Raw genomic sequence first — 57,671 nt, forward strand, 5'->3', positions numbered from 1 at the left:
GGGCAGCGGTGGACGCGGATCGCCGCCGGCATCAGGGGCGTGACGGAGGAGACCACGACCGGCGTGCACCGGCTCTACGAGATGCACCGCAGCGGTGCTCTGCTCTTCCCGGCGATCAACGTGAACGACTCGGTGACGAAGAGCAAGTTCGACAACAAGTACGGCTGCCGTCATTCGTTGATCGACGGTATCAACCGGGCCACCGATGTGTTGATCGGCGGGAAGATGGCCGTCGTGCTCGGTTACGGCGATGTGGGCAAGGGTTGCGCCGAGTCGCTGCGTGGTCAGGGTGCCCGGGTCGTGGTGACCGAGGTCGACCCGATCTGTGCGCTTCAGGCGGCGATGGACGGTTACCAGGTGGCGACTCTGGATGACGTGGTCGGGCAGGCGGACATTTTCGTCACCGCCACGGGCTGCTTCGATGTGATCACCAATGAGCACATGGCGCGGATGAAGCACCAGGCCATCGTGGGTAACATCGGTCACTTCGACAACGAGATCGACATGGCGGGTCTGGCCAAGCGTTCGGATGTCGAGCGGGTGAACATCAAGCCGCAGGTCGATCTGTGGAAGTTCGCCGACGGGCACTCGATCATCGTGTTGTCCGAGGGTCGGTTGTTGAACCTGGGCAACGCGACGGGGCACCCGAGCTTCGTGATGTCGAACTCGTTCGCGAATCAGACGATCGCGCAGATCGAGTTGTTCACCAAGCCTGAGGACTACCCGATCGGTGTGTATGTGCTGCCGAAGCACCTGGACGAGAAGGTGGCCCGGCTGCACCTGGGCGCGCTCGGCGCGAAGCTGAGCACGTTGACCAAGGAGCAGGCCGCTTACCTGGGCGTCTCGCAGGAGGGCCCGTTCAAGCCGGAGCACTACCGCTACTGAGCCGCACGGAGGGACCGGGTCGGCCGCGCTGCGGCGGCCCGGTCCCTTCGCATGCCGGCCGAGGCGGTCCCGCCGCGTGGCCGGGTGACATCGCCGTGGACAACTTGACGAGTTCATGGAACGGGAGGAAGGTATGGCTGCCCTAAGTTAGTCGAGGCAGCCTTACCGGATCACGGAGTCCCGATGTTTGCCACCTACCTGATCGGCCTGCGGGAGGGCCTGGAAGCGACCCTGGTGGTCAGCATCCTGGTCGCCTTCCTCGTGAAGTCGCAGCGCCGGGACCGGCTTCCCCAGGTGTGGGCTGGCGTCGGCCTCGCGGTGGCCCTCTCGGTGCTGTTCGGCTGGCTGATCGAGTACACCTCGACCTCGCTGCTGGCCCGCTCCGAGGACCGCGAGCTGTTCGAGGCGGTCACCTCGGTCGCGGCTGTCGTCTTCGTCACCTGGATGATCTTCTGGATGCGCCGGGCCGCCCGGACGATGGCCGGTGAGCTGCGCGGCAGACTGAGCGAGGCGCTCGCGGTCGGCTCCGTCGCGGTGGCCGGGATGGCCTTCCTCGCGGTGATCCGGGAGGGCCTGGAGACCGCCCTCATCTTCTACTCCGCCGCCCAGGGCGCGGCCGGGGACAGCGGGCCGCTGCTGGCTTTGATCGGCGGCATCGTCAGCGCCGTGGCCATCGGCGTGGGCCTCTACTTCAGCGCCCTGAAGATCAACCTGTCCACGTTCTTCACCTGGACCGGTGCCCTGCTGATCCTGGTCGCCGCCGGCATCCTCAAGTACGGCGTGCACGACTTCCAGGAGGCCGGCGTGCTGCCCGGCCTGAACGACCTGGCCTTCGACATCACCGGAGTGCTCGACCCGGGCACCTGGTACGCCGCCCTGCTCGCCGGGATGTTCAACGTCACCCCCGCGCCGAGCGTGCTGGAGACGGTCGCCTGGGTCGCGTACGCCCTGCCGGTGCTGCTGATCTTCCTGCGCCGGCCGGCCGCCCCGGCCCGGCCCGCCACGAACACCGCCGCCGAACCCTCCGGCCCGGCGGCCCCCGGCACCGACTCTTCCACCACCAGCGGAACCGGGCCGGCGACCGCGTCGCCGCGCGCCTGACCTCACGAGGAGAAACTCCTGATGCGTACCACCCGCTTCCTGGCGCTGGCCGCCACCGGCGTGCTGGCCACCACCGGCGTCGCCGCCTGCGGCGGAGCGGAGAAGGACGGCGCAGCCGGCGACGGGGGCCCGATCACCGTCAAGGCGACCGACACCGCGTGCGAGGTCGGCCGGACCGACCTGCCCGCCGGCCAGACCTCCTTCAAGGTCACCAACTCGGGCGCCAAGGTCACCGAGTTCTACGTCTACGCGGCCGGGGACCGGGTGATGGGCGAGGTGGAGAACATCGCCCCCGGGCTCAGCCGTGAGCTGCGCGTCGAGCTGCCCGCCGGGACGTACGAGACGGCCTGCAAGCCCGGGATGATCGGCAAGGGCATCCGGGGGGCGCTGAAGGTCAGCGGCACCGCCGCGACCGTCGCTCCCGACGCCGCGCTGGCCGAGGCCACCGCGAGCTACCAGCGCTACGTCAACAGCCAGACCGCCGCCCTGCTGACCAAGACCGAGGAGTTCGTGGCCGCGGTCAAGGCCGGCGACGTGGCGAAGGCCAAGGCGCTGTACCCGGTGGCCCGGACCTACTGGGAGCGGATCGAGCCGGTGGCGGAGAGCTTCGGCGACCTCGACCCGAAGATCGACGGCCGCGAGGAGGTCATCGAGGAGGGCATGGAGTTCACCGGCTTCCACCGGATCGAGAAGGACCTCTGGACGACCGGCGACATCAGCAAGGACGGCCCGGTCGCCGACCAGCTCCTGGTCGACGTCAAGGCGATTGTGGCCAAGGCCAACGCCGAGAAGCTCACCCCGCTCCAGCTCGCCAACGGCGCGAAGGCGCTGCTCGACGAGGTCGCCAGCGGCAAGATCACCGGCGAGGAGGAGCGTTACTCGCATACCGACCTCTGGGACTTCAACGCCAACCTGGAGGGCTCGAAGGCGGCGATCGCCTCGCTCCGCCCGGCCCTGGAGCAGCGCTCGCCGGAGCTGGTCGCCCAGCTCGACAAGGAGTTCGCCAACGTGGAGACCGCGCTCGGCAAGCACCGCGACGGGGACGGCTGGAAGCTGCACACCGCGCTGAGCAAGGCCGAGCTGAAGGAACTCTCGGACAGCATCAACGCGCTGGCCGAGCCGATCAGCAAGGTCGCGGCGGTCGTCGCCCGGTGACCGATCGCCCCGGCGGGCGCAGCGACGAGCAGAGGAGGGTGACGGCATGAGCGGGAACCAGGTGTCCCGGCGGAGGGCGATCACGCTCGCCGGCGCGGGCGTCGCCGGGGTGGCCGGCGTCGCCGTCGGGGCCGGCGCGCTGGCTCGCGGCGGGGGCGACCGCGCCGCCGCCGATGCGGGCGCGGCGGCCGGCGCGGTGCCGTTCCACGGTGAGCACCAGGCTGGCATCACCACCCCGGCCCAGGACCGGCTGCACTTCGTCGCGTTCGACGTCGTCACCAAGGACCGGACCCGGCTCGTCGAGCTGCTCCAGGACTGGACGGCCGCAGCCGCCCGGATGACCGCCGGGCGGGACGCCGGAGTGATCGGCGCGGTCGGCGGCGTTCCCGAGGCACCGCCGGACGACACCGGGGAGGCCCTCGGGCTCCCCCCGTCGCAGCTCACCCTCACCATCGGCTTCGGCCCGACGCTGTTCCGCGACGCCCAGGGCAAGGACCGGTTCGGCCTCGCCGACCGCCGACCCGCCGCGCTGGCCGACCTGCCGCATTTCGCCGGGGACGCGTTGCGCCCGGAGCTGTCCGGCGGGGACCTCTGCGTCCAGGCCTGCGCCAACGACCCCCAGGTGGCGGTGCACGCCATCCGGAACCTGGCCCGGATCGGCATGGGCGTGGTGACCGTCCGGTGGTCGCAGCTCGGCTTCGGGCGCACCTCGTCGACGTCCCGGGGGCAGGCCACCCCGCGCAACCTGTTCGGCTTCAAGGACGGCACCGCCAACCTCAAGGCCGAGGACGCCGGGCTGCTGCGCGAGCAGCTCTGGGCCCAGCCGGGCGACGGGCCGGATTGGATGACCGGCGGGTCGTACCTGGTCACCCGGAAGATCCGGATGCTGGTCGAGACCTGGGACCGCAGCTCCCTGGTCGAGCAGGAGCAGATCGTCGGGCGGACCAAGGGCAGCGGTGCCCCGCTGGGCCGGGGCGACGAGTTCGACGAGCCCGACCTCGCCGCGAAGGGCGACGACGGTCGGCCGCTGCTCGCCGAGACCGCGCACGTCCGGCTGGCCCACCCGAGCCAGCACGACGGCGCGCGCCTGCTGCGCCGGGGCTACAACTTCGTGGACGGCTCGGACGGGCTGGGCCGGCTCGACGCCGGGCTGTTCTTCATCGCCTACCAGCGGGACCCGCGCAAGCAGTTCGTGCCGATCCAGACCCGGCTGGCCCGCCACGACGCGATGAACGAGTACCTGCGGCACGTCTCCAGCGGCATCTTCGCCTGCCCGCCCGGGGTGCGCGACGGCGGTGACCACTGGGGTCGAACGCTCTTCGGCTGAGCCGGCCGGCCCGACCCTGCCGGCGTCGGGCCCGGCCCGCGTGGGCGTGCCGCCCGGCCCGCGTGCCGGCGGGTCAGTCGCCGGCCCCGGCGCCGTGCGGCCCACCCCCGGCCTTCGCCGGGGCCAGCTCCGGCCACAGCGTCGCGCTGCGCGCCCGGGCCCGGTGCAGCCGGTGGGTCGCCCGGCGGTGCCGCTCGGCCAGCACGGTGGCCAGGCACACCCCCTCCGGTACGCCGGCCGGCGGCGGCGGGGTCGTCACGGCTGCCACCTCCGCCCAGAGCGCCTTGGCCAGCCGGGACCGGGCCGGCTCGGCGAACCGGTGCGCCCGGGTGACGTACTGCCGGACGGCCAGCGCGAGGTCGTCGTCGAGGCGGGTCAGGTCCAGCGCGTACGCCCAACCGGCCAGCGCCGGGGCCAGCAGCGGGGCGGGCCGCCAGGCGGTGGCGACGCGGGTGTGCACCACCATCGTGCCGGCCACCAGGTCGCCGAGCCGCCGGCCCCGCCGGTCGGTGAGCATCACCGCCACGCTCGCCACCCAGCTCAGCAGGGGCAGCACCAGGCCGGGCCACTCCACGGCCACCCCGACCAGGGCCCGGGTCAGCGACTGCCGCAGCCCCACCGGCCCGCCGTCGACCCGCACCACCCGCAGCCCGACCACCAGCTTGCCGGGCGTGCGGCCCCCGGCGAACCGCTCCCACAGCGTCGGGTAGCCGACCAGGACCAGGATCACCCCGACGGTCCGCAGTGCGCTGCCGAGCGCCGCGTCCGCGAGCCCGGCGGGGAACGCGGCCACCGCCGCCGACAGGCAGACCACCAGGACCACCGCGATCCCCGCCTGCACCACCAGGTCGAGCAGCAGCGCCAGCACCCGGGAGCCGATCCGGGCGGCCCGGACGTCCAGCGCCACGGCCTCGCCGCTGACCAGGCCGGCGTCCCCACCGGACGCGGCGGCGACCGGTGCCGGTGGTTGCGCGTTCACCAGCACAGTGAACACTATGGTCGCCGGACGGGGGAGGACCAGTGGATCTCGACGCGTACGTCGCCGAGCACCGGGGCGGGTGGCGCCGGCTGGAGGAGCTGTCGGGCCGGCAGCGACTCTCCGCCGCCGAGGCCGACGAGCTGGTCGCGCTCTACCAGCGGGCCGCCACCCACCTGTCCGTGCTGCGCAGCCGCTCGCCCGAGCCCGGGCTCGTCGCCGAGCTCTCCCAGCTCGTGCTGCGGGCCCGGGGCCGGATCACCGGCCGGCCCCGCCCGTCGTGGGCCGCCGTCGGGCGGTTCCTGCTGGTCGGTTTCCCCGGGGCGGTCTACCGGGCCTGGCCGTGGTGGTGCGCGGTGGCGACCGGCTTCAGCCTGCTCAGCGGCTTCCTCATCTGGTACGTCGCCGGGCACCCGGACAGCGCCGCCGCGTTCGTCGGCGAGGAGGCCGCCGCCGAGCTGGTCCGGTCCGGGTTCGCCGGCTACTACACCGAGTTCTCCGCGCCGACCTTCGCCTTCCACCTGTGGACGCACAACGCCTGGCTGGCCGCCCAGTGCCTCGCCTCCGGGGTGCTGGTCGTGCCGGTGCTGTGGCTGCTCTGGCAGAACGCGCTCAACATCGGGGTGGTCGGCGGGGTGATGGTCTCCTACGGCCGGGCCGACGTGTTCTTCGGCATGATCACCCCGCACGGCCTGCTGGAGCTCACCGGTGTCTTCGTGGCCGCCGGGGTCGGGCTGCGCACCGCGTGGGCGTGGATCGCGCCGCCGCCCCGGCTCACCCGGGGCCGGGCGGTGGCTGAGGCCGGCCGCTCCGCCGTGCTGGCCGCGGTGGGCCTGGTCGGCGTGTTCGCGGTCTCCGCCGGCCTGGAGGCGTTCGTCACCCCGGCCCCGCTGCCGGCCGCGCTCCGCATCGGCGCCGGCGCGGCGGTCTGGCTCGCCTTCCTCGCGTACGTCGTCGTGCTCGGCCGCCGGGCGGTCGGTGGGAGCGGCGTCCGACCGGGCACCACCGCCGGGTCCACGATCGACGCCTCGGCGCTCAGAGCCGGCCGAGGGACTTGAGGCGGAGGTAGGCGTCGGCCACCTCGGGGGCCAGCCGGTCCGCCGGGGCGTCCAGCACCGTGACGCCGTACCGGGTCAGGGCGGCGCGGAGGCGGTCCCGCTCGGCCAGGGCACGCCAGGCCGCCGCGGCGGCGTACGCGTCGGCGGGCCGGCCCGGTGCGGCGGTGGTCAGCGCGGTGAGCACGGGGTCGTGGGTCGCGGCGATGATCACCCGGTGCCGGGCGGCCAGCCGGGGCAGCACCGGCAGCAGCCCCTCGCCGAGCGCCCCGGCCTCCAGCGCGGTGAACAGCACCACCAGGCTGCGTTGCCGCTCCCGGCGCAGCACCTCGCCGGCGATCAGCACGAAGTCGGTCTCCACCAGCGCCGGCTGGAGCGGGGCGACCGCGTCCACCAGCCGGGCCAGCAGCGCCGGCCGGCCCGCGCCGGTCACCGCGGTCCGGACCACGGCGTCGGCGGCGATCAGGTCGACCCGGTCGCCGGCGCGGGCGGCCAGCGCGGTGAGCAGCAGCGCGGCGTCGAGGAAGGTGTCCAGCCGGGGCTCGTCGCCGATCCGCGCCGCCGAGGTCCGCCCGGTGTCGAGGACGCAGACCAGCCGCCGGTCCCGCTCCGGGCGCCAGGTACGCACCAGCACGTCGGAGCGCCGGGCGCTGGCCCGCCAGTCGATCGAGCGGACGTCGTCGCCGACGACGTACTCGCGCAGCGTGTCGAACTCGGTGCCCTCGCCCCGGCCCCGGGTCACCTGGGTGCCGTCGATCACCCGCAGCCGGGCCAGCTTCTCCGGAAGGTGCCGGCGGGAGTCGAAGCGGGGCAGCACCCGCAGCGTCCACGCCGGGGTGGCGGGGCGGCCGGCGCGCTGCCGGAACGCCAGCCGCAGCGGCCCGTACGAGCGGACGGTCAGCGCGACCGCCGGCCGGTCGCCGCGCCGCGCCGGGGTGAGCCGGGTCGGCAGGTCGACACCCGCCCCCGGATCCACCCGGACCACCTGCTCCGGCGGCACGTCCGGCTGCGCTCCGGCCGACGGCACCCACTCGTCCCGGACCCGGGCGCGCAGCGTACGGGCCGAGGCGTTGGTCAGCCGCAGGGTGACGGTGGCGGTGCCGCCGAGCCGGACCCGCCGGTCCCCGTCCCGGTCGGCGGCGATCCCGGCCGGCGGCGCGGCCAGCGCCCAGTCGACGGCGGTCAGCGCGAGCACGGCCACGGTCATCAGGGCCACCCCGACGAACGGCGCCGGCCACAGCGGCAGGGTGGCGGCACCCGCCCCCAGCAGCGCCGCCGCCCGCCAGGTCATCGCGGCGTCGGCACGGTGGCCAGCACCGTGTCCAGCACCGCGTCGACCCCGACCCCCTCCAACTCCACCTCCGGGCGCAGCCGCAGCCGGTGCCGCAGAGTGGGGCGGGCCACGGCCTTCACGTCATCGGGGGTGACGTGGTCCCGGCCGGCCAGCCAGGCCCACGCCTTCGCGGTGGCGAGCAGGCCGGTCGCGCCCCGGGGGGAGGCGCCCAGCTCCAGCGCCGGCACGGCCCGGGTGCCCCGGCACAGGTCCACGACGTAGCCGAGCACCGGTTCGGCCACGTACACCCGGCCGACCGCAGCCCGGGCGGCGGCCAGGTCGTCGGCGGTGGCCACCGGCCGTACGCCGGCCGCGGCCAGGTCGCGCGGGTCGAACCCGGCGTGGTGCGCCCGGAGCACCCCCAGCTCCTCGTCCCGGCTGGGCAGCGGCACGGTGAGCTTGAGCAGGAACCGGTCGAGCTGCGCCTCCGGCAGCGGGTAGGTGCCCTCGTACTCGACGGGGTTCTGGGTGGCGGCCACGATGAACGGCTCCGGCAGCGGTCGGCGCTCGCCCTCCACCGACACCTGCCGCTCCTCCATCACCTCCAGCAGCGCGGACTGGGTCTTCGGCGGGGTCCGGTTGATCTCGTCGGCGAGCAGCAGGTTGGTGAAGACCGGCCCCTCGCGGAAGGTGAACGCGGCGGTGCGCGGGTCGAAGATCAGCGACCCGGTGACGTCGCCGGGCATCAGGTCCGGGGTGAACTGCACCCGCTTGCTGGTCAGGTCGAGGGCGGCGGCGACGGTCCGGACCAGCAGCGTCTTGGCCACCCCGGGCACCCCCTCCAGCAGCACGTGCCCCCGGCAGAGCAGGGCGAGCACCAGGCCGGTGACCACGCCGTCCTGCCCGACGACCGCCTTGGCCACCTCGGTGCGCAGCCGGTGCAGGGCGGCGCGGGCGTCGTCCGGGCCGGCGGTCGGCGGCTCGACGGTTCCGGCGGGTCGGGTCACCGGGGGTCCTCCTTCGGCGGGGCGGGGCGGGGTCGGGGGACGGCCGCCGGCCGGTCGGGGCCGGGCGGGTCGGCCGGCGGGTCGGCGGCGGCCGGTGGGTCGGGGCGGGGCGGGTCCGGTGGACGCGGGCCGGCGTCCGCCCGGGCCGCCTCGGGCGTCCCCGCGACGGTACGGGTCAGCAGGTCCAGCGAGCGGGCCAGGTCCAGCAGCTCGCGGTCGGTGGTCGGCTCGTCGCCGTACAGCAGGTCGTGGGCCTGCGCGGCGGTGCCGCCGGCCCGCCCGGCGACGGCGGCGGCCACCGCGTCGGGGGGCGGTTCGGCGGGCAGGCTGAGCCGGGGCAGCAGCCGGGCCAGGGCGGCGGAGCGCAGCGTGTCGGCGGCCGGGCCCCGGGCGCGGGCCCGTTGGTAGAGCCGGGCCCGGCCGAGCACCGTCTCGGCCGAGCGGACGGCCACCGGCAGCGGTTCGGCCACCGGCGGGCCGAGCCGGCGGGCCCGCCAGAGCACCAGCAGCAGCGCGGCCAGGGCGAGCTGCGTCAGCAGGGCCCAGAACCAGGCGGGGAAGGCCGCCCAGAGCGGGTTGGGCGGGGACTGGCCGTCGGCGGCGGAGCCCTCGTCGCCGGACGCACCCGGTCCGTCGTCGCCGCCGGACGGCCCGTCGCCGCCGGACGGCCCGTCGCCGCCGGACGGCCCGTCGCCGCCGGACGGCCCGTCGTCGCCGGTCCCGTCGCCGGGGCCCTCGAGATCGGCCGGCCAGCTCGGCCCGTCGGTGCCGCCGGGGTCGGGTGGGGGCGGGGCGGGGCCGTCCAGGTCGAGCCAGACGACCCGGCCGGTCGTGCCCAGCAGGCCGGCGGCCAACTCCCGGTTGCCCCGCTCGTCGATCCGGTCGTTGCGGAACGGGTCGCTGGCCCCGATCACCACGGTCTCGGTCGACCAGGGCACCCGGGCCAGCCCGGCGGCGTAGCAGCGGTCCACGGCCGCCCCGGACCGGCCGGGCGGGACGGCGTAGCGCTGCCGCTCGGCGGCGGCGACCCCGGCGCGGTCCGCCTCGGACAGCGCGCAGGGCCGCCCGTCGGAGTCCGGGCCGACCGCCCGGGCGGCCCACCGACGGCCGGCGGGGACCAGGGGCAGGCCGGTGGCCTCCAGCACCTGCCGGGGCGGGTCGACCAGCACGAGTCGGGTCCGGCCGGGCAGGTCGCGCAGCGCGCCGAGGGTGTCCGGGTGCAGCAGTCCCGGCGCGGGCACGAAGAGCGTCGCCCGGCCTGCGGTGGCCAGCATCGCCCGCAGCGGGTCGGTCTCCCGCTGCACGACGACGCCCCGGTCGCGCAGCTCGTCGGCGAGCCGGCTGCCGCCGTCCGCGTCGGTGGCGACCGGGGAGAGGAATCCCGGCTCGGTGGGGTCGGGCTGGTCCACGGCGTGGGTGACCACGGTGATCGCGATCAGCAGCCCGGCCAGTCCCAGCGGGATCGCCAGCCGATGCCAACGCCGGCGGCGCGGCGCCGGTGCTGTGGGCGTTGGGGCGGCGGGCGCCGGTGCGGTGGGCCCGATGTGGTGCGGCACGGTGGTCACGCCCGCTCACCGCCCTGCGGGGCCGGGGCCGTAAGGACCAGGTGCAGCTCCGCGGCCAGCTCCCGCATCCGGTGGTCGTGCTCGGCGGCGGCCGGGCGCTGGGCGTACCAGAGGTCGGAGAAGATCGCGGCGGCGGCGGCGAGCGGCGGGCCGACCGGGGGACGGCGTGCCGTGGCGGCCGAGGTCAGCTCCGCGACCGTCATTCCCGGGCGCTGCTCCACCACCCGCCGGGCCACCAGTTCGCCGAGCATGCCGCGTAGCCGCTCCCGGACCGCCTCGGCGTAGCGGCCCTGCGCCGCCAGCCGGTCGGCCAGGGGGCCGGCCCCGTCCGGCGGGGCGGCGTCCGGCGCGGGCGCCGCCGTCCCGGTGGTGGCCGGGCCGGTGCCCCGGTGCCCCCGGGCCCGACGGAGGCGGGGCAGCCGGAGCCGGGGCAGGCGGCGGGGCACCCAGGCCGGGTGGTGGTACCAGCCGAGCGCGACCAGCCCGGCGGCCAGCAGCAGGAGCAGCGCGGCCAGCGGCAGCGGCAGGTGGTCGCCCAGGGCGGCCGTGGTCTCGGTCCACCACCGGCTGAGGCTCACCGGTCGGCCGCCAGCAGCGCCGGCTCGCCGAGTCCCGCCGGGGCCCGGGAGAGCCGGATGTCCAGCCCCTCGGTACGCATCCGGCCCTCCAGGTGCAGGACCGCGTCGAGGCAGGCCAACGCCGGGTAGGCGACGCCGTTCACGCCGGCCCAGATCACGCCGGAGACCGGCACGGCCCAGGCCGGGTCGGTGAGGGCCGCGAGGCCCAGCGCGCGCAGCCCGTAGAAGACGCCCAGGCCCAACCCGACCCGGACGATCCACCAGGTCAGGTAGCCGAGGAGGCGGACGGCGGCGGCCCGGCAGCCGGTGCGCAGCGCGAGGGCGGCGGCGCGCAGCGGCGCCCGGGCGGCGGCGACCCGGTCCACGACCAGCGCCGACGCGACCGAGCCCAGCAGCGCCCAGGCGACCACCCAGCCCGGCCCGAGCAGGGCCGCCACGAGCATGACCGTGCCGACCCCGGCGGCCAGCAGCGCGGTCGCCCCCGGCCGGGCCCCGGCGGGCCGGACCAGCTCGCCGGGGCCGGCGGTACGGCCCAGCAACGCCGCCCCGGCGGCCCGGGCGGCCGGGTTGCCGAGCAGCAGGACGATCACCGCCTCGGTGGCCGCCCCCACCGCCAGCAGCCCCCAGTACGGGGCGAGCTGGCCCGGCTGGAAAGTGAAGCCGGGCGGCCGGGCCCCGGCGGCGACCCGCAGCGGGTGCAGCAGGAACTGCTCGGCGGTGGCGAGGACGAGCGCGGCCGGGATCAGCACCCGGGCGTGCCCGCGCAGCAGCAGGACGGCGGAGTCGAGCAGCTCCCCGACGGTCAGCGGCCGGCGCGGGAGCACGGCGGTCGGGCCGGCGTCTGGCACGCGTACTCCCCGGGGACGGCTGGCGATGGCCGGGGCTCGGCGGCACCCGCACCGGTCATGGTGACACGACCCCGCGCGCTGGACGTGCGGTGGACGGCCAACCGGCAGTACCGTGCCGGGTGACGCCGATCCTGGCGAACCGCCGACGCCGTCAGGGTGACGCCGGTCCCACCGAGACGAACGGGGATGGAAGTATAAATCCCATGAGAGCCCGGGTACTGGTGGTCGACGACGACCCCGCGCTCGCCGAGATGCTCGGCATCGTCCTGCGCAGCGAGGGCTTCCTGCCCTCCTTCGTCGCCGACGGGGAACGGGCGCTGGCCGCGTTCCGGGAGAGTCGGCCCGACATCGTCCTGCTCGACCTGATGTTGCCCGGAATGAGCGGTATCGACGTGGCCCGGGCGATCCGCGGCGAGTCCGGCGTGCCCATCGTGATGCTCACGGCGAAGAGCGACACCGTCGACGTGGTGCTCGGGCTGGAGTCCGGCGCCGACGACTACGTGGTCAAGCCGTTCAAGCCCAAGGAGCTGGTGGCCCGGATGCGGGCCCGGCTGCGCCGGGGCGAGGACGTGGCGCCGGAGATGCTGACCATCGGGCCGCCCGGAAACCAGATCAGCATCGACGTTCCGGCGCACACCGTCAGTCGCAACGGCGAGGAGGTGAAGCTGACGCCGCTGGAGTTCGACCTGCTGGTCGCGCTCGCCCGCAAGCCGCGTCAGGTGTTCACCCGGGAAGTGCTGCTGGAACAGGTCTGGGGATACCGGCACGCCGCCGACACCCGGCTGGTCAACGTGCACGTGCAGCGGCTGCGGGCCAAGATCGAGCCGGACCCGGAGCGACCGGAAATCATCCTCACCGTCCGGGGCGTGGGCTACAAGGCCGGCACCGGATAGCCTGGGTCGCACTGTGACCACCTCCCCGACGTCCGGTCCCTCACCAACGGTCACCCGCCGGCCACCCGCCGCGCGGGAGCTGTGGCGCGTGCTGGCCGGGAGGGTGGCCCGGCTGGCGGCCGGCGTGCGCCAGACCTGGCGCCGCTCGCTGCAGGTCCGGGTGGTGACCATCACGCTGGTCACCTCCAGCCTGCTCGTCGGCGGGTTCGCGTACCTGATCGCCGACAAGATCACCAACATCCTGGTGGAGAACGCCGAGACGGATGTCCGGCTCCGGCTCAGCAGCGGCAGCGACTACGCGGCCAAGCAGTTCAGCCTCTACAGCCAGGCGCAGGAGGCCCAGCTCCAGGACACCATCGACGGCACGGTCAACTACCTGGCCGGCGGGGACCCGCAGCAGACCAGCGGGGTGGTGGTCGGGATCATCGCCGACGACTACCCCGGCATCATCGAGCCGCGCTTCTCCCCGGACGTGGAGGTCGGCCCGCTGATCAGCCGCGAGCTGCGGGCCACGGTCGCCGGGGGCAAGATCGCCAGCCAGATCCGCACCGGCCGGCTGGCCGCCGACACCACGAAATACCTGGTGTACGGCTCGCCGGTGCCGACCCGCTTCGGCCAGGTGGAGTTGTATTACCTGGTGCCACTGACCCGCCAGGCCACCACGGCGGCGGACGCCCGGGCCACCGTGGTGGCCACCGGGGCGGCGCTGGTGCTCCTGCTCGGCCTGCTCGCGGCCCTGGTCACCCGGCTGGTGGTGACGCCGGTGCGGGTGGCCGCCCGGACGGCCCAGCGGCTCTCCGCCGGCCTGCTCGACCAGCGGATGGTGGTCAACGGCGAGGACGACCTGGCGTTGCTGGCCGCGTCGTTCAACCAGATGGCCACCAACCTGCAACGGCAGATCCTCCGGTTGGAGGAGATGTCCCGGTTGCAGCGCCGCTTCACCTCCGACGTCTCCCACGAGCTGCGTACCCCGCTGACCACGGTCCGGATGGCCGCCGACCTGATCTTCGCCGAGCGGGACGAGTTCGACCCGGCGGTGGCTCGCAGCGCCGAGCTGCTCCAGGCCGAGCTGGACCGGTTCGAGGAGCTCCTCACCGACCTGCTGGAGATCAGCCGCTTCGACGCCGGGTTCGCCATGCTGGACGCCGAGCCGACCGACCTGGTGCCGGTGGTGCACCGGGTGGCCGACCGGCTGGCCGGGCTGGCCGAGCGGGTCGGGGTGACCATCGAGCTGGACGTGCCCGACGCCCCGGTGATCGCCGAGGTGGACCCGCGCCGGGTCGAGCGGGTGCTGCGCAACCTGGTCGGCAACGCCGTCGAGCACGGCGAGGCCAAACCCGTCCTGATCACCCTCGGGCACGACCAGACGGCGGTCTCGATCACCGTCCGGGACCACGGGGTGGGGCTCAAGCCGGGCGAGGAGAAGCTGGTCTTCAACCGGTTCTGGCGGGCCGACCCGTCCCGGGCCCGGCAGACCGGGGGCACCGGCCTCGGCCTGTCCATCAGCCTGGAGGACGCCCGGCTGCACGGCGGCTGGCTGGAGGCGTGGGGCGCGCCGGGCCAGGGCGCCCAGTTCCGGCTCACCCTGCCGGCCCGGGCCGGCGACCGGCTGACCACGTCCCCGCTGCGGCTGGTCCCCGGCGACGCGGCCCTGCCGTTCGGTGGCCCCCGGGACGGCGGGCTGCTCGCCATCGGCTCCGGAACCGGGGGCGCGCCGGCCATCGGGCCCGCCCCGGCGACCGGCGACCGCGCGGAGGTGGGGTCGTGACGCCGCGCCGTCGGCTCGCCGCGACCCTCGCCGGGCTGCTCCTGCTCACCGGGATCACCGGCTGCGGCATCCCCAAGGAGTCCGAGGTCAGGGTCGACGGGCAGGTGACCGCCGCCAGGTCCGGCTCGTCGAGCTACCGCCGGGACGAGCCGCCGGGCCCCGCCGCCAGCGGCACCGACCGCAAGGCCTTCGTCACGAACTTCCTCTCCGCCGCCGCCGGTGAGGCGGACCGGGCCTACTACCGGGTCAAGCAGTTCGTCGCCCCGGACGGGCGCAGCCGGATCCAGGAGAAGCAGCCCAGCGAGGTGGCTCTCGCCGTGGTGCGACTGCGCGAGACGCCGGAGATCACCGAGACCACGGACGGCATCAAGGTCACCCTCCGGGTGCAGCAGATCGGCCTGTTGCGCGCCGACGGCATGCTGGTGCCGCCGGTGGCCACCGACACCGAGTACCGGTTCAAGCTGAGCGCCGCCCAGGAGGACAAGCCGGACGCCGGCTGGTACGTCAAGGACCCGCCGCCGAACGTGCTGCTGCTCAGCGACGACGCGCTGCGGCAGTACTACCAGCCCCACACCGTCTACTTCTGGAACACCGACCGCACCCGGCTGGTGCCCGACCAGCGCTACCTGCCCCTGGCCGTGCCGGACGAGCGGCGGGTCACCGAGGTGGTGAAGTGGCTGACGGCCGGGCCGTCGGAGTGGCTGGGATCGGGGACGCGCCGGCTGCCGGACGGCACCCGGCTGATCAACAACGCGACCGAGTCGGACGGGCAGTGGGAGGTCAACCTCGACATGCCCGTCGACGCGGACGAAAAGCGGGTCGAGCAGTTCGTCGACCAGCTCGCCTGGTCGCTGCCGGAACTGGACGGCCAACTGGAGCTGAAGATCCACAACCAGTCCCGGAAGAAGGTGCCCGACCTCGCCGCGCACCGCCGGGCGAATCCGGCGTACCCGGTCACCGGCGACCCGCAGCGGTTCTGCGTCTACGACGGGGCGGTCCACCCGCTCGCCTTCGCCGGCGAGGCGAGCGGCCGGGTGCCGGTCACGGCGGCGTACAACAAGGGTGTCGTGTCGGCCGGGTTCAGCCGCTCCGACGACACTGTGCTGGCCGCCCTGGTGACCGCCGGGCCGGACCAGCGGCAGCGGCTCACGGTCGGCGCCGGGGCGGAGCCGGTCAGCGTCTTCCAGCGCAACCCCCAGTCGTACACCTCGATGGGCCGGCCGGTCTGGCTGCGCTCGCCCGACCCGGAACGCCCGCAGGGGCTGGTGGTGGCCGACGGCCGGCTCTACCGGTTCGACGGGAACGCCCAGCTCCGGCTGCTGCCGCTGACCGTCGAGGGCGAGGTGACGGCGGTGGCCGCCTCGCTGGACGGGCACCGGATCGCGGCGATCGTCGGAGGCGGCCTGTACGTCGCGGCGGTCAACCTGAACGGCGGTGTGGTCTCCGTGGGCCCGGCCCGTCGGCTGGTCACCTCGCTGACCGATCTCTCCGCGGTCGACTGGGCGACGGAGAACAGCCTGGACCTGGCCGGGTCGGTGGGGCGCCCGGCGGTCTACCAGATCAGCGTGGACGGGGCCCTGGAGACGGCGCTGCGCAACGACGTCGGTGCCCGGGTGACCCACCTGTCGACGTACCCGCTCAACCCGGTGGTGCCGTTCTCCAGCGGGAACCTGATGTACGAGGCGAACGGGGTGGCGTACCGGAACAACCCGTTCGACACCATCAAGCGGGACCAGGTGCTGGAGGTGACCCCGCCGCCGGCCGGGGTGCGGGCCGGCAACCCGACCGCCCCGTTCTTCCTCTACTGAGCGGGCGCGGTGCGCGGCGTCGGCGGGCTCTGGGCGGACCTCACCGACCTGGTGCTGCCGGTGGAGTGCGCCGGCTGCCGGGACCGTACGGCTACTGTCCGGCGCGGGTTCTGCCCCCGCTGCGTGGCGGCGCTGGAGGCGCTGGGCCCCCGCCCCGTACGTCCGACCCCCGCCCCGGCCGGCCTGCCGCCGTGCGTCGCTCTCGGCCCGTACGCCGGGCCGCTGCGGGAGGCGCTGCTGGCGTACAAGGAGCGGGGCCGGCACGGGCTGGCCCGGCCGCTGGGTGGGCTGCTCGCGGAGGTGGTGGCCGACGCGGTGGGCGGGACGAGGCCGGTGCTGCTGGCCCCGGTGCCGGACACGGCGGCGGCGGCCCGCGCCCGGTACGGCGACCACCTGGACCGGCTGGCCCGGCACGCGGCGGTCCGGCTGCGCCGGGCCGGGTGGCCGGTGCGGGTGGTCCGGCCGCTGCGGGCGCTGCCCCGGCCGGACTCGACCACCCTGGACCGCGCCGGCCGCGCCCGGGCGGTGGAGTCGGCGTTCCGGCCCCGCCCCGGCGCGGGGCCGCCCCGGCCCCGCGCCGGCGTGCCGACGCCGGTGGTCGTGCTGCTCGACGACATCGTCACCACCGGGGTCACCCTGGCCGCCGCCGGTCGGGCGCTCAGCGCGACCGGCCTGTCACCGCAGGTCGCCGCAGTGCTCGCCGCGACCGAGAAACGGCGTCATTGATGACGTTTCGTGTTTTGTGTTTCACCCGACCGTGTCCATCCTGTGAAAGTTCTGAGCCTTTCCGCGGCGGGGGGTGACTCGCGGACGAACAAGGGTTAGCGTTTTCGTGTCGGGGGTAGGAAGGCATTCCCACCCGCCCCCGGCGGTGAGAGGAGGCGGAGCCGCACTGACCCGGTCGACGCCGCACGGGCTTCCCAGAGGGCGAGCCGGCCGGGATTTCCGAATCGAAGGCCGTCCGAACAAGGGAGGTCACGTGGACATCGTGGTCAAGGGCCGCAACGTCGAGGTTCCGGATCATTACCGGGTGCACGTAGCCGAGAAGCTCGCGAAGATCGAACGTTACGATCACAAACTTATTCGTGTTGACGTCGAGTTGTTCCACGAGCGCAATCCACGCCAGTCCGACCATTGCCAACGGGTCGAGATAACGTGCGTTTCCCGTGGTCCGGTGATTCGGGCCGAGGCCTGCACCGACGATTTCTACAGCGCGCTCGACGCCGCGATCACGAAGCTGGACAACCGGCTGCGCCGGGCGGCGGACCGCCGCCGGGTCCACCGGGGCCGGCACGCACCGATCTCCGTCGCGGCGGCCACCGCCGACCTGCCGGTGGCGGATCTCGGTTCCCCCGTCGCGGCCCTCGACGGCTCGCGAACGGCCACCGCCGTCGCGGAACGGGTCGAGGAGGAGCACGACGACCAGCCCTGGCACATCGCCCGGGCGAAGGTCCACCCCGCCGAGCCGATGACCGTCGACGACGCGCTGTTCCAGATGGAACTGGTCGGGCACGACTTCTACCTGTTCCACGACAAGGAGTCCGGCCGCCCCAGCGTCGTCTACCGCAGACACGCCTACGACTACGGAATCATCTCCCTCGACGCCTGACCCCGACCGGCCGTTCCCCGTTGACCCGTACGGGTCAACGGGGAACGTCGGTGGCGAGCCGGGCGTAGATGTATGAGTCGACCCGGATGCCGTCCGGGCCGGGCAGCCGGCCGCGCAGCAGGCCCTCGCGGGAGAACCCGGCCTTCTCCAGCACCCGCTGCGAGGCCACGTTCTCGGGGCGGGTGCCCGCCCAGATCCGCGCGATCCCGATCTCGTCGAACGCCCAACCGACGACGAGGCGGGCCGCCCGGGTGGCCAGGCCCCGGCCCCGTCCGGCGGGCAGCATGCTGTAGCCGATCATCGCCTGCCCGGTCGACGGCTCGTCGTGGTGCAGCGAGCACCCGCCGACCAGCTCGCCGGTCGCCGCATCCACAATGGCGAGGTCGGCGGCGAGCCCGGCCAGCCAGCGGCTCCCCGCCAGGCGGCAGCGCCGCTCGATGTCGGCGAGCGACGGCGGCTCCGGCGGGACCCGGTTGGCGACCACCTCGGGCCGGCGGTGCAGCCGGTACATCCCCTCCACGTCGTCCGCGCCGACCGGGCGCAGGGTCACCACGCCGTCGGTGAGCCGGCCGCCGGGCAGGTCGGGCAGGGTCCGGGTCACGGGGCCGGGCGGGTCGTCGGCCAGCCGAGCCCAGCAGACCCGGTCGTGCCGGCTGCCGTCGCGGGCCGGGGCCGCCTCGCGGCGTACCCCCTCGTGCCGGAAGCCGGCAGCGAGCGCGACGCGCTGGCTGGCCGTGTTCTCCGGGTGGGTGAGCAGCTCCAGCCGGGCCGTGCCGTGTGCGAACGCCGCCGCGGCCAGCGCCCGGGTCGCGGCGCTGGCCACCCCGCGCCCGCGTGCCCACGGCGCGACCCAGTAGCCGATCTCCGCCTGCCCCCGCGCCGGAACCGGGTTGCTCAGGCCGATGCTGCCGAGCAGCCGGTCGGTCGCCGGGTCCGCGATCGTGTACGCGGCCCCGCCGGTGGCCCAGGCCGCCGGGGCGCCCTCGGCGACCCACCACCGGGCGTCCGCCTCGGTGTACGGGCTGGGCAGGCCGGGCAGGAACCGCTGGGTGATCGGGTCGGAGCAGGCCGACGCGGTGTCCGCGACGTCGTCGACGTGGGACGGCCGCAGCCGGACCCCCTCGGCCTCGACGGTGTCGGGCAGCGCCCTCATGCCAGGTCCCCGGGGAGCAGGGCGGCTACCCAGAGGTCGCCGCGGGTGCCGTCGCGGGTGGGCAGCGCGGTCCGGGCCACGCCCTCCATGACGAAGCCGGCCTTCTCCGCCACCCGACGGGAGGCGGTGTTGCCGACCAGCGCCCGCCACTCGATCCGGGCCAGGCCGAGGGTGGTGAAGCCCCAGGCGGCCAGGGCGGCGGTCGCGGCGGGCATGTAGCCCCGGCCCCGGGCGTGCGACGCGGTCATGAAGCCGACCATGCCCTGCACCGGGTCGGCGGCGGAGATCCGCAGGTCGATCGAGGCGAGGTACCGGTCGTCGCTGTCGGCGACGGTGAAGTACGCCCCCGTACCGCGCGCCCACGTCGCCTCGGCGACGTCCCGCTTGAACCCCTCGGCGTGCGTCCGCTCGTACGGGGCCGGCACCGTGGTCCACTCGATCGTGTGCGGGTCGCGGCAGGTTTCGGCGATCGCGTCCAGGTCGCGCTCCTCGATCGGCCGCAGCCGCAGCTCCCCGGCCCCGACGGTGGCGAACAGGGTGGGCTGCGCCCGGCCGAAGACGGCGGCCCGCCGGGCGTCCAGGGTTCCCGGTCCGGCCGGCCCGGGGGCCCCCGGCGCGGGCAGCTCGCCGGGGAACAGGGAGCCGATCCAGCCCTCCCGCCGGCCGTCGGGCGTCGGGTGGGCCAGCCGCAGCTCGCCCTCGACCAGGAAGCCGGCGCGCAGCGCGGCCAGCCGGGAGGCGTGGTTGCCGATCTCGGCCTGCCAGAGCAACCGGCGCAGCCCGAGCGCGTCGAACGCCCACCGGGAGACGGCCCGGGTGGCCCGGGCGGCGACGCCCCGGCCCCGGGCCCAGGGGGCCACCCAGTAGCCGATCTCACCGGTGCCGGCCGCCTTGTCCAGCGCCACCAGGCCGCAGGAGGCCAACAGTTCCCCGGTGGTGCCGTCGCAGACGGCGAACGGGGCACCGGTGCCGTCGCGCCAGGCCGCGGTGCTGAGTTCGGTGACGAACCCGTGGGCGTGTTCGGGCAGGTACGGGCGAGGTACGGTGGTCCAGCGCTGGATGTCCGGATCCTGGCAGGCCCGGTGCACAGCGTCAGCGTCGGTCGCCTGCCAGGGCCGCAGCAGCAGGCCGTCCTCGGTGAGTTCCATGGGTTCCACCCGAGCCATCGTGCCGGACCGTTCGCGCTGGGCGTAACCGGATATCCCGCCGCCGGCCCGCGGTCCGAGCGTTATGTCGGTTTCGGCCGATCGGACCGCCGCCACCAGTGACCATCGGGCCGACGGAGCGCCTACGATGGGTCGAGACTGTCTAGGGGAGCGTTGATCCGTGTCGATTCTGGAAAAGGTCCTCCGCGCGGGCGAGGGCCGTATGGTGCGCCGGCTGAAGGCCATCGCCGCCGCCGTCAACTCGATCGAGGACGACTACGTCAACCTCACCGATGACGAGTTGCGGAGCCTCACTGATCAGTACCGGGAGCGGCTGGCCGACGGTGAGACCCTCGACGACCTGCTGCCGGAGGCCTTCGCCACCGTGCGCGAGGCGTCCGCCCGGGTGCTCGGCCAGCGGCCGTACGACGTCCAGGTGATGGGTGGGGCGGCGCTGCACTTCGGCAACATCGCCGAGATGAAGACCGGTGAGGGCAAGACCCTGACCTCGGTCATGGCGGTGTATCTCAACGCGCTGTCCGGCAAGGGCGTGCACGTGATCACGGTCAACGACTACCTGGCCCCGCGTGACGCCGCCTGGATGGGGCAGGTGCACAGGTTCCTCGGCCTCACCGTCGGCGTGGTGCTGCCCAACCGGCCGGCCAGCGAGCACCGCGCCGCGTACGAGTGCGACATCACCTACGGCACCAACAACGAGTTCGGCTTCGACTACCTGCGCGACAACATGGCCTGGTCGAAGGACGAGTTGGTCCAGCGGGGCCACAACTTCGCGGTGGTCGACGAGGTCGACTCGATCCTGATCGACGAGGCCCGGACGCCGCTGATCATCTCCGGCCCGGCCGAGCACTCGGCCCGCTGGTACGGCGAGTTCTCCGGTGTGGTGGCCCGGCTCCAGCCCGGCAAGGACGGCGAGGGCGACTACGAGGTCGACTACGCCAAGCGCACCATCGCGGTGACCGAGCGCGGCGTGGCGAAGGTGGAGGACCGGCTCGGCATCGACAACCTCTACGAGTCGGTGAACACCCCCCTCGTCGGTTACCTGAACAACGCCATCAAGGCCAAAGAGCTGTACAAGCGCGACAAGGACTACATCGTCAGCGACGGCGAGGTCCTGATCGTCGACGAGTTCACCGGCCGCATCCTGCACGGGCGCCGCTACAACGAGGGCATGCACCAGGCGATCGAGGCCAAGGAGGGGGTGGAGATCAAGCAGGAGAACCAGACCCTGGCCACCATCACCCTCCAGAACTACTTCCGCCTCTACGAGAAGCTCTCCGGCATGACCGGCACGGCCCAGACCGAGGCGGGCGAGTTCAACAAGGTCTACAACGTCGGCGTGGTGACCATCCCGACCCACCGGCCGATGGTCCGGCAGGACCGGGCCGACGTCATCTACAAGACCGAGAAGGCCAAGTTCAACGCGGTCGTCGAGGACATCGCCGAGCGGCACCAGGCCGGTCAGCCGGTGCTGGTCGGCACCGTCTCGGTGGAGAACTCCGAGATCATCTCCCAGCTGCTGCGCCGCCGGGGCATCCCGCACTCCGTGCTGAACGCCAAGTTCCACGCCAAGGAGGCGGAGATCGTCGCCCAGGCCGGGCGTAAGGGCGGGGTCACCGTGGCGACCAACATGGCCGGCCGGGGCACCGACATCCTGCTCGGCGGCAACCCCGAGTTCCTCGCCGCCAACGAGCTGCGCCAGCGCGGCCTCGACCCGGCGGAGAACGAGGAGGAGTACGCGAAGGCCATGGAGGAGGTCCTGCCCAAGTGGAAGCAGGCCTGCGAGGCCGAGGCCGAGGAGGTCGCGGGCGTCGGCGGGCTCTACGTGCTGGGGACCGAGCGGCACGAGTCCCGGCGGATCGACAACCAGCTGCGCGGTCGGGCCGGCCGGCAGGGTGACCCGGGCGAGTCCCGCTTCTACCTGTCCCTGCAGGACGAGCTGATGAAGCGGTTCCGGGCCGGCGCGGTCGAGGCGGTGATGGACCGCTTCAACATCCCCGAGGACGTGCCCATCGAGTCGAAGATGGTGACCCGTCAGATCAAGAGCGCCCAGGCCCAGATCGAGGGCCAGAACGCCGAGATCCGCAAGAACGTCCTGAAGTACGACGAGGTGCTCAACAAGCAGCGCCAGGTCATCTACGCCGAGCGCCTGCGGGTGCTCAACGGCGAGGACCTCTCCGACCAGGTCCGCAACATGATCGACGACGTGATCGGCGCGTACGTGATCGGTGCCACCAGCGACGGCTACGCCGAGGACTGGGACCTTGAGCAGCTCTGGTCCAGCCTCAAGCAGCTCTACCCGGTGGGCGTCACCCTGGCCGAGTTGGAGGAGGAGATCGGCTCCCGGGCCGGCTTCGACCAGGACTTCCTGGTCGCCCGCCTCAAGGAGGACGCGAACGCCGCCTACGACCGGCGCGAGGAGCAGCTCGGTGAGGAGGGCACCCGCGAGTTGGAGCGGATGGTGCTGCTTCAGGTCATCGACCGCAAGTGGCGCGAGCACCTCTACGAGATGGACTACCTCCAGGAGGGCATCAGCCTGCGGGCGTACGCCCAGCGTGACCCGGTGGTGGAGTACCAGCGCGAGGGCTTCGACATGTTCGCCACCATGATGGACGGCATCAAGGAGGAGACGGTCGGCTTCCTCTACAACCTGGAGGTCCAGGTCCAGGAGGCCGAGCCCGAGGCCGAGGAGGTGCAGCTGCTGGACAAGCCGGTGGAGATCCGGGCCAAGGGCCTGGGTCGCGCCCCCCAGCAGCAGGGCCTGCAGTACTCCGCGCCGACCATCGACGGTGAGGCCGGAGCCGGGGGGGTAGCCGTGGAGCGGCCCGAGGAGCAGGCCCCGCCGGTGCGCGCGGCCCGCTCCGAGCGACCGGCCCGGCCGGCGGCCCCGCCAACCCCCGAGGCTCAGCGCCGCCCGGCCGCCTTCGGCGGGAGCGGGCAGGCCGTGGCGGCCAACTCCGCCCGGGAGACGGTCCCGGCGCGCGGAGAGGCCGGCGGCCCGTCGCGTAACGCGCCCTGCCCGTGCGGCTCCGGCCGCAAGTACAAGCGGTGCCACGGCGCCGCCAACGGCGGCAACTGACCCGTCCGGCGCCGCCGCCAACGGCGCCCGTCCCACCAGCGAGCACGCGCAAGGGGCCCCGGCGACCGCCGGGGCCCCTTGCTGTCCGCCAGGTCGACCCCGTGCCCGGCCTGGCTGCCGGCCCCCGCTGCGGGGACCGCCCTCCGGCCCCGGCCTTCGGGGCGCGGGCGCAGCCGCCGGGGGCGGTCAGACGAGCTGGAGCACGGTGCAGAGCCAGCGACCGCGCCGATGTTCCAGGCGCAGCGCCATCGCCCAGGTGTGCCCGGCGGCGCTGCCCAGGACGGCTGCGGCCTCCACTGCGGCGGGGCGGGGTTCGCAGACCCGCAGCCGGCGCAGCCGCACGGTCGGGCGGGTGGAGCGGCGACGGACCGGGCCGGTGCGCGTCGCCGCCCTGGTCAGTTCGTGCATCACGTCCGCCGAGCAGGCCGGCTCGCTCATCGGGCGGATCTGCCCGAGCGGCCGGTATCCGTTGAGGATCTCCAGGCAGGTGGTGACGAAGCGCTGGGCGGCGCGGGTGGCCTCCGGCGTGGCCGTGACCAGCGCGGCGGGCGGTGGGGCCGGTGGAGTGGAACGCCCGGGACCGCCAGGGGCGGGGCGGGGGTCGTGCGCGCGCCCGCCGGGGCGGGCCGGCACGCGGCGGTGCGCCTCGAAGAGGTCGAGGGCCAGTTGGGCGGCGACCGGGCGGGGCCAGCCCTCGGCCGGCTCCTCGGTGAACGGGGGGTCGAGCGGGGGCGCCGGTCGCACCCGGACCGGAGGCCGGACGGGCCCGGGACGTCGGGACTCAATCATCGAAACCCCCGATGTTTGCGTTTGCCTTCGTTTGCCTCCGACAGGCTCGATTCTCGGCCAGGACGATGCCCGCGGTCAATGGCTCGGTGCGGTGTCCGCTACTCGGCGTCGCGGTCGTTCAGCGGGTTGTCCCGGACCCACTCGGCGGTCTCGGCGTACTTGTGCTCGATGTACTCCTCCAGGCGGGCGCGCTCGACCCGCCACTGCCCCCGACCGCCGATCTTGATCCCGGGCAGCTCACCGCTGCGCACCATGTGGTAGACCTGCGAGTCCGACACGTTGAGCTCGGCGGCCACGTCGGAGAGCAGCAGGAACCTCGGCTCCATGAAAACTCCCGGGGTTGACGTCGTTTGCCTCAGTTTGCCATCCGCTGCCGACAGCATCGCCGACCCGCCGCCGACCCGCCGCCCGCGCGGCAACCTTCCGGGCGGCGGGTGCGGGGTGTATGACGGTCAGGGCGTACGGCATGATCGGCGCCCGGGGCCGGCGCACGCCGGCCGGCAGGCGGAGCGGGGGAGACGACCGGTGACCGAGGAGCTTGTCCGGGTGTACGTGCCGGCGATCGTGCCGATGCTGGCCCGCCTCCCCGAGCAGGGACTGCCCGAGACCGACGCCCACACCGTGACCCCCGCCCTGCGCGAGTGGTACGCCGAGGGCGACGAGGAGGAACTGGAGTACGTCGCGTTCACCCGGGCCGCCCAGGACGCGCTGCTCCTGCTCCGGGACGATCCGGCCGCGCCCCGTCGGCGCGCGGTGGTCGCCGTCGACGTTCCCGCCTCGGCGCTGCGGCGCACCGACGACGTGCTCGGCTCCAGCGCGGTCCGGCTGGTCCGACCGGTGCCGGTGACGGCGGTGGCCGCGCTGCACGTAGACGGCGACGACGCGCGTGACGACGTGGCCGCCGCCGCTGCCGTGGCCGCCGAGGCGCTGGCCGACGACCCGGACGCCCAGTTCACCGTCGACGGCGCCGAGGACCACGAGCTGGAGTGGTACGACGTCAGCGAGCTGGAGCAGCTGCTGCGCGCCGCGTCCTGACGCCCGCGCACCCCGTGCCGACGGGCCGGGCGGTCCGGGCCGGGGGACGCGTCGCCCGTCAGCGGTCGCCCGCCCCCGCCGCCGCCTCGTCGTCGGCGGTCTCGGTGGCGTCGTCGCCCGGAGCGGGGCCCAGCGTGCGGCCGAAGGCGATGAGCGCGGTGAGCGCGCCGACGAAGAGCACCCAGATCCCGTTGTCGATCCGCGAGGTGCCCAGCGAGGTCTGGGCGACTGCGTCCGCCTCGCTGAGCGCGCCGGCCAGGTCGAGCAGCGAGCGCCCGCCGACCCGGATGATGATCTCGGCGAGCAGCAGGAGCAGGCCGGGACCGGCCCCGGCCAGCAGGTAGCCGGGCCAGCGGGGGGTGGGCGAGGCCGGGTCGCGCCGCTCGGCGCGCCGCCTGGCCCAGGTGAGGTACCCGAAGGCGAGCAGCCCCGCCAGCAGGCCGGCGAGCAGGGACTCCGACCGGGACACCCACTTCGCGGCGCCGACCATCGACTCCTGGGTGTCGCCCGCGCCGAAGAGGTCGAACAGCGGGTCCCGGGCCCGGCTGAACGCCACCACGAAGACCAGCGCGCCGAGCGTGGCGGCGATGATCGCACCGGCCACCCGGGCGTTGCCTGCGCCGGCCACGGCGCCGCCGATGATCGCCGCCGCAGCGGTGGTGCCGGCGATGACGTTGGTGGTCGCGTTGTCGTAATAGGTCAGGTTGATCACCACCGCCGCCGCGAGCCCGACCAGCACGCCGGTGCCGACCGCGACGGCGAAGCGCAGGGTGACCCGCTCGGTGCCCCGCCGGGCCAGCAGGTTGGTCACCGCCAGGGCGACCGCCGCACCGGCCACCAGCGCGGCCGAGATGACCCCGGGCAGCGCGAACGCGGAGAGGCTGATCGCGGTGACCCCCGCCTCGGCGGAGGTGATCACCGCCCGGGTGGACCAGAGCATCGCCGCCAGCCAGCCCACGGACAGCAGCGCCAGCAGGACCGCCCCCGGGGCGCGCGCCGGGGTCGTACCGCCGGCGGTCGGTTCCGGCTCCACGGGCGCCGCCGGCCCGGCGGCGTCGCCCGGCTCGTCGTCCCCGGCCGGGGCGCCCTGCACCGGCTGGTCCGGCTCCGCGGCGGTGGCGCTGCCGGGCTGGTTGCTCATCGTCTCCCCTTCGACGGACGCCCGGACCCGGCCGGCTCTGCCGGCACGCGGGCGGGGCTGGTCACCGGCCATCCAGCGTACGCGCCACCCGACCGCCGGCCCTCCGCCCGTCCGCCGCCCCCCGACCCGCCCGTCCCGCGGCCTTGGGCGGAGCGGGAGTGGGTGGCGGTGGGCGAGGAATCGTAAGGACGGCGGGGGCTGGGCGAGGGAATCGCCGGAGGTGGAGGCGGGTCGGCGGCGATTCGCAGGGCGGGGGCCGACGGCGCGGCGCGGGCCAGGTCGGGTGGGTGGGGCCGGGGCGAGGCGAAACCGGGGGTGCGGCGTGGGAGAATCGGCGCAGGTCCCGCCGCCGCGACCGGTGCAGCCCGCGGCGTACGGCGTCCGGCCGCCCGGCCGGTGCCCGCGGGTCCGATTTCGCCACCGCTGCCGAGATCGCCAGGAGCCCCGATGGACGCCGTGTTCTCCGTACCCGAGCCGCGTAACGAGCCGGTCCGTGCCTACGAGCCGGGCAGCGCCGACCGGGAGCGGCTCCAGCGACGCCTGGCCGAGTTGGCCGGCGAGCGCCTCGACCTGCCGATGACCATCGCCGGCGAGCAGCGGATGGCCGGCGGCGAGCCGATCGACGTGGTGCAGCCGCACCGGCACGGCCACGTGCTGGGCGTCACCGGCCACGCCACCCACGACGACGCCCACGCCGCGGTGCGGGCCGCCAAGGACGCCGCCCCGATGTGGCGGGCCCTGCCGTTCGAGGAGCGCGCGGCGATCTTCCTGCGCGCCGCCGAACTGCTCTCCGGCCCGTGGCGGGACACCCTCAACGCCGCCACCATGCTCGGCCAGTCGAAGACCGCCGTCCAGGCCGAGATCGACGCGGCCTGCGAGCTGATCGACTTCCTCCGGTTCAACGTGCACTTCGCGCGGGGCCTGCTGGAGGAGCAGCCACTCTCCTCCCCGGGGGTGTGGAACCGCCTCGACCACCGCCCCCTGGAGGGCTTCGTCTACGCGGTCACCCCGTTCAACTTCACCGCGATCGCCGGCAACCTGCCCTCCGCCCCGGCGCTGCTCGGCAACACCGTGGTCTGGAAGCCGAGCCCGACCCAGCAGTTCGCCGCGCACTTCACCATGCGGCTGTTCGAGGCGGCCGGCCTGCCGCCCGGCGTGATCAACATGGTCACCGGGCGGGGCGAGGAGGTCTCCGACGTGGTGCTCGCCGATCCGGACCTGGCCGGCATCCACTTCACCGGCTCGACCAAGGTCTTCCAGCAGCTGTGGAGGACCGTCGGTGACAACATCCACCGCTACCGGGGCTACCCCCGGCTGGTCGGCGAGACCGGCGGCAAGGACTTCGTGGTCGCGCACACCAGCGCCGACGTGGACGCGCTGCACACCGCGCTGATCCGCGGCGCGTACGAGTACCAGGGCCAGAAGTGCTCGGCCGCGTCCCGGGCGTACGTCCCGCGGTCGCTCTGGGAGGGCGGGCTGCGCGACCGGCTGGCCGCCACCGCCGACTCGCTGACCTACGGCGACGTCACCGACTTCACCAACTTCGGCGGGGCGGTGATCGACGCCAAGGCGTTCGACCGGCACACCGCCGCCCTGGAGCTGATCTCCGGCGACGGCTCCTGCACCGTGCTGGCCGGCGGCACCGCCGACGACTCGGTCGGGTGGTTCGTCCGGCCGACCCTGTTCGAGTGCACCGACGCCGCACACGAGACGTTCACCACCGAGTACTTCGGCCCGATCCTCGGCGTGCACGTCTTCGACGACGCCCGCTTCGACGAGGTCGTCGCCCAGGCCGAGTCGATCGCCCCGTACGCGCTGACGGGGGCGATCTTCGCCACTGACCGGCGGGTGGTCGACGCGGTGGCCGAGCGCATGCGCTACGCGGCCGGGAACTTCTACATCAACGACAAGCCGACCGGCGCGGTGGTCGGGCAGCAGCCGTTCGGCGGCGCCCGGGCCAGCGGCACCAACGACAAGGCCGGCTCCTGGCACAACCTGGTCCGCTGGATGTCGCCCCGGACGATCAAGGAGACCTTCGTCCCACCGACCGACCACACCTACCCCCACATGGGCTGACGCGTCCGGCGAGGGCTCCCGCCGCGTCGCGGGGGCCCCGGCCGTGCGCAGCGTGACCGGCCCTCAACGGACTGTCGCCCGCCGACAGTGCACAAAGGAAACCCTCCAGGGTGGCGAAAATGGCAAATCCTGGACGCCGGGTCGGCAAAGTGGCAGCGTAAGGGGCATGGCGGATTCCGGAGTGAACCCTACGGCGGCGGCCCTCCTCGGGCTGCTCCACGAGGGTCCCATGACAGGCGGTCAGCTGATGGCCGCCGCCGAGCGCAAGCTCGCCCCGTACTGGTCGATGACCCGCAGCCAGGTCTACCGCGAGCTGCCGGTGCTGGCCGAGCGCGGTCTGGTGCGGTTGGGCAAGCCCGGCCCCCGATCCAGCCAGCCGTACGCGATCACCGCGGCCGGCAAGCGGACGTTCTCCCGCTGGCTGGCCGAGGACCCGGGGCGGGACACCATCCGCAACCCGATCGCCCTGCGGGTCGCCTTCGGCGGCCTGCACTCGCAAGCCCAACTGCGCAGCCTCCAGGCCTCCGCCAACGAATACCACAGCGAGGCCCTGGCCCGGGTGCGGGAACAGGTGAAGAACGCCAAGAAAGAGGGCGACGCGTACGACGCCAGCGCGCTGGAGTTCGCCGTCGCCTACCACAAGGCCGCCCTGTCCTGGCTGAAGTCCGCCCCCGTCGGCTGACCCGATCGACGGCCCGCCACCCCGCCACCGGGCCGTCCCCGGGACGGCGTCCGCCCGTGACCAGCGCGGCCGACAGGCCCGTGCCGGTCGGCCGCGCGGACACTTTTCGCCCGCCACCGTGGGGCTCGCAAGCTGACCTGCCGTATTCGCAGTAGTCTTGTCTGTCGTGACCGCTGCCGATTACGCCGAACAGCTCAAGGAACTCGACGCCACCCTGCGCAACATCGAGGCCGTGCTCAACCTCGACCGACTGCACGAGGACAAGGCCCGCCTCGAGGAGCAGGCCTCCGCGCCGGACCTGTGGGACGACCAGGCCAAGGCGCAGCAGGTGACCTCCCAGCTGTCGTACGTCAACGGCGAGATCAGCAAGCTGGGCAGCCTGCGCTCCCGGCTCGACGACGCCCGCGTGCTGCTGGAGCTCGCCGAGGCCGAGGACGACCCCGGGGTGCTCACCGAGGTGGAGACCGAGATCGGCGGGCTCACCAAGGCCATCCAGGAGATGGAGGTTCGCACCCTGCTGTCCGGCGAGTACGACTCGCGGGAGGCGCTGGTGGCGATCCGGGCCGGGGCCGGCGGCGTGGACGCGGCCGACTTCGCCGAGATGCTGCTGCGGATGTACCTGCGCTGGGCCGAGCGGCACGGCTACCCCACCGAGGTCTACGAGACCTCGTACGCGGAGGAGGCGGGCCTGAAGTCCGCCACCTTCGCGGTCAAGGTCCCGTACGCCTACGGCACGCTGAGCGTGGAGTCCGGCACCCACCGCCTCGTGCGGATCAGCCCGTTCGACAACCAGGGCCGCCGGCAGACCAGCTTCGCCGGCGTCGAGGTGCTGCCGGTGACCGAGCAGACCGACCACATCGACATCCCCGAGAACGAGATGCGGGTCGACGTCTACCGGTCCTCCGGCCCGGGCGGGCAGAGCGTCAACACCACCGACTCGGCGGTGCGGCTCACCCACATCCCCACCGGCATCGTGGTGACCTGCCAGAACGAGAAGTCCCAGCTCCAGAACAAGGCGTCCGCGATGCGGGTGCTCCAGGCCCGGCTGCTGGAGCGCAAGCGCCAGGAGGAGCAGGCCAAGCTGGAGGGGCTCAAGGAGAACGCCGCCGGCTCATGGGGCGACCAGATGCGCTCGTACGTCCTGCACCCGTACCAGATGGTGAAGGATCTCCGAACCGAGCAGGAGACCGGCAATCCGACCTCGGTCTTCGACGGCGAGTTGGACAGCTTCATCGAAGCCGGTATCCGTTGGCGCAAGCAGCGGCAGCTCGCCGGCGACGCAGCGTGACCGATTGTGGGCGGAGCGCGTCGTCGATCTCCCGTTAACCGGGTCTTTCGATGACGCGCCTCGCATCGGCGGGCGTGGGGGCTTGGCTCATCGGTTACACCGCGTAGACTCACCACCCGTGATTCAGCTTGAGCAAGTGACGAAGACGTACCCGAAGGCGTCCCGGCCTTCGCTCGACAACGTGTCCGTCTCGATCGAGAAGGGCGAGTTCGTCTTCTTCATCGGTCCATCAGGCTCCGGCAAGTCCACCATCATCAAGCTGCTGCTGCACGAGGTGACCCCCAACAAGGGGCGGGTCGTCGTCAACAGCAAGGACGTCACCTCGATGCGATCCTGGAAGCGACCGCACTTCCGGCGTTCGATCGGCTGTGTCTTCCAGGACTTCCGGCTGCTGCCGAACCGCACCGCGTACGAGAACGTGGCGTTCGCCCTCGAGGTGATCGGCAAGACCAAGGCGGTTGCCCGCCGGGTCGTTCCCGAGGTGCTGGAGCTGGTCGGGCTCGGTGGCAAGGAACACCGCTACCCGCACGAGCTCTCCGGCGGTGAGCAGCAGCGGGTCGCCGTCGCCCGAGCGTTCGTGAACCGTCCGCTGATCCTGCTCGCGGACGAGCCGACCGGAAACCTGGACCCGGACACGTCGATCGAGATCATGCGCCTCCTGGACCGGATCAACCGCACCGGCACGACCGTCGTGATGGTCACCCACGACTCCAACATCGTGAACCAGATGCGGCGGCGGGTCATCGAGATCGAGAGCGGTCGCATCGTGCGCGACCAGGCCCGTGGCGTCTACGGGTGAGCCGGCGCTCCACCCCTGTGCAGCCTGACGACGATCACCTCACGCCGGAGACCCGGAGGAATTCCCGATGCGCGTGAAATACGTCCTGTCCGAGGTACTGGTCGGACTGTGGCGCAACGTGACCATGACCATCGCGATGATCATCACGATGGCCGTGTCGTTGACCATGCTCGGTGCCAGCGGTCTGATGTACAGCCAGGTAAACGACATGAAGGACCTCTACTACAAGAACATCGAGGTCTCGATCTTCCTGAAGAAGGAGGCCAACGAGCAGCAGCGCGCCGACATCGACGCCAAGCTGAAGAGCGACCCCCTGATCAAGGAGGTTGTCTTCGTTGACAAGGCCGAGGCGTACAAGCGCTTCCAGGAGATGTTCCAGGACGCGCCCGACCTGCTCAGCGCGGTCAAGGCGGACAGCCTGCCCGAGTCGTTCCGGCTCAAGCTGGTCAACCCCGAGCAGTACCGGGAGATCTACAACCAGTACAAGGACACCGAGGGCGTCGACGAGATCGTCGACCAGAGCCAACTTTTGGACAAGATCTTCAAGATCCTCACCTCGATCCAGAACATCGCGCTGGCGGCCGCGGCGGTGATGGCAATCGCCGCGTTGCTGCTGGTCGCGAACACGATCCAGGTCGCCGCGTACAGCAAGCGGCGTGAGGTCGCGGTCATGAAGCTGGTCGGCGCGTCCAACTGGTTCATCCAGGCGCCGTTCGTGCTGGAGGCCGTGGTCGCGGGCCTGATCGGCTCGCTGCTCGCCCTTGTCGCCCTGATAGCGGCGAAATACCTGCTGTTCGACGGGGCGCTCAGCGACCTTCAGGGGCTGCTCTCCCCGGTCGGCTGGGGCGACATCCTCGTCGTTTTCCCGATCATGGCCGGCGTGGGCGGTCTGGTCAGCGCCGCCACCGCGTGGGTGACCCTCCGGTTCTACCTGCGGGTCTAGCCACCCTCGGGTCCGTCCGACGCGGCAGGGCCCTCCGGCGCGGAATAATCCGCGCCGGAGGGCCCTTGTCGTTCGGGTAGCATGATCTCCGCTTCCGGCCCCGGCCGGGAGCCGCAACGAGGGGAGGTGGCGCCGATGCCACGGGAGAAGGGGCGCAAGGTCGTCGCCTCCAACAAGAAGGCGCGCCACGACTACGCCATCCTCGACACGTACGAGGCGGGCATGCAGCTGACCGGCACCGAGGTGAAGTCGCTGCGGGCGGGGCGGGCGTCGCTGGTCGACGCCTTCGCCCAGGAGCGCGACGGCGAGCTGTATCTGCACTCCATGCACATCCCGGAGTACACCCAGGGCACCTGGACCAACCACGAGCCCCGGCGTACCCGCAAGCTGCTGCTCAAGCGGCTGGAGATCGACCGGCTGATCGGCAAGACCCGTGAGGGCGGCCTGACCATGGTCCCGTTGCAGGTCTACTTCTCCGACGGTTGGGCCAAGGTGGAGATCGCCCTGGCCAAGGGCAAGAAGTCGTACGACAAGCGGCAGGACCTCGCCAAGCGGGACGCGGACCGGGAGATCGCCCGGGCCGCCGGCCGGCGCGGCAAGGGGATGGACGACTGATTCATCCCGTTTGTCCGTTCCGGCACGCCGGAGCGGGCCTCGGGATGAAACCGGTTGCGGAAGGCGTTAGGCTTGTGTGGAGCCGCCGACAGGGGCGGCCCGTCGAGGGGGTGACTGGTTTCGACTTCGTACGCAGCGACAGGGGAAGCGAGCCGAGGAAGCCGACGTCGTCTCGAGAATCGGTCGTCGGAAACTTATAAGCGCCAAGAACAATCGCGCTGACTTCGCTCTCGCCGCCTGAGGCGAGTAGCTGAGTCTGTCGGCCTGGGAACGCCTTCGTCCCAGTCAGCCGGCATCAGTTAGAGGGCTGGCCAATCGGACCCGGTCGCGGGGTCCGTGCGGCGAGATTAATCAGCGACTGGGCCCGTCACACCAACTCGCTCGCGTGAGCGGTGGGGCCGAGTAGAGGCATAGCGAGCTGCGCTCGGAGAAGCCCTGACAAACCGGCGAAGGACCCGGGTTCGATTCCCGGCACCTCCACCACCTGACTGTGCGCCCCGGTCCACCTGGACCGGGGCGCACAGCCGTGTCCGGGCCGCACAGCCGTCCGGGCCGCACGGGGTTCGGGCCGGTGGGGAGGCCAAGGACCCCGACTTCGACAACGCAACGACCCCTGCCGGTGACCCGAAGCCGGGGAACCGGAAACGGCACGGGCGCGTCGAAGGGACATGCGTCCAGTTCTCGCCCTGGTGAGCCTGCCCCTGCTCCTCATCGCAGCCGGTTGCGCCCCGGCCGGGTCGGAGCCGGGCCCCGGCGGCGCCGACGACCGGTGGGAGCCGTTCCACCAGCGGGCCGCCGGGGTGGCCGAGGCGTGGCGGCCCGGGAACGCCTGGACCGCCGGCTACGTGCCGCTCCAGGAGCCGACCGTGCTGCTCGGGGACCCCGATTTCACCCCGGAGACCGAGCAGGCGTTCCGCAACGGCTGGTACCGGGAGCAGGTCGCGGTGCCCACCGCCGAGCCGGCCGACGCCACGATCCGCTTCCCCGACGGGGCGCTGACCGTGCCGCTGATCAGCGCCGGCACGGCGTACCGACAGCTCGACCAGGGCGATCCGCCGCCGTGCGAGGGACGGCCGCAGCGGCCGATGCCCGAAAAGCGACCGGGCTTCCGGCCGAAGCCCGGTGCCACGGACGGGCCGACCATCGAGCCCGGCCCCGACGGGCCGATCCTCAAGCCGAGGCCGGACGGGCCGATCACCGAGCCCGGTGCCACGGGTGGGCCGATCATCGAGCCGGGGCCGGACGGGCCGGTGAGCAGCGTGCCGTCGGCAGCCTGCGTGCCGCTGACCGTCACCGCCGTGCGGCTCGGCACCGCGCCGGTGCGCACCAGCCGGGGCGAGGCACAGGTCCCGGCCTGGGTGTTCACCGTCGAGGAGCTGAAGGCCCCGGTGGCCCGGCTCGCGGTCGCGCCCGGCTCGGTCACCGCCGTGCCCCAGGGCGTCGCGCCCACCGGGCCGGTGCCCGACGGCGTGGTCAGTGCCCAAGACCTACAGGCCGTCGACGGGGCCCGGCTGACCTGGCGGGTCGGCGTGGGCGCCTGCGACCCCGCGCCCACCCCGCTGGTGCGGGAGCGAGACGACGTGGTGGTGGTCGGCGGCGGCGTCACCCCGGCCACCGGCATCTGCACCGATCAGCTTCTGCTCAAGCCGGTCACCGTCACCCTGAAGGCGGCGCTCGGCGACCGGACGGTGCTCGACGTGGCCACCGGTGCGCCGCTGGTCCTGCGCCGCTGAGCCGCCCGTCCGGGGCTCAGAGCAGCTGCGGGATATCGGTGCTGATCGGCACCGGCAGCACGGTGGGCCGGTCTGCGGCCAGCGCAGCGCGCAGCGCGTCACCCAACCCGTCGGGTTCCTCGACGACCGTGGCGGCGCAGCCGTACCCTCGGGCCACCGCGGTGATGTCCAGGCCGGGCAGGTCCAGGCCCGGAACCCCGGGGGTGTGCTTCAGTTCGGCGAACGACTTGAGGATCGCGTACTGCTGGTTGACCGGGACGACGACGGCGAGCGGCAGGCGCAGCCGCGCGGCCGTCCACAGGGCCTGTACCGAGTAGTGGAACGACCCGTCCCCGATCACCGCCACCACCGGGCGGCCCCGCCCGGTGTCCCGCTCGGCCAGCGCGATCCCGACCGCCGCCGGTAGCCCGAAGCCGAGCCCGCCGCTGGCCATCGTGAAGTAGGACGCGGGCCGGGTGGCCGGCAGCCGACGGCGCAGCGCGGCCAGGTTGGACGGTGACTCCTGCACCAGCACCCCGTCGGGCGGCCAGTTCCGGGCCAGGATGGCGAAGAGACCGTCGGGGCTCAGCGGCGGGCCCAGGTCGGGCGGCTCCGGGGCGGGCCGGGCCGGCGGGGGCGGGCGCTCGGCCGCCGGGAGCAGGTCGACCAGGGCGGCGAGCGCCAGACCCGGGTCGCCGAGCAGGCTGTCCCCGACCGGCGCGCGGGCCGTCTCCTCCGGGTCGTCGGTCACGTGCAGCAACCGGGAGCCGGCGGGCAGGTAGTCCCCGGGCACGTGCGGGTAGTACCGGAACACCGGCGCGCCGACCACCAGCACCGTGTCGTGCCCGCGCAGCGCGTCGCCCAGCGGCCCGATCGCGTACGGCAGCACACCCCGGTAGTACGGGTGGTCCTCGGGGAACGCGGCCCGTTCCGGGGCCGGCGCGGACCAGACCGGGGCGGCCAGCCGCTCGGCCAGCGCGACCGCCGCCGGCCACGCTCCGGCCCGGTCGACCGCCCCGCCGAGGACGAGGGCCGGGGAGCGGCTGGCGGCCACCGTGGCGGCGAACTCGCGCAGCCGGGTCGGGTCCGGGGCGTACCGGGTGGCCACCGTGCGCACCTCGGGCGCCCCGGACGCCGGCTGCTGCCAGTCGTCCAGCGGCAGGGAGAGGAAGACCGGGCCGGCCGGCGGTTGCACCGCCGTGGCGTACGCCCGCATGAACGCCGCCGGGATGTCCTGCGCGCGGGGCGGCTCGTAGCCCCACTTGACGTACGGCTGGGTCAGTTCGACCGCCCGGCGGCTGGTCAGTCGGGGCTCGATCAGCAGCATCTCCCGGGTCTGCTGGCCGGCGGTGACGATCAGTGGGGTCTTGTTGTGCCAGGCGGTGACCAGGTTGCCCATGCCGTTGCCGGTGCCCGGGGCGGTGTGCAGGTTGACGTGCGCGGGGCGGCCGGTCGCCTGGGCGTACCCGTCGGCCATTCCCACCGCGGACGCCTCGTGCAGGGCGTGCACGTAGTGGAAGTCGGCGGGGAACTCCTGCAGGAACGGCTCCTCGGTGGAGCCGGGGTTACCGAAGACGGTGGTCAGGCCCAGCGCCCGGAGCAGGTCGTACGTCGTCTCGCGGACCGTTGCCATCGGTGGGCCTCCGTGTCGCGGCGCGGGCTGCCTCCTCGCCGGAGACGACGCGGCGATCGGGCCCCCGACCTGCCGAATCTATCCGGAAAAGGCTCACCTACCGGGCAATTCGCGCCAGCCCGCAGTGATCGCCGCCGCGCCGGCCCGGGGTCAGGGGAGCGGGAAGGGCAGCTTGATCCCGTCCAGCGCCCGCCCGCACGGGCAGTCCCGCCCTGTCGGTAGGGCGGCGACCGCGTCCAGCAGCACCCCGCGCAGCCGGTCGGTGTTCTCGCCGAAGACCCGGAAGACCTCCTCCTGGGTCACCGACTCGCCGCTCTCCACCCCCGCGTCCAGGTCGGTGACCAGGGCGATCGGGGTGTAGCAGAGGGCCAACTCCCGGGCCAGCACCGCCTCCGGGTGGCCGGTCATGTTGACCACCGCCCCGCCGATCGCGGTGAACCAGCGCGACTCCGCCCGGGTGGAGAAGCGCGGCCCCTCCACCACCACCATCGTCCCGCCGTCGACCGCCGACACGCCCCGCCCGGCTGCCGCGTCGAGCAGCGTCCGGCGGCCCACCGGGCAGTACGGGTCGGCGAAGGTCACGTGCACCGCGCCCCGGTCGTAGTACGTCTGGACCCGGCCGCTGGTGCGGTCGATGAGCTGGTCCGGCACCACGAAGGTGCCCGGCCCCAGCTCGGGACGCAGCCCGCCGACCGCGCACGGGGCGAGCACCTGGCGCACCCCGAGCGACCGCAGCGCCCACAGGTTCGCCCGGTACGGGATCAGGTGCGGCGGGTGCCGGTGGTCGCGCCCGTGGCGGGGCAGGAACGCCACCCGCCGGCCGCCCACCTCGGCGATCGTCACCGGGTCCGACGGCTCCCCGTACGGCGTCTCCACCCGGTGCTCGGTGGCGCCCTCCAGGAGGGCGTAGAGCCCCGAGCCGCCGATCACCGCGATGTCCGCCGTCGGCCCCATCGTCGCCCCCTCGGGTCGCACTCGATCATCCACCGGTCAGACCTTAGCCAGTGCCCCGACCGCAAGCTATGGTGCCAGGCATGGCGTTGACAGCAGGGATGAGCGCGGAGTCCCGTGCCGGCCGGGTGTGGCCCTCCACATCCCCGCTCGGCCCCGGCGTCGATGCCGTCCGGTCCGGCCGCGGTGCCGACGTCCGGGGCGACGGCCCCCGTTCCTCGGCGCGTGGCTGACGGATGTCTGACATGCAGGGAGAAGACCAGGCGATCGGCGGGCGTGCGATGGAGTCGATGACCGGACGGCTGCTGGTCGCGACCCCGACGCTCAAGGACCCGAACTTCGACCGGACGGTGGTGCTGCTCGTCGCGCACGAGCCGGGCGGGGCGCTGGGCGTGGTGCTCAACCGGGCCACCGAGGTCCCGGTCGTCGACGTTCTCGGCGACTGGAGCTACCTTGCCCGGGACCCGGCGGTGCTGTTCGAGGGCGGGCCGGTGCAGCCGGACTCGGCGATCTGCCTGGCCCGGATGCGCGGGCCGGTCAAGCGGTTGCGCGGCTTCCACCAGGTCGCCGGCGCCGTCGGCACGATCGACCTCTCCGCCGACCCGGAGCGGATGCGGGAGAGCATCGGTGGCATCCGGGTCTTCGCCGGCTACTCCGGCTGGGGCGCGGGCCAGCTCGAACAGGAGATCGAGGACGGTTCCTGGTTCGTCTTCGACGCGCTGCCGGGGGACGCCTTCGTCGACCGCCCGGACGACCTGTGGCCGATGGTCCTGCGCCGGCAGGGCGGCATGATGGCGGCGGTCGCCCACTTCCCGCCGGACGTCGCGCTGAACTGACCCGTGGGCGGGGGCCCGCGAGATGACCATGGCGGCCGGCGTGTGTATAGTTCTCTCCGTGCCCGGGCGACCGGGGGCAAGGTGAGGGGCCGTGGCGCAGCTGGTAGCGCACCACACTGGCAGTGTGGGGGTCAGGGGTTCGAGTCCCCTCGGCTCCACCCTTATGAAACGCCCTGGTGGGGGATTATTTCCCCCACCAGGGCGTTTCTCGTTTCTCATGGCTTGACGCCGCTGTGCCAGAGCCGTGCCAGATGGGTGATGATGCCTGGCCTTGGGCCATCGCTGCGGAGCGTTTAGGCTCCTGTCTCCTTCTGTCCTACATTCGCGCTCGAAGTAGAAGGCTCGACGGGGATGACTGCCGGTTCTGTCGACCTCTGCGTCGGCTTGATGACGAAGTCATCGTGGGCTCGTAGCCCCAGTGGCCGGATCGACCTAACGGGTCGTCTCAATCCGCGCGGATCGGCATCGCTTGCCGCCGAAATCAGCCGCCGATTGTTGACAGTGCAGATGCATCTCGGATAGAGGCGGGGCATCGAGGCGGCAAATTTTCCAACCGCCATCGATGCCCCGCTATTTCGTTGCCTGAAGGCACCGTTCGTGCTGGCTTCCCTTTGGTGAAAGTCACGCGCGGGGCACGAGCGACAGTCGAAATTCTATTGACATCGGGAGATACTCTGATCCGGCGTCCGGCTACGAGGGAGAGCGTCACCCATGTCTACCACGGTGCAGAGGGAAGACTTGGAGCAGGGCCTGAGGGGTCTGGCGCTCGACGTCCAGTCACGAATTCGGCACTGGCCGACAATTCGCGCCCTTGCATACGCTCGCGGGCTAAACAGAAGCTGGCTCGATATCGCCTCCCGGTACGGCTCAAGCATCGACGGCCCAGATGACTCCACTGTTCTTGCGATTCGGCGAATCGCGACCTACTCGGCATTCCATGATTATTGGATATTGAGAGACGTCCTGGCGGTCGTCGGCGCAGGTTTAGTAACCTTTGCGCTTATTGGGATTCCCCTGCTGACAACATCGTTGCTGAGCCCGCAACTTTCCGCCGGTGATGTTGCAGGCGTCGGGTTTATGGCGTTCGTTTTGTGGCTAGCTGCGACCGTCATGTTCGGCCTGTTGGCTCACATCCCTCCATTCTCGATCGCCCCACTGCTCCGACATATGACAGAAATAGGGCTTGCGGTCTTCTTTACGTGGTGGGTGCTTCGAGGAGCCGGTAATGAGATGCTGGCATCTATTTTGGATCAGGAGAACCTAAAAGCAGACCAAAAAGCTCATGCGCTAGCGGTGGCTCACAGTCTCGCAGCAAGCATCGCCCTTTACGTCGGAGCAGCTACCACGATCGAGATGATCTGGCGGCTATCTGGCTATAGGTCGCCGGCGGAACTGATTAGCCGGCGAGTCTACGGCTATCTGCCGCCTCCTTACATTATCGTACAAGCATACTTGCGGCTAATGTGGCACATCCATCGAAATCGGGCCGCCCTGAGGAAGAGAAGCGCCAAGAAGAGGGTGGTCATCGCGATGCGATTCCATAGAGCAGAAATGGTTCTCGACGTCGACCGGTGCATACGTAGTTACGGCGGCAGCAGAGGCGACCGAGACCTCTATCGCACTAGAGCGAATATTTTTTGCTCGCGCCTGGCAGCGCATGAGCGCGCACTGCTTGACGCGATAGCGCCGCGTGAAGCCGACGCCGTTTTGCAAGAAATGTTAAGCGACGTCGAGAAGCTGTGTACCGGCAACTGGCCGGACGCCGACGATCAGCCGCGAGCAAGCTTGTTGAATCGCGTAGCTGCATTCACGCGCCGAGTTGTGCCGGCAATGGCCCTGGGGCTGCTAGGTTTGTTCTATCACAAGCTACCGATGGTCGATTCGGACGCTGCGGGTACAGGCGCCATTCAAGCCGCCCTCGTAACTGGCGCATTCGCCCTGCTGGTCGCATCGGATGTCAACGTTGAGGGCGGACTGGCAAGCATTTTCAGGCGTCGAGGACGTGACCGGGGTGAAGCGTAAGCGTCCGAGACACTGGAAAGCGTGCCGAGGTGCCCCGGGCGCCGGGTGCCGGGTGCCTCCGGCGTGACGGCGCCAGCATGCCGCTCCGCCGGGGCACGCCAGAGCCGTGCCAGTTGAATCGGTTGCCGGCGGGGACAGGCGGGGAGTAGAGGGGTGCGGGGCTTACATCCGCGTTTGCTGCCAGGCCCGGGCATCGGGTGTCGGCCGAGAGCCCCACGGCAGTGTGGGGGTCAGGGGTTCGAGTCCCCTCGGCTCCACCTTGAGATAAACGATCAAAGGCTTGCTCGCCGTTCGCGGCGAGCAAGCCTTTGTCGTTTGACCCTCACCTGCCCCCGGGCGGCCGGCCGCAGGGCCAATCATGTGATGCCCATCACCCTCCAGGCGGTGTGGGGATGATGGGCCGGACGGGGCGGCACGGCGCCGCCGCCAATGAGCGACCGGCCTCCGTTCCTCGGCGGCCCAAACGCACGTCCAGCACGTCGCGGAGACCGACGAGGGCAACGGGGCGACCTGCTCGGCGTGGCCGAGCCGTCCTCGGACGGCTCGGCCACGCTTGCGATTCCTCAGGGGTTCACCCGGGTGGCCGGGCTGTCGCCCGGCAGGCCCGACATGTCGGCCTCGACCGGGGGTAACGGCGTGGTGCCGAGGACGCCGCCGTCCGCGGAGTACGCGGTGAGGGTGGCCGGCTGGTCCGGCGGTATCCGGGTGGTGCCGGCGTTCGACGCGTCGAGGGCGACCGTGGCCGGGGGTGCGCCGCCGACCGTGACCGTGACGCGGGCCGCGTTCGGCGGGGCGATCACCCGCACCTGGCCCGTCGGCGTGCGGGTGCCGTTGTCGGTCCGGATTCGCCAGCCGATCGGTCGCTGGTCGGCGCCCTCGGCCGGCAGCAGCAGCCGCAGGTCGGTCCACCAGCCGGTTCGGTCGTCGCCGTGCATGGCGTACGCGATCACCCCGCCGCCGGCAGGCTGCACGGTGAGCAGCGCGGCGGCCTGGCCGTGCTCGCTGCCCGACCAACGCACCCGCACCGTCGTCCGGGCAGCCGGGAGGCGACTGTCGAGGAGCGCCGATTCGACGAAGTTGCGCAGGTTGGCGTCCTCCAGCGGCGTACCTAGGGCGCCCCGTCGGGCGGCGGTGAGCAGGACGTCCATCTCCGGCCAGGTCGGGTCGATCCCGGCGTACGGGCCGCCGCCCAGGCCGCCCTGGTAGAGCACCTGGCCGCCACGGCTGACCCGGACGACGGGTTCGTTCCGAAGCGGCGCGGGGGACAGGACGGCGAACCCAACCCCGCTGCCGTCCGCCCTGGCGAGGTCCTGGTACTCCAGGGTTCCCGTCGGCGTGTACCGAGGGTCGCCACTGATCATCACGGTGGATTCGGCCGGCCCGACGACGACCGCGAATCCGCGCCCGTCGGGACCGGCCTGCATCAGGGTCATCACCGGGTCGCGGGCATCCTCGCTGTGGCCGGCGTAGCGCATCTGTTGGGCACCGGCCCCGGCCGGACCCACGTACCAGACCAGCGCCTCCTTGGTCAGCAGGCCGAAGCGCAGCGGCACCGCGACCAGCGCCACCCGGCGGCCCGGCTGGTCACTGCCGTAGAGCAGACGAATCCGGTCGCGATCGCCGGCCTTCCACATGCCGCCCGGGTCCCAGCCGCCCAGCGGCGTGTCGGTGCTCAGCCGCGGATCGGTGCTGATCCGTGCCCGCAGCGTGTCCAGCCAGGCCTGATCGCCGGCCAGTGCGCCCCGGGGCGGCGCGTCGAGCAGCGCTGTCGGGGCGGCGGCCACCGCGATGCCCGGCACCCACCCGGGCAGGGGCACCACGTTGGCCTGGACCCCGACGAGCGCGGCTACGACCGCGGCGGCCACCGCCGCCCGGATCAGCCGCGTCCGCCGGTGCCGTCGCTCGCGCCGGGCGAACCCCGGCCACGGATCCTCAGGTACGTCGACGCCGTGCGCGGCCTGGCACAGCACAGGATTGAGCGTCGAATTCGCGAAGCTCTCGGTCATGCCAGTTCCTTCTCGAGCCGTACCGGGGACTGCGGGGCGGGCGGGGCAAACTCGACCCGCAGCCGGGCCAACCCGCGCGACGCCTGGCTCTTCACCGAGCCGATGGAGCAGCCGAGAACCTTGGCGGTGTCCGCCTCGCTGAGGTCCTCGAAGTAGCGCAGCACCAGAACCGCCTGGGTCCTGGGCGGCAACCGCCGCAGCGCGGTGAGGAGCAGTTGCCGCTCCTCCACCTGCGCGTACGCGTCCGGCGTCGGCGCGCTGTCGGAGGTCAGCAGCGGCACCTCCAGCGGTCGCCGCCGACGCCGCCAGGAGATCGCCGTGTTGACCATCGCCCGGCGTACGTACACCTCGGGCGCGTCCCTGCGCAGCACTCGCCCCCAGCGCCGATGGGTCTTCTCCAACGCCGACTGCGCCAGGTCCTCGGCTGCCCCCCGGTCGCCGGTCAGCAGGTAGGCCGTTCGGAGCAACGGCCCCCACTGTCGTTGTACGAACAGCCGGAACTGTTCGTCGTCCTCGTGCCGAGTCACGCCACCTCCAGGTCGCGTCCGCCTCGCGTTCACGTGCGGATGCAGAGTGAGACGCGATCGGCGGCGTCCGAGGTTGAGCGGGAAACCGTACGTCGAGACGGATCGGATGGATCTGCCGGCGTCTGGCTCGGGCAGGCGACAGCCGACGGCGCGACGGGGCCACCCGATGTGCCCGGCGGCGGTCCTCCCGGCCGAACGGCGATGACCCACGACACGCTGGACGCGATGGCCGTCGCCGTCGCGCGTAGCGTGATCACGCACCTGGAAACCCTGGGAGGACCGAATCGTGACCCTGTCTACCCCCGCGCCCACGCTCGCGTACTTCGGCGTCGACGCGCTGATCGACGACGACACCCGGGCCCTCCAGGCCGCCGTACGTGGCTTCGTCGACCGGCGGATCCGCCCGGAGATCGCCACCTGGTACGAGGACGGGAGCCTGCCCGTCCGGGACCTGGCCCTCGAACTCGGCGAACTCGGCGTGCTCGGCATGCACCTGAAGGGCTACGGCTGTGCCGGCACCTCCGCCGTCGCGTACGGGCTGGCCTGCTTCGAGCTGGAGGCGGGCGACTCGGGGGTGCGCTCCCTGGTCTCGGTGCAGGGATCGCTCGCCATGTACGCCATCTGGCGGTTCGGCTCCGAGGAGCAGAAGCAGCAGTGGCTGCCCCGGATGGCCGCAGGCGAGGCGATCGGCTGCTTCGGCCTGACGGAACCGGACTTCGGCTCCGACCCGGCCGGCATGCGGACCAGGGCCCGCCGCGACGGGGACGACTGGGTGCTCAACGGCACCAAGATGTGGATCACCAACGGCTCCGTCGCGGATGTCGCCGTGGTGTGGGCCCGCACCGACGAGGGCGTACGCGGCTTCCTCGTCCCCGCCGGCACCCCCGGCTTCACCGCCCCGGAGATCACCCGCAAGCTCTCCCTGCGCGCCTCGGTGACCTCGGAACTCGTCCTCGACGACGTGCGGCTGCCCGCCGACGCGATGCTGCCGGAGGCCGCCGGCCTGTCCGGGCCGCTGTCGTGTCTCAACGAGGCCCGCTTCGGCATCGTCTTCGGGGCGCTGGGCTCGGCCCACGACTGCCTGGAGACGACGATCGCGTACGCCCGTAGCCGCCTGATCTTCGACAAGCCGCTCGCCGCGTACCAGGCCACCCAGCTCAAGTTCGCCGACATGGGGCTTGAACTGGGCAAGGGGATGCTGCTGGCGTTGCAGATCGGCGCGATGAAGGACGCCGGCACCCTCGACCACCGGCAGGTCAGCCTGGGCAAGCTCAACAGCGTGCGGGAGGCCATCGCCATCGCCCGCGAGTGCCGGTCCATCCTCGGCGCGGCCGGGATCACCCTCGACTACCCGGTCATCCGCCACTCGGCCAACCTCGAATCCGTGCTCACCTACGAGGGCACCTCCGAGGTGCATCAGCTGATCATCGGACAGGTGCTGACCGGCCACGCCGCCTTCAAGTGAGCGGGCCCGACCCGGCCGGTGGGCAGGTCTGGGCGTAGGACTCGTTCGCTTACGGCGATGAGCCTCGCGTGCGACGTGGTGCGTGGGCTCCCCGCCGGCGGTTCGTCGTGCGGCCGGCCCGTTAGTGCCAGAACGTTGCCGGACGCGGGAGCGGTCACGTGCCGGTCGGCTGCTCGACGGGGATCAGGACGGTGCTGCCGGACCAGTTGATGTCCTCGTCGGCGATGGCCTTGTCCGGCTCGTCGTCCTCGTCCAGCGTTGAGTAGCTCGCGTAGTAGCGGCCGAAGCCGTACCCGCCGGCCGCCAGGGTGGCCAGCGCCCACGGCCGTAGCTGGTCGCGCAGCTTGGTCGGTGCTCGCCGGTCGACCGGCACCCGGAGGACGCCGAGCAGGTCGTACCACTCGTCCGCAGTGCCGGCGTCGACGATCCGGGAGAGCGAGAACGCGTGCCGCACCTCCGGCTCCCGGCTGATCCACCTGACCTCGTTGAGCATGTCGCCTCCTGCTGCTTGGCAAAGCATCCCAAGGCATCATTGCCGACTACTCCGTTTATATCAACGGATAGTTCGTGGCGTGTCCGTCGACTATGGTCGCGAGTACGGCACCGGCAACGTACGAATGGAGTTGAGATGGCCTCGAACCCCTCAAGGACGCGCCGCAAGTCGACGCCTCCGCCGGCATCGCCGACGGTCCAGGCGTGGGAGCTCGGGATGCGGCTGCGTGAGCGCCGCGAGGATGTGGGGATGACGGCGGTCGCGGCGGGCCGCGCCAGCGGCATCACGCAGGCGTACATCTCCGGGGTGGAGGCCGGTCGGGTCAAGGTGCCCGCCGACCGGCTGGCCCAGCTTGTCAAGATCTACGAGCTCGACCCGTCCGACGCCACCGAGCTGGAAGAGCTGCGGGTCGGTGCCATGCAGCGGGCCTGGTGGCACCAGTACTCGCAGCTCTTCCCCGCCGACTTCCTCCGCTTCCTCGGCTACGAGGCGGGCGCCGAGCACGTCCGCAGCTACCACAACGAACTGCTTCATGGGCTGTTGCAGACCGAGGAGTACGCCCGCGCGGTCATCCGGGGCGGCAATACCTACGTCCGGCTGACCGAGATGGATCGGCGCGTCGCCGTGCGAATGGCGCGGCAGCGGCGGCTGGAGGGTGACCACCCGCTGCGCCTGACCACCGTGATCGCCGAGGGCGCGCTGCGGCAGCAGGTGGGTGGCCAAGAGGTGATGCGAGGCCAGCTCGACCACCTCGACCGGCTGCTGACCGCGCGCCCGGAGCAGATCGAGATCCGGGTGATGCCGTTCGCCGCCGGCGCGCATCCCGCGCTCGGTGGCCCGTTCCAGATTCTGTCGTTCCCGTCGCCCCGGCTGCCCGAACTCGTCTGGCAGGAGGTGCTCACCTCCAGCGACATCATCGACCAGTCGAGCCGGGTCGCGGACTACACGATGACCTTCGCCGAGGCGCGGGAACGGGCGTTAAGCTCGGCGGAATCGCTGGCGCTGATCCGGCGGATCGCCAAGGAGATGACGTGATGGCCTCTCGCCCCGCCCCCGATCGTGATTGGTTCAAGTCCTCCCGCAGCTCCGACAACGCGGCCTGCGTCGAGGTGCGGTTCGTCGGCGGCGCGGTGGACGTCCGCGACACCAAGGACCGCAGCGGCCCGGCGCTCGCCTTCGACGGCAGCTCCTGGCTCAGCTTCCTGGCCGGGATCAAGGCTGAGCCGGCCAGGTAGCGGCCCGGCCTCACTCGGACCCCGAACTTGCCGCCCCTGCGGTGCGGGGCCACGACGGATCAGGCCGCCGGCTCCGGGGCGGGACCCAACCTGCCGGAGTGCGCCATTCAGCATCCGAGACGGCCAGGGTCGATGTTTGAGCCGACCAGTCAGTCGCTGATGGACGGTCGATCGGAAAGCCGACAGACATAACCGCATGCATCGCCGCCTCCGTAGCCTCGTCAGCACCGCACGCCGAGGAGGTTGGGTGTCTGACGTCCGCATCCGGATCGACTTCACGCCGCTCGCCGACGACGACGAGTTCGTCCTCGGTGAGCTGACCGAGGAGCTGGCGGACGACCTCCGCGATGTCGGCGAGGTGGAGCGCGTCGAGCGGCCCGCCACCGACCCGGCTGCCAAGGGCGTCGGAGAGTTGGCGCTCGGCGTGGTGACGGTGCTGGCGGGCGTCGACCCCGGCTACGTGCAGGCCCTCGTCGACGTGGTCCTGGCCTTCCTGCAACGTCACACCGGCCGTCGGGTGCACCTGCGGGTCGGTGACATCGAGCTGACCATCGACCGGCCCACCCACGGCCAGACCGACGAGCTGATCAGGACGGTGCGGGCCGCGATCGAACGGACCCGCCGCTGATGGGTCGGCACGCCCTGCTGCTCGGCACGGCCGCCTGCCACGTCGACCGCGAGCTTGCGCCCCTACCCTCGGTACGACAGGACGTCTCGCAGCTCAAGGCGTTGCTGGACGGGGCCGGCGAGTTCGACACCGTACGCGCCGAACTGGACCTGCCGGCCGCGCACCTGCGGCAGGTCGTCGAGGAGTTCTACGGCGCACGGCGCAACGGCGACCTGGCGCTGCTCTACTACTCCGGCCACGGCGTGCTGCACGGCGACGGGCAGTCGCTGTTCCTGGCCGCGACCGACACGGTCTGCGGGCAGTTGCACGCGACCGCCTTCGACACCGACGGCACCCTGCGTCATCTGCTCAACCACACCAGGGCCAGCCAGAAGGTGGTCCTCCTCGACTGCTGCTTCTCCGGCGCGTTCACGACCCGGCACCGTTTCCGGGGCGGAGTGCGCGAAGAGCCGCGCCGCGCCAAGCGTGAGCGTGGCACCTTCATGCTGACCTCCAGCACCCACCTGAAGGCGTCGAAGGCGCAGGGACCGGACCAGCCGTCGATCTTCACCGAGGTGCTCCTCACCGGCCTGCGGGGCGTGGCCGAGGGGACGGCGGACGACGGCTGGATCACCACCAACGACCTCTCCCGGTACGCCCTGACCGAGATGGCCCGGCGTCGTCAGCACAGCCCGGTCGAGTCGAGTGAGGGAGTCACCGAGCCGATCCGGCTGGCGACCGTGCCCGGGTCCGCCGCCGCCGCGAGGCAGGTCGCAGTCGCCCCGGCCACTCCGGCGGACGAGGCGCCGTTCGACGCGGACCAGTGGCGTCGCCTGGTGACCTACTACGTCAACTGCATGCAGCGGTCGACCGTGCTGCAGTCCCTCATCGATCCCCAGGCAACCGGCACGTACGTCGCGGCTCCGCCCGGGTCCGAGGCCGTCCTCACCTCGGACACGCCCGTCCGGCTGGGCGGTACGGCCGCCAAACTCGCCGCGCGGGCCCGCGCCGACGGCAGGGAGGTGCAGTACGGCTATCCGATCGTCGCCATCCGGCCCGGCCGGGGCAGACCGCCACGGCTCGCCCCGCTCCTGGTCTGCGATGTCACCGTCGGCGCGGACGACGTCCTGCACGCCTCCTTTCCGCCCCGTCCCAGCTCAGCCCTCGTCGACCTGTTCCAGCTCTCCGAGGTGGAAGCCGACGAGCTGCGGCAACGCGTCGAGCAGGTCTTCGTACCGGGTGACCCCGCCGCCCTGGTCGCCACCGCCGATGTGCTCATGAAGACGTTCGGGCTGACCCCGGTCGTCGAGCTCGACCCGGCGACGCTGGCCGGCACCATCCGCCCGGGACCGGTGAGCCGGGTCCAGAACGCGGCCATCCTCTACACCGTCGACGCCACCGAGTCGCCGCAGCGGCAGCTCGTCGACGACCTACGGGGCATGGTCAAGAATCCGAGGCTCATCGAGCGGACCGCCCTGGGCGCGCTGGCGCTCCGCCCCGACGAGGTGCCCCCGACGCCGGTCGTGACGGTGGCGATGAGCGCCACGAACGAGGCGCAGGAAGAGATCATCCAGGCGGCCATGTCGCAGCCCTTGACCGTCGCCCAGGGGCCGCCGGGCACCGGCAAGAGTCAACTGGTCACCGCCCTGTTGGCCACCGCCACCGCCGCCGGCCAGAGCGTGCTGATCGGTTCCACCAGCAATCAGGCCGTCGACTCGGTGCTCGGCCGGGTCACCGACCTGATCGGTCCGGGCCTGCTGCTGCGTACCGGCAACAAGGAACACCGGCTGCAGGAACCGAAGCATCTCGCCGACATCCTCGCGACCTATCCGCAGGCAGAGCCGCACGCCATGCCGGACGACCGTACCCCGCTGCACGAGCTGCGACTGTTGGCCGAGGAGGCGGCCGGCCTCCGTGGGAGGCTCGACGAGCTACGTCTGCTCGAACGCGACCTCGCCGAGCTGGCCGTCGAGCGTGACGCTGACCCGGGCGCCGGGGCGGCCACCCTGCCGGACGACGACAGGGCTCTGGCGCGGCTCGTCGACCTGACCGATCGAGCGCTCGCCAGCACGTGGTTCGGGTGGTGGTACCGGTGGCGGCTGCGGGCGTACCGGGTCGTCGACCGGGACGCCGTCGAGGCGCTCGCCGAGCGGGCCGTGATCGAGCTGCGTTGGCGCGAACGCCGGCAGCGTATCGCCGAGCTGCCCGACGCCGAGGCTTCCTGGCGAAAACTCGTCAGCCTGGTCGGCACCGACAGACCCACCCGCAGCATCGAGCTGTTGCGGGCGCAGATCGCCCGCCGGGTGGCCGCGGGAGCGCGCCTGTTGCAGGACCGGGCCGACGAGACGGCCAAGCCGCAGTCGGACAGCTGGGCCTACTTCCCCGAGCTGCTGCGGGTGCTGCCGGGCTGGGCGGTGACCGCGCTCTCCGCCCGGCGGTTGCGCAGAAGCCCCGCCTTGTACGACCTGGTGGTGATCGACGAGGCGGCGCAGTGCGCCATTCCCGCGATCCTGCCCATGCTCTACCGCGCCAAGCGGGCACTGATCATCGGCGATCCGCGACAGCTCGCGCCCGTCGTGGACCTGCCCGAGGCCGACGACGTCACCGAGCGGGCCCGGGCCGACCTGAGCAGCGGATGGCTGACCGCCCGTCGGCTCACCTACACGGGCCACTCCGCGTACGACGCGTTCGCCGCAGCGGCGGGCGCGACGCACCTTCTCGACGAGCACTACCGGTGTCACCCGGACATCGTCGAGGTGCCGAACCGGGAGATCTACCAGGGGCGGCTCACCGTGCTGACCGACCCGGCCCGGCTGGCCGCTCCGGCCGAGCCGGCGGTGCGCTGGCGCGACGTCCCCGGAAAATTCAGCCCCGGGGCGACCGGTTCCGGGCGCAACCAGGTGGAGATCGATCAGGTCGTCAGCGAGGTGGCGCGACTGCGGGCGGCGTACCCCGATGCCTCGATCGGGGTGGTCACGCCGCTCGCCGCGCACCAGCGTCGCCTGGCCGCGGCCCTGGGCGACGCCGGCCTCACCGACAATCTGCTCTGCGCGACCATCCACAAGTTCCAGGGCAGCGAACGGGACATCATGGTCGTCTCGCCGGTCGGGGCGCACGGCATCCCGGACCGTACCCGAGGCTGGCTCGTGCATCAGACCAACCTGTGGAATGTCGCCATCACCCGGGCCCGGTCCCAACTCGTCGTGGTCGGCGACCGTTCGTGGTGGTTGGCGCAACGTGGACTGCTCACCGCACTGGCCCTCGGCCGGGAGGCCGCCGACAGGGCGCCTGATGCCGCAACGGCGGCCACCGACCGGCTGCATCGTGCCCTCAGGGAATCCGGCCTCGCCGTGCGGCGTGACGCCCCCCTGGCCGGCCGGACCGTCGACCTCCTGGTGCGCCACGCGGACGCCGAACTGGCCGTCGTCGTTGACGATCCGGCGGGCGATTCCGACGGCCGGGGACTGCGTAAGGTGCTCGCCCAGCTCGACATCACCGCCGGCCTCACCCCCGTCCGTCGGGTACCGGCCTGGCGTTGTCTCGCGGAGCCGGAGCAGGTAGCGGCCGAGCTGACCGAGGACCTGCGCCGCTCGGCAGGAACGGACGCCCGGGAAGGGTAATGCCGGTTATGTGGAGAAATTCCGAGCGCCCTGTCCAAGTGCTTCCCAGCAACGCCCTGCTTTCCTTGGAGGACGTTGTTCCGCCATCCGGTGTGGTTGCTGTGGCCCGCCTGGAGGGGGCTGCGATGTCGGACGTGGACGGCGTGTTCGAGCAGTTCTCTGACGAGCTGCGGTTTCCGAGCTACTTCGGCTCGACGGCGAACCGGCCGTAGCCGCTCCTTTGGGCGTCGGCCGCGATGTTCAGCCGCCAGAGGCCCGAGCGCAGGTCGTCGTGATTGCGGCCCCACGGTATGTCGAGGAAGGCCATCAGAAAGCCGACCAGCCGGGCGCCGTCATAGCTCAGCCTCCGCCCGGGACCGCCCTCCGACCGGCCCGGGGCATGCCCCGGCGGGCGCCGGTCGAAGGGCGTTCACCCCTCATCGGTGTGTAACGGGCTGGCTCATCCCGTCCAGCGGATGCCCTCGGCGATCCGGAGCAACTCACCCGTCGGCGGTGCCGTGGGCGCGGTCGGACGAATCCGCTCGGGCTCGTGCAGGAGCACGGACAACCGGCCGCCGTGGAAGCCGTCGACGATCACCGTCCTGCCCCGGTTCAACAGGTACGTCGGCAGGCCCTGGACATCCCGGTCCGCGCGCTCGCCCAGTTCCATCCCCGTCGGCTCCGACCCTGCCGGCACCCAGCGGATCGAGTACCCGACGCCGTAGTCGATCGTGGGCCGGTCGGTGGGGATCCCGTCCTCGGTCAGTCCCTGGACCGGTTTCCGGTCGAGCGCCCGGCCGGAGCCCTCCCGGTAGGTGAGGCCGGACGCGGTGCCGTCGAGGGCCGCGACGAGGCGCTGCCCTCGCGGCAGGTAGCTCGGCGCGAACGAGACGCGCACCGTCCCGGCCACGGTTTCGCCGATGCCCTCGGCGATCCGCTTCGCCGTCTCGCCCAGCTTCTCCGTACGCGGACCGCCGGGCTGCCCGACGCCGTACTCGAAGTCGACCCAGCGGCCCGAGGGAAGCGGGAACAGCACGAGGGCGCGGGTGTTCCGGACCGCCATCCTGCCGGTGCGGCCATTGACGACCACCGGCTCCCAGCCATTCCCGGACAGCGGAGGCTGCCACCCGGAGTAGTCCACGTCGACCCGCAGGTAGGGGCCGCCGTCCATCGGGTAGAGCACCCTCTGGCCACCCGGGCCGCACGTCCGCATCGGCGGGGCCAGATTCGTCGGCAGCCAGCCGAAGCTCAGCCGGCACGGCTGCGGCTGGACGGGCCCGGCGGCGGCGGCGTCGACCCCGTCGGTCGCCGGCGTCGCCCCGACCGGCGGGATCGGAAGCCGTTGGACCAGCAGCCCGCCGCCGGCCAGCACCAGCACGGCCGCGCCGGCCGCTCCCGCCACCGCGAACCGCCGACGGCGGCGGCTCCGCCGCACCCCGGCCCGGATTCCGGCCAGAACCTCCGTGGGGTCTGGAGAGTGGCGCTCCCGCTCGGCCAGTGCTCGACTCAGTGGTGTATTCATCGGCTCTCCTCCAGTTCGAGTTCCAATCTGAGGGCGGCGAACGCGCGGGCCCGGTAGACCCGGACCGATCCGACGGCGCACTGGAGGACCTCGGCGATCTCCGGGTCGGAGAGGTCCTCGTAGTAGCGCAGCACCAGCACCGCCCGCTGCCGTTCCGGCAGTGCGGCGAGCCGGGCCCACAGGTCGTCGCGTTCGGCGTGCCCGACGGCGTGGTCGGGGCCGTGTTCGACCGGGGCCCGCCGGGCCTCGAACAGGGCCGCCCGTCGGGCCTTGCGCCGGTGCCAGGACAGGTACTCGGTGAGCACCATCCGCCGCAGGTAGAGGTCCGGCCGGTCCATCCGGCTGATCCGGTCCCAGCGGGCGTGCGCGCGGATCAGCGCGTCCTGCACCACGTCCTGAGCCAGGTCCCGGTCCCCGGCCAGCACCGCCGCGTACCGCAGCAGGGCCGGCAGTCGGGCACCGATCACCTCGTCGAAGCTCTCCATCCGGTCCACCTCCGGCGGGGAAACGTCACGGGGCGGGCGGAAGGTGACAGCCGGCGGCGGTCGAGTCTCCGCCACGTACGCCGGCCGAGCCGGGGCGGTCGTGTTCGTCGGCCCGGCCCTGCGCCCCCGACGACCGGACGGACCTGGACCATCGGCCTCTTTGCGCGCCACGCGGATGTCGAACTGGCCGTCGTCGTCGACGATCCGGCGGGGGCTTCCGACGGCCGGGGACTGCGTAGGGTGCTCGCCCAGCTCGACATCACCGCCGGCCTCACCCCCGTCCGTCGCGCACCGGCCCGGCGTTGCCTGGCGGAGCCGGAGCAGGTAGTGGCCGAGCTGACCGACGAACTGCGCCGGTTGGCAGGAACGGATGCCCGGGCACGGTGATGTCGGTCAGCCCGTGGCTGGGGAAAAGCAATCGACATTGGGTGATTCAGTCCGCTGCTAAGCACCGAAATGCCCGTTGTGTGGTAGCAAGTTGTAGCTGCCCCTTTACATAGGGCGACTTCTATCCCTACTGTCTGCGTACTGTCAGACGTGATCACGGGGGTCGTCGGTGGCTGGTGGGTATCTGCCTGCGCGCGTAGCGCGGGCTCGAACAGGCTCTTTAGACGCTGGCTGGCTGTGGCGATGACAGCGGCCACCATCCTCACGGCGCTCGTGGCGCCCGCCGCCCCGGCTGCCGCCGGGGAGCCGAACCCTGATGGCTCCCGCACGTTGGAGCAGACGATCGAGCCGGCCCGGGTGCCCATCGAGCGCGGCGGCGAGGCCACCGTCGGCATCGAGAACGCCGACGGCACCAGCGCCATCCGACGCACCCACCGGCAGCCGGTCCTCCGCTCGGGCCTCGGACTCTGGTTCAACCCGCCCACACCATGACGTCCCCTGTCCCGTACGCCTGGCTCATGTTCTGACGCGGGCCAGGCGCGCGGGGATCGGGTGCGCCCCTTCCGCGCCTGAACGACGGGCTGAGGCGATCTGAGGTCGGTTTTCCTCGACCGACCCGGTCGACCCCCTGGCCCACCACTCGCTACCCCACAGACCTCTTGGAGGTGATCCGGTGACGCCTGACCTTTTTCCGGCTACTCCCCGTTCACTAAGGCGAACGGTGCGTACTTTGTTCGTCGCGTCGGTGGCGGCTGCGGTGGCCGCCACCGCGTTGCACGCTCCCGCGTCCGCCCGTCCGTCCGCCGAGGGCTACACGCCACGACGATCCGCATCGATCAAACCGGTGCAGGTCAGTAAGGTCCGGGCGCCGGCGGTGCCGCAGCGCCCGGCGCCGCGCGGTGGCGCGTCGGCACCGGTCTGGCCGGCTGCCGGCGTCGCCACCGTGGACCTGGCGGCTGACGGCGCGCCCTCGTCGGCCGGTAGCCTGCCGGTGCGGGTGGCGCCGTCTGACACAGCAGTTCGTGCGGTGGCGCCCGGACCGCGACGGGTACGCGTCGAGGTGCTGGATCAGGAGGCCAGCGCTCAGGCCCGGGTGAGTGGCCTGCTGCTGCGGATCGCCCGCGCGGACGGGGTGCCCAACGCCGGCGAGGCCCGTGTCACGGTCGACTACCGGTCGTTCGCCGGCGCGTACGGTGCGGACTGGGCGAGTCGGTTGCGCCTTGTGTCGCTCCCCGACTGCGCCCTGGTCACTCCCACGGCCAAGCGCTGCGCCGGTACGCCGTTGCCCTCCCGCAACAATCCGGCCGACCGGACGGTGTCGGCGAGTGTGCCGGCGGGCCCGAGCGGCTCCCTGGTGGCGGTGTCGGCCGCCACGAAGGGGCCGGCCGGCGATTTCGCGGCCACCTCGCTCCAACCGTCCTCGACGTGGGCGGCGGGAGGCAATTCGGGTGCCTTCATCTGGTCGTATCCGATGCGGGTGCCCCCGGCCCTGGGTGGGCCGGCGCCCCAACTGTCGCTCAACTATTCGTCCCAGGCCGTTGACGGCCGGCACGCCGCGTCGAACAACCAGCCGTCGTGGGCGGGTGAGGGGTTCGAGGCCTCGCCCGGCGGATACATCGAACGGCGCTACCAGCTCTGCGCCGAGGACATGGACGGCTCGGCGAACAACAGCACCAAGACGGGTGACCTGTGCTGGGAGACCGACAACGCGGTCCTGTCGATGAACGGCCGGTCCGGTGAGCTGATCTACAACGCGAGCGAGGGGCGCTGGCATCTGCGGGACGACGACGGGTCCCGCATCCAGCGGGTCACCGGGGCCAGCAACGGCGACAACAACGGCGAGTACTGGGTGCTCACCACCACCGACGGCACGCAGTACTGGTTCGGCGCGCACCGGCTGCCCGGCTGGGTCGCGGGAAACCCGGTGACGAACTCCACCTGGACCGCTCCCGTCTTCGGCAACGACCCGGGCGAGCCGTGCCACGCGACGGCGTTCGCGGATTCGGACTGCGTCCAGGCGTGGCGGTGGAACCTGGACTACGTGGTGGACCTGCACGGCAACTCCGCCTCGTACTGGTACGTCAAGGAGTCCAACAAGTACGCCCGCAACCTGGACCTGAGTGACGCCGCCGGCTACGACCGGGGAGGCTGGCTGGATCGGATCGACTACGGCACCCGCCGCGAGAACGGCGTGGAATCGGCGCTCGGCTCGGCCGCGCCGCTGCGGGTCGACCTCGCGGTGGCAGACCGGTGCCTGAGCAGCTGCACCACCCACGACGCGGCGCACTGGCCGGACACCCCTTGGGACACCGACTGCGCCGGCGCGACCTGCGACGACTTCGCGCCGACCTTCTGGACGACCAAGCGACTGTCCACAGTGACCACACAGGTCCGCAGCGGCAGTGGCTACGACGACGTCGAACGGTGGACGCTGGCGCACACCTTCCCCGACCCCGGCGACGGGACCAGGGCCGGCCTGTGGCTCGACAAGGTCTCCCACGTCGGTCTGGTGGGTGGCGCGGCCAGCCTGCCCGACATCGAGTTCACCCCCGTGCAACTGTCCAACCGGGTGGACACGATCGACTTCGCCGCGGCGATGAACTGGATGCGCATCGCGAGGATCCGCACCGAGTCGGGAAGCACCACGAGCGTCAGCTACTCGGCGCCGGACTGCATCGCCGGCAGCACGCCGACGCCGCACACGAACATCCGGCGCTGCTACCCCGTGATCTGGACGCCGGAGGGCTACGCGAATCCAGTGACCGACTGGTTCCACAAGTACGTCGTGACCACCATCTTCGAGAACGACAACACCGGCGGGGTGCCGCCGCAGGGCAGCCCCCGGGTGGCCTACTCGTACAGCTATCTCGACGGCGCGGCCTGGCACTACAACGACGACGACGGAATGATCGACAAAAAGCGGAAGACGTGGTCGGACTTCCGTGGCTACGGCCGGGTCGGGGTGACCACGGGCGATCCCGGCGAGCAGACGTACACGGAGACCCGCTACTTCCGGGGCATCAACGGGGACCGGGCCACTCCGACGGGTGGGACCAAGGCGGTCAGCGTCGACGGGATCGCCGACGAGGACTGGTACGCGGGGATGATCCGCGAGTCCAAGACCCTCAACGGGCCCGGCGGGGCGGTGGTGTCCCGGGAGACCAACGACCCGTGGTCATCATCGCCGACCGCCACCCGGACGATCAACGGCGACACCGTCACCGCGAGGTTCAACCGGGTCGCCACGACACGGCGGTACACCACCCTGGACGCCGGCCGGGGCGAGCGGGTGACCAAGACGACCAGCACCTTCGATTCGTACGGGATGCCGATCAGCGTCGATGATCTCGGCCAGGACGGGGTCGCCGGCGACGAGCAGTGCACCAAGACCGACTACAGCCCGCGCAACACCGCCGCGTGGTTGGTCGACCGGCCGCAGAAGGTGCAGCGGTACGCGGTGGCCTGCGCCCAGACGACCGGCACCCTGACCGAGGACGACATAATCGGCACGACCCGTACCTCATACGACGGGAACGCCTTCGGGACCGCGCCGACCCGTGGCCTCTCCACCCGCAGCGAGGAGATGGCGACGTGGAACAGCGGCAACCCCACCTTCACCACCGTCGGGCAGGCGGGGTACGACGCACAGGGGCGGCTCACCTCGTCCCGGGACGCGATGAACGCCGAGACGCAGACCGCGTACACCCCGGCCACCGGCGGCCCCGTCACCTCGATGACCGTCACCAACCCGCTGCTGCACGTCGCGACCACGACGCTGGCCCCGGCGTGGGGGTCGGCGACGGCGACCGTGGACGCCAACGGCAAGCGCACCGATCTCGCCTACGACGGGCTCGGCCGGCTCACCGCCGTGTGGAAGCCGGGTCGCGTCAAGGGCACCGACAGCGCCGACCTGACGATCGCCTACCTGGTCCGTAACGATGCGGCCACCGTCGTGACGACGGCGAAGCTGAACCCGCAGGGCGGCTACCTCACAACCCACGCCCTGTACGACGGGTTGCTGCGCGCCCGGCAGACCCAGGCGCCGTCCCCGTCGGGCGGCCGGTTGCTCACCGACACCTTCTACGACACCGCTGGTCGACAGGTGCGGACCTTCGAGTCGTACCACGCGACCGGCCTGCCGGGCACCACGCTGGTGACCGCGACGGAGCGGGCGTTCGTACCCAGTCAGAACCGGACGGTCTACGACGGTGCCGGCCGGATCACCGCGTCGGTCTTCCAGCCGTACGACGTCGAGCGGTGGCGGACCAGCACCTACTACGCGGGGGACCGGGTCGATGTCACCCCGCCGGCCGGTGGCACCGCCACCTCGACGCTCACCGACGCCCGTGGCCGCACCGTGGCGATGCGGCAGTACCACGGGGCGATCCCGACCCCGGCCACGGCCGGAAGTTGGGACACCACCACGTACACCTTCAACCGCAAGGACCAGCGGGTCTCGATCGGCGACGCCGCGAGCAACATGTGGCGCTACACGTACGACATCCGGGGCCGCCAGAGCCGGGTCGAGGACCCCGACCGGGGCCCGACCGACTTCACCTACGACAACGCCGGGCGGATCGCCACCAGCACCGACGCCCGGGGCGAGACCCTCGCCTACCTGTACGACTCGCTGAACCGCAAGCGTGCCGTCTACGACGACAGCGTCGGCGGCACGATGCGCGCCCAGTGGGTGTACGACACCCTCGCCAAGGGGCAACTCACCCAGAGCACCCGGTTCGCGGGAACGAGTTCCTACCAGGTGAAGGTCACCGGCTACACCGACACCTACCAGGCCACCGGCACCCAGGTCGTGATCCCCACGGCCGAGACCGGCCTGGGCGGCACCTACAACTTCGCCAACACGTGGAACCCCGACGGATCGCTGGCCTCGAACAGTCTGCCGTCCACCAACGGCGACCTGCCTGCCGAGACGCTCTCCCGCGGCTACGACAACCTGGGGCTGCTGACCACGCTCAGCGGGCTCTACGGAACGACCAACCTCTCGTACGTCGCGGACACCGACTACAACGCGCTCGGCCAGATCGACCAGTACGACCTGTACACCGGCTCCGGCGGGCACGTCTTCCAGGCGTTCACCCGGGAACTGGAGACCGGCCGGCTGACCGGCATCCGCACCGACCGGGACTCGGTCGCCCCGTACACGGTGGCCGACGTGCGCTACACCTTCGACAACGCCGGCAACGTCCGCAAGGTCCAGGACGTGGCACCCAACCCGGTCGACGACACCCAGTGCTTCGACTACGACTACCTGCGTCGGCTCGTCCAGGCATGGACGCCCACCTCGGGCAACTGCGCCACCGCCCCCACAGTCGCCGGGCTGGGCGGCCCGGCCCCGTACTGGAGCAACTGGACCTTCGACAGTGCCTCCGTGGGCAACCGGCGCACCCAGACCGACCACACCGTCGGCGGGGACGCCACCACCACCTACAACTACCCGGCCCCCGGCAGCGCGCAACCGCACACCCTCACCTCCACCACCGGCGCCCGCACCGGGTCCTACACCTACGACCCCGCGGGCCACACCCTCACCCGTCCCACCACCTCGGCGGGCACCCAGAC

General features: G+C 72.4%; 47 protein-coding genes, 1 tRNA gene, 1 other RNA gene and 1 pseudogene (1 of these 50 running past the window's edge). 31 read left to right on the forward strand and 19 right to left on the reverse strand.

Features of this window, described 5'->3' with window-relative positions; translation table 11 throughout:
• The 4 genes from ABT023_RS17715 to efeB all read left to right on the forward strand — a co-directional run.
• Nucleotides 1–885: adenosylhomocysteinase (locus tag ABT023_RS17715; RefSeq protein ID WP_350886674.1), on the forward strand; the 885-nt coding region annotated here is incomplete at its 5' end.
• A 183-nt stretch (nt 886–1,068) separates the two neighbouring features.
• The gene (gene efeU / locus ABT023_RS17720; RefSeq protein ID WP_350886676.1) at nt 1,069–1,986 is read left to right on the forward strand and encodes an iron uptake transporter permease EfeU; all 918 of its coding nucleotides are present in this window, start codon (nt 1,069–1,071) and stop codon (nt 1,984–1,986) included.
• A gap of 21 nt (nt 1,987–2,007) precedes the next feature.
• Nucleotides 2,008–3,141, forward strand: coding sequence for an iron uptake system protein EfeO (efeO, locus tag ABT023_RS17725; RefSeq protein ID WP_350886679.1), 1,134 nt, complete (start codon nt 2,008–2,010; stop codon nt 3,139–3,141).
• A 46-nt stretch (nt 3,142–3,187) separates the two neighbouring features.
• Nucleotides 3,188–4,468 (forward strand): iron uptake transporter deferrochelatase/peroxidase subunit, encoded by a 1,281-nt coding sequence (gene efeB / locus ABT023_RS17730; protein ID WP_350886682.1) that lies wholly within the window; start codon nt 3,188–3,190, stop codon nt 4,466–4,468.
• Between the two features lie 73 nt (nt 4,469–4,541).
• On the opposite strand, the gene ABT023_RS17735 is transcribed toward efeB, so the two are convergent.
• Nucleotides 4,542–5,447, reverse strand: coding sequence for an RDD family protein (locus ABT023_RS17735; RefSeq protein WP_350886685.1), 906 nt, complete (start codon nt 5,445–5,447; stop codon nt 4,542–4,544).
• Between the two features lie 41 nt (nt 5,448–5,488).
• On the opposite strand from ABT023_RS17735, the gene ABT023_RS17740 reads away from it, so the two are divergent.
• Nucleotides 5,489–6,502, forward strand: a complete 1,014-nt coding sequence (locus ABT023_RS17740; RefSeq protein ID WP_350886688.1) for a stage II sporulation protein M — start codon at nt 5,489–5,491, stop codon at nt 6,500–6,502.
• On the opposite strand, the gene ABT023_RS17745 is transcribed toward ABT023_RS17740, so the two are convergent.
• From ABT023_RS17745 to ABT023_RS17765, 5 genes are read right to left on the reverse strand one after another with little or no spacing between them, the layout of a single operon-like run.
• Entirely contained in the window at nt 6,480–7,790 is a 1,311-nt protein-coding gene (locus ABT023_RS17745) for a DUF58 domain-containing protein (protein WP_350886691.1), read from the reverse strand. The two genes, ABT023_RS17740 and ABT023_RS17745, sit on opposite strands and share 23 nt — an antisense overlap.
• Entirely contained in the window at nt 7,787–8,779 is a 993-nt protein-coding gene (locus ABT023_RS17750; protein WP_350886694.1) for an AAA family ATPase, read from the reverse strand. Before ABT023_RS17750 ends, ABT023_RS17745 begins: the two co-directional genes overlap by 4 nt.
• Nucleotides 8,776–10,344: a DUF4350 domain-containing protein gene (locus tag ABT023_RS17755; protein WP_350886697.1), complete on the reverse strand. Its 1,569-nt coding sequence runs from the start codon at nt 10,342–10,344 to the stop codon at nt 8,776–8,778. Before ABT023_RS17755 ends, ABT023_RS17750 begins: the two co-directional genes overlap by 4 nt.
• A complete protein-coding gene (locus tag ABT023_RS17760) occupies nt 10,341–10,922 on the reverse strand; it encodes a DUF4129 domain-containing protein (RefSeq protein ID WP_350886699.1) in 582 nt (193 codons plus the stop codon). The genes ABT023_RS17755 and ABT023_RS17760 overlap by 4 nt, the downstream gene beginning before the upstream one ends.
• Complete coding sequence (locus ABT023_RS17765; protein WP_350886702.1) at nt 10,919–11,770, reverse strand: hypothetical protein; 852 nt, start codon at nt 11,768–11,770, stop codon at nt 10,919–10,921. The genes ABT023_RS17760 and ABT023_RS17765 overlap by 4 nt, the downstream gene beginning before the upstream one ends.
• Nucleotides 11,771–11,973: 203 nt before the next feature.
• Here ABT023_RS17765 and mtrA point away from each other — a divergent pair, with 203 nt between their 5' ends.
• The 5 genes from mtrA (at nt 11,974) to hpf (ending at nt 17,848) form a co-directional block, all read left to right on the forward strand.
• A complete protein-coding gene (mtrA, locus tag ABT023_RS17770) occupies nt 11,974–12,663 on the forward strand; it encodes an MtrAB system response regulator MtrA (RefSeq protein WP_350886704.1) in 690 nt (229 codons plus the stop codon).
• 13 nt (nt 12,664–12,676) lie between these two features.
• Nucleotides 12,677–14,431, forward strand: coding sequence for an MtrAB system histidine kinase MtrB (gene mtrB / locus ABT023_RS17775; protein WP_502890702.1), 1,755 nt, complete (start codon nt 12,677–12,679; stop codon nt 14,429–14,431).
• Nucleotides 14,428–16,239 carry an LpqB family beta-propeller domain-containing protein gene (locus ABT023_RS17780; protein WP_350886706.1) on the forward strand — a complete coding sequence of 604 codons (1,812 nt, stop codon included), beginning with the start codon at nt 14,428–14,430 and terminating at the stop codon, nt 16,237–16,239. The genes mtrB and ABT023_RS17780 overlap by 4 nt, the downstream gene beginning before the upstream one ends.
• A gap of 9 nt (nt 16,240–16,248) precedes the next feature.
• Nucleotides 16,249–16,965, forward strand: a complete 717-nt coding sequence (locus ABT023_RS17785) for a ComF family protein (protein WP_350886708.1) — start codon at nt 16,249–16,251, stop codon at nt 16,963–16,965.
• A 253-nt stretch (nt 16,966–17,218) separates the two neighbouring features.
• Nucleotides 17,219–17,848: a ribosome hibernation-promoting factor, HPF/YfiA family gene (gene hpf, locus ABT023_RS17790; protein WP_350886710.1), complete on the forward strand. Its 630-nt coding sequence runs from the start codon at nt 17,219–17,221 to the stop codon at nt 17,846–17,848.
• A gap of 34 nt (nt 17,849–17,882) precedes the next feature.
• On the opposite strand, the gene ABT023_RS17795 is transcribed toward hpf, so the two are convergent.
• Both ABT023_RS17795 and ABT023_RS17800 read right to left on the reverse strand, forming a co-directional pair.
• Entirely contained in the window at nt 17,883–19,001 is a 1,119-nt protein-coding gene (locus ABT023_RS17795; RefSeq protein ID WP_350886712.1) for a GNAT family N-acetyltransferase, read from the reverse strand.
• A complete protein-coding gene (locus ABT023_RS17800; RefSeq protein ID WP_350886714.1) occupies nt 18,998–20,167 on the reverse strand; it encodes a GNAT family N-acetyltransferase in 1,170 nt (389 codons plus the stop codon). The genes ABT023_RS17795 and ABT023_RS17800 overlap by 4 nt, the downstream gene beginning before the upstream one ends.
• 160 nt (nt 20,168–20,327) lie before the next feature.
• Between ABT023_RS17800 and secA the strand changes: the two genes are divergently transcribed.
• Nucleotides 20,328–23,243, forward strand: a complete 2,916-nt coding sequence (gene secA, locus ABT023_RS17805; protein WP_350886716.1) for a preprotein translocase subunit SecA — start codon at nt 20,328–20,330, stop codon at nt 23,241–23,243.
• 186 nt (nt 23,244–23,429) lie between these two features.
• Here secA and ABT023_RS17810 read toward each other — a convergent pair whose 3' ends face one another.
• Nucleotides 23,430–24,032: an Rv3235 family protein gene (locus tag ABT023_RS17810; RefSeq protein ID WP_350886718.1), complete on the reverse strand. Its 603-nt coding sequence runs from the start codon at nt 24,030–24,032 to the stop codon at nt 23,430–23,432.
• A 98-nt stretch (nt 24,033–24,130) separates the two neighbouring features.
• The gene (locus tag ABT023_RS17815) at nt 24,131–24,358 is read right to left on the reverse strand and encodes a helix-turn-helix transcriptional regulator (RefSeq protein WP_350886720.1); all 228 of its coding nucleotides are present in this window, start codon (nt 24,356–24,358) and stop codon (nt 24,131–24,133) included.
• A gap of 199 nt (nt 24,359–24,557) precedes the next feature.
• Between ABT023_RS17815 and ABT023_RS17820 the strand changes: the two genes are divergently transcribed.
• On the forward strand, nt 24,558–25,067 hold the full coding sequence (locus ABT023_RS17820) for a DUF6912 family protein (protein ID WP_350886723.1): 510 nt from the start codon (nt 24,558–24,560) through the stop codon (nt 25,065–25,067).
• Nucleotides 25,068–25,125: 58 nt separating this feature from the next.
• Here the strand turns inward: ABT023_RS17820 and ABT023_RS17825 are convergent, their stop codons facing one another.
• Nucleotides 25,126–26,208, reverse strand: a complete 1,083-nt coding sequence (locus ABT023_RS17825; RefSeq protein WP_350886725.1) for a hypothetical protein — start codon at nt 26,206–26,208, stop codon at nt 25,126–25,128.
• 447 nt (nt 26,209–26,655) lie between these two features.
• Here ABT023_RS17825 and pruA point away from each other — a divergent pair, with 447 nt between their 5' ends.
• From pruA to ABT023_RS17865, 8 genes are all read left to right on the forward strand, one after another.
• Entirely contained in the window at nt 26,656–28,284 is a 1,629-nt protein-coding gene (gene pruA, locus ABT023_RS17830; protein WP_350886728.1) for an L-glutamate gamma-semialdehyde dehydrogenase, read from the forward strand.
• A 166-nt stretch (nt 28,285–28,450) separates the two neighbouring features.
• A complete protein-coding gene (locus ABT023_RS17835) occupies nt 28,451–28,966 on the forward strand; it encodes a helix-turn-helix transcriptional regulator (RefSeq protein ID WP_350886730.1) in 516 nt (171 codons plus the stop codon).
• A gap of 166 nt (nt 28,967–29,132) precedes the next feature.
• Nucleotides 29,133–30,254 (forward strand): peptide chain release factor 2, encoded by a 1,122-nt coding sequence (prfB, locus tag ABT023_RS17840; protein WP_161687382.1) that lies wholly within the window; start codon nt 29,133–29,135, stop codon nt 30,252–30,254.
• A gap of 118 nt (nt 30,255–30,372) precedes the next feature.
• Nucleotides 30,373–31,053 carry a cell division ATP-binding protein FtsE gene (gene ftsE, locus ABT023_RS17845; RefSeq protein ID WP_117665857.1) on the forward strand — a complete coding sequence of 227 codons (681 nt, stop codon included), beginning with the start codon at nt 30,373–30,375 and terminating at the stop codon, nt 31,051–31,053.
• A gap of 67 nt (nt 31,054–31,120) precedes the next feature.
• The gene (gene ftsX / locus ABT023_RS17850; RefSeq protein ID WP_350886733.1) at nt 31,121–31,996 is read left to right on the forward strand and encodes a permease-like cell division protein FtsX; all 876 of its coding nucleotides are present in this window, start codon (nt 31,121–31,123) and stop codon (nt 31,994–31,996) included.
• A 135-nt stretch (nt 31,997–32,131) separates the two neighbouring features.
• Nucleotides 32,132–32,611, forward strand: coding sequence for an SsrA-binding protein SmpB (gene smpB, locus ABT023_RS17855; RefSeq protein ID WP_161687388.1), 480 nt, complete (start codon nt 32,132–32,134; stop codon nt 32,609–32,611).
• Between the two features lie 106 nt (nt 32,612–32,717).
• Nucleotides 32,718–33,094, forward strand: a transfer-messenger RNA (tmRNA) gene (gene ssrA, locus ABT023_RS17860).
• 185 nt (nt 33,095–33,279) lie between these two features.
• Nucleotides 33,280–34,344, forward strand: a complete 1,065-nt coding sequence (locus ABT023_RS17865) for a hypothetical protein (protein WP_350886736.1) — start codon at nt 33,280–33,282, stop codon at nt 34,342–34,344.
• A 16-nt stretch (nt 34,345–34,360) separates the two neighbouring features.
• On the opposite strand, the gene mdlC is transcribed toward ABT023_RS17865, so the two are convergent.
• Complete coding sequence (gene mdlC, locus ABT023_RS17870) at nt 34,361–35,956, reverse strand: benzoylformate decarboxylase (protein WP_350886739.1); 1,596 nt, start codon at nt 35,954–35,956, stop codon at nt 34,361–34,363.
• Between the two features lie 150 nt (nt 35,957–36,106).
• A complete protein-coding gene (locus ABT023_RS17875) occupies nt 36,107–36,910 on the reverse strand; it encodes an S-methyl-5'-thioadenosine phosphorylase (protein ID WP_350886866.1) in 804 nt (267 codons plus the stop codon).
• A gap of 242 nt (nt 36,911–37,152) precedes the next feature.
• Between ABT023_RS17875 and ABT023_RS17880 the strand changes: the two genes are divergently transcribed.
• The 3 genes from ABT023_RS17880 to ABT023_RS17890 all read left to right on the forward strand — a co-directional run bounded on the left by ABT023_RS17880 (nt 37,153) and on the right by ABT023_RS17890 (nt 39,765).
• On the forward strand, nt 37,153–37,743 hold the full coding sequence (locus ABT023_RS17880) for a YqgE/AlgH family protein (protein ID WP_350886741.1): 591 nt from the start codon (nt 37,153–37,155) through the stop codon (nt 37,741–37,743).
• A gap of 85 nt (nt 37,744–37,828) precedes the next feature.
• Nucleotides 37,829–37,901, forward strand: a tRNA-Ala gene (locus ABT023_RS17885).
• A gap of 553 nt (nt 37,902–38,454) precedes the next feature.
• Complete coding sequence (locus ABT023_RS17890; protein WP_350886744.1) at nt 38,455–39,765, forward strand: hypothetical protein; 1,311 nt, start codon at nt 38,455–38,457, stop codon at nt 39,763–39,765.
• Nucleotides 39,766–40,328: 563 nt separating this feature from the next.
• On the opposite strand, the gene ABT023_RS17895 is transcribed toward ABT023_RS17890, so the two are convergent.
• Both ABT023_RS17895 and ABT023_RS17900 read right to left on the reverse strand, forming a co-directional pair.
• Nucleotides 40,329–41,771, reverse strand: a complete 1,443-nt coding sequence (locus tag ABT023_RS17895; RefSeq protein WP_350886747.1) for a hypothetical protein — start codon at nt 41,769–41,771, stop codon at nt 40,329–40,331.
• Nucleotides 41,768–42,298 (reverse strand): SigE family RNA polymerase sigma factor, encoded by a 531-nt coding sequence (locus ABT023_RS17900; protein ID WP_350886749.1) that lies wholly within the window; start codon nt 42,296–42,298, stop codon nt 41,768–41,770. The genes ABT023_RS17895 and ABT023_RS17900 overlap by 4 nt, the downstream gene beginning before the upstream one ends.
• Nucleotides 42,299–42,635: 337 nt before the next feature.
• Here ABT023_RS17900 and ABT023_RS17905 point away from each other — a divergent pair, with 337 nt between their 5' ends.
• The gene (locus tag ABT023_RS17905) at nt 42,636–43,763 is read left to right on the forward strand and encodes an acyl-CoA dehydrogenase family protein (protein ID WP_502890706.1); all 1,128 of its coding nucleotides are present in this window, start codon (nt 42,636–42,638) and stop codon (nt 43,761–43,763) included.
• Between the two features lie 154 nt (nt 43,764–43,917).
• Here ABT023_RS17905 and ABT023_RS17910 read toward each other — a convergent pair whose 3' ends face one another.
• The gene (locus ABT023_RS17910) at nt 43,918–44,256 is read right to left on the reverse strand and encodes a hypothetical protein (RefSeq protein ID WP_350886754.1); all 339 of its coding nucleotides are present in this window, start codon (nt 44,254–44,256) and stop codon (nt 43,918–43,920) included.
• Between the two features lie 216 nt (nt 44,257–44,472).
• Here ABT023_RS17910 and ABT023_RS17915 point away from each other — a divergent pair, with 216 nt between their 5' ends.
• From ABT023_RS17915 to ABT023_RS17930, 4 genes are all read left to right on the forward strand, one after another.
• Nucleotides 44,473–45,291, forward strand: a complete 819-nt coding sequence (locus tag ABT023_RS17915; RefSeq protein WP_350886757.1) for a helix-turn-helix domain-containing protein — start codon at nt 44,473–44,475, stop codon at nt 45,289–45,291.
• Nucleotides 45,291–45,491: a DUF397 domain-containing protein gene (locus ABT023_RS17920; protein WP_350886760.1), complete on the forward strand. Its 201-nt coding sequence runs from the start codon at nt 45,291–45,293 to the stop codon at nt 45,489–45,491. Before ABT023_RS17915 ends, ABT023_RS17920 begins: the two co-directional genes overlap by 1 nt.
• Before the next feature lie 247 nt (nt 45,492–45,738).
• A complete protein-coding gene (locus ABT023_RS17925; RefSeq protein ID WP_350886762.1) occupies nt 45,739–46,119 on the forward strand; it encodes a hypothetical protein in 381 nt (126 codons plus the stop codon).
• Complete coding sequence (locus tag ABT023_RS17930) at nt 46,119–49,718, forward strand: AAA domain-containing protein (RefSeq protein ID WP_350886764.1); 3,600 nt, start codon at nt 46,119–46,121, stop codon at nt 49,716–49,718. The genes ABT023_RS17925 and ABT023_RS17930 overlap by 1 nt, the downstream gene beginning before the upstream one ends.
• 190 nt (nt 49,719–49,908) lie before the next feature.
• Here the strand turns inward: ABT023_RS17930 and ABT023_RS17935 are convergent.
• From ABT023_RS17935 to ABT023_RS17945, 3 genes and pseudogenes are all read right to left on the reverse strand, one after another.
• Nucleotides 49,909–50,064, reverse strand: a pseudogene (locus ABT023_RS17935) (GNAT family N-acetyltransferase); the annotation flags it as partial.
• 93 nt (nt 50,065–50,157) lie between these two features.
• Nucleotides 50,158–51,219, reverse strand: coding sequence for a hypothetical protein (locus ABT023_RS17940; RefSeq protein WP_350886767.1), 1,062 nt, complete (start codon nt 51,217–51,219; stop codon nt 50,158–50,160).
• A complete protein-coding gene (locus ABT023_RS17945) occupies nt 51,216–51,704 on the reverse strand; it encodes a SigE family RNA polymerase sigma factor (protein ID WP_350886769.1) in 489 nt (162 codons plus the stop codon). The genes ABT023_RS17940 and ABT023_RS17945 overlap by 4 nt, the downstream gene beginning before the upstream one ends.
• Nucleotides 51,705–51,944: 240 nt before the next feature.
• Here ABT023_RS17945 and ABT023_RS17950 point away from each other — a divergent pair, with 240 nt between their 5' ends.
• The 3 genes from ABT023_RS17950 to ABT023_RS17960 all read left to right on the forward strand — a co-directional run.
• Entirely contained in the window at nt 51,945–52,091 is a 147-nt protein-coding gene (locus ABT023_RS17950; RefSeq protein ID WP_350886772.1) for a hypothetical protein, read from the forward strand.
• A gap of 237 nt (nt 52,092–52,328) precedes the next feature.
• Nucleotides 52,329–52,583 (forward strand): hypothetical protein, encoded by a 255-nt coding sequence (locus ABT023_RS17955; protein ID WP_350886774.1) that lies wholly within the window; start codon nt 52,329–52,331, stop codon nt 52,581–52,583.
• 535 nt (nt 52,584–53,118) lie between these two features.
• Nucleotides 53,119–57,671, forward strand: partial view of an RHS repeat domain-containing protein gene (locus ABT023_RS17960; protein WP_350886777.1) — the 5' portion only. The gene runs 1,150 nt beyond the window's last position; only the first 4,553 of its 5,703 coding nucleotides appear in the window; the start codon lies at nt 53,119–53,121; its stop codon lies beyond the right edge, outside the window.

The organism is Micromonospora sp. NPDC002296 (assembly GCF_040296145.1).
In the GTDB taxonomy this organism is placed as follows: domain Bacteria; phylum Actinomycetota; class Actinomycetes; order Mycobacteriales; family Micromonosporaceae; genus Micromonospora.

Coding starts and splice junctions, on each gene's coding strand:
- ABT023_RS17920 (WP_350886760.1), top strand. CDS start 45,291: ATGGCCTCTCGCCCCGCCCCCGATCGTGATTGGTTCAAGTCCTCCCGC.
- ABT023_RS17875 (WP_350886866.1), bottom strand. CDS start 36,910: ATGGGGCCGACGGCGGACATCGCGGTGATCGGCGGCTCGGGGCTCTAC.
- ABT023_RS17930 (WP_350886764.1), top strand. CDS start 46,119: ATGGGTCGGCACGCCCTGCTGCTCGGCACGGCCGCCTGCCACGTCGAC.
- efeU (WP_350886676.1), top strand. CDS start 1,069: ATGTTTGCCACCTACCTGATCGGCCTGCGGGAGGGCCTGGAAGCGACC.
- ABT023_RS17800 (WP_350886714.1), bottom strand. CDS start 20,167: ATGGCTCGGGTGGAACCCATGGAACTCACCGAGGACGGCCTGCTGCTG.
- ABT023_RS17910 (WP_350886754.1), bottom strand. CDS start 44,256: ATGCTCAACGAGGTCAGGTGGATCAGCCGGGAGCCGGAGGTGCGGCAC.
- ABT023_RS17835 (WP_350886730.1), top strand. CDS start 28,451: ATGGCGGATTCCGGAGTGAACCCTACGGCGGCGGCCCTCCTCGGGCTG.
- ABT023_RS17815 (WP_350886720.1), bottom strand. CDS start 24,358: ATGGAGCCGAGGTTCCTGCTGCTCTCCGACGTGGCCGCCGAGCTCAAC.
- ABT023_RS17880 (WP_350886741.1), top strand. CDS start 37,153: ATGCAGGGAGAAGACCAGGCGATCGGCGGGCGTGCGATGGAGTCGATG.
- mdlC (WP_350886739.1), bottom strand. CDS start 35,956: ATGGCAACGGTCCGCGAGACGACGTACGACCTGCTCCGGGCGCTGGGC.
- ABT023_RS17890 (WP_350886744.1), top strand. CDS start 38,455: ATGTCTACCACGGTGCAGAGGGAAGACTTGGAGCAGGGCCTGAGGGGT.
- efeB (WP_350886682.1), top strand. CDS start 3,188: ATGAGCGGGAACCAGGTGTCCCGGCGGAGGGCGATCACGCTCGCCGGC.
- ftsX (WP_350886733.1), top strand. CDS start 31,121: ATGCGCGTGAAATACGTCCTGTCCGAGGTACTGGTCGGACTGTGGCGC.
- pruA (WP_350886728.1), top strand. CDS start 26,656: ATGGACGCCGTGTTCTCCGTACCCGAGCCGCGTAACGAGCCGGTCCGT.
- ABT023_RS17945 (WP_350886769.1), bottom strand. CDS start 51,704: ATGGAGAGCTTCGACGAGGTGATCGGTGCCCGACTGCCGGCCCTGCTG.
- smpB (WP_161687388.1), top strand. CDS start 32,132: ATGCCACGGGAGAAGGGGCGCAAGGTCGTCGCCTCCAACAAGAAGGCG.
- ABT023_RS17795 (WP_350886712.1), bottom strand. CDS start 19,001: ATGAGGGCGCTGCCCGACACCGTCGAGGCCGAGGGGGTCCGGCTGCGG.
- ABT023_RS17895 (WP_350886747.1), bottom strand. CDS start 41,771: ATGACCGAGAGCTTCGCGAATTCGACGCTCAATCCTGTGCTGTGCCAG.
- ABT023_RS17940 (WP_350886767.1), bottom strand. CDS start 51,219: ATGAATACACCACTGAGTCGAGCACTGGCCGAGCGGGAGCGCCACTCT.
- efeO (WP_350886679.1), top strand. CDS start 2,008: ATGCGTACCACCCGCTTCCTGGCGCTGGCCGCCACCGGCGTGCTGGCC.
- ABT023_RS17825 (WP_350886725.1), bottom strand. CDS start 26,208: ATGAGCAACCAGCCCGGCAGCGCCACCGCCGCGGAGCCGGACCAGCCG.
- ABT023_RS17810 (WP_350886718.1), bottom strand. CDS start 24,032: ATGATTGAGTCCCGACGTCCCGGGCCCGTCCGGCCTCCGGTCCGGGTG.
- ABT023_RS17745 (WP_350886691.1), bottom strand. CDS start 7,790: ATGACCTGGCGGGCGGCGGCGCTGCTGGGGGCGGGTGCCGCCACCCTG.
- ABT023_RS17865 (WP_350886736.1), top strand. CDS start 33,280: ATGCGTCCAGTTCTCGCCCTGGTGAGCCTGCCCCTGCTCCTCATCGCA.
- ABT023_RS17915 (WP_350886757.1), top strand. CDS start 44,473: ATGCGGCTGCGTGAGCGCCGCGAGGATGTGGGGATGACGGCGGTCGCG.
- mtrA (WP_350886704.1), top strand. CDS start 11,974: ATGAGAGCCCGGGTACTGGTGGTCGACGACGACCCCGCGCTCGCCGAG.